A 57,204-nucleotide genomic window follows, 5' to 3' on the forward strand; every position below is an offset into this window, starting at 1 on the left:
CCGTCTCGCTTCCGAGCAGTCGAAGCGCATGCGCCGAAGGCGCGAGTCTCGACTGCTCGGAAGCGAGACCAAGGGGGCCGCGAACACGCGACGCCGCAGGCGTCGCCAAAAAGACACAGCCGCGAACACGCAGCGCCGCAGGCGCTGCCAAAAACACAGCGGGATCGGACAGGAAGTCGCCGAAGTCCGGCAGCCCGAGCGGCACGAATCGTTCCAGCACGTTCGCGTTCGGATCGATCAGGCTGCCGCGCACCGCCTTTGCCGATTCACGTGGCCAGATGCCAGGCGTTGCCGATGATCGCCCAGCGGCGCACACCGTACTCACGTTCGAGCCAGCGCACCGCGGGGAGGGCCTGGCCCGCCGGGTGCTCGCCGAGCATGAGCACGCCGGGGAGTTCGTCGGTCAGGCCCCTCGTGTCCGGTGGCCATCAGGTAGGGCACTCGACTCGCGTTCGCGCGGGCGACGGCCCGGCGCACCGCGGAGGTGTGCCAGCCGGTGATCGCGTCCACTATTCCGGTGGCGAGTAAGGCGGCGATCTCGTCGGCGACCTCGCTCGGCCCGCCCGCCATCGATATTCGTTGTCCGAATTTCGCGTCCAAGAATTCCTGCGCCGCCGTTGATCTCGCCGACAGCAAGGGCAATTGCGGCGTCGCACGAGGCGGCGACGATACCGCCGGGACCCTGCATCGGAACGATGTTCAGGATCTCGATAGTCCCGTCTCGGGCCTCGCTGAACGCCGACATTCGGTACTCTTCTTTTCGTTCGAGCGAAATTCAGGCAGGCAGGAAATTATGACGACCATGGTAGGCGGATATTCCACGCTGCATGGCGCGCTGCGTGCCGCGGAACGCCGTTGGCTCGGTCACCTCGATGACGCACTGTGTGCAAGGCAACTATCGGCCGATCAGTGGTCGATGCTGTCGAATCTGTCCAACGAGACCGGCATCACAATGAGTGAATTGGCGGCTAGATCGCAGCTCGCGCCGTCGTCGGCGACCAGGCACGCGGACTTTCTCGCGGACCGCGGCCTGATCTTCCGGTTGGCCGCCGAGGATGATCGGCGCCGGATTCTGATCGGGCTGAGCAGGCTCGGAGTCGATCTCGTCGAGTCCGTGCAGGCCGAGGAAGCGCGTGCGGAGCAGCAACTGCGTGCCCGGATGGGTGCTCGCCGCTATGCCGAGTTGATGCGGCTACTCGAACTTGTTTGCGGGACCTGACTTTCTGTGACTTGAATTTCCGCGATCCGACTTTCGGCTCGCTGTTTCGACGTATTGAAGGAAATGTAATTCATCGGATGTAATCGTCCGATGAATGCCTGAATAGTCCGTTTCCTCGGCAAATGGTGAGCGAAACACTGTCCTTCGGTTCTGTTCCCGACCGAATTGTTCGGGCGATCGTCACAGGTCCGGGAGATCGTCGCGCAGGCCGGCGAACCGTCCGCGCGGTGAGCCTGCGCGCGCGGGCTGCCTAGGATCGCACGCATGCCCGTTTCCAGTACTGCTGCCACAGCCGCCGGATTGTGTGCGTTCATCGACGAGTCGCCCTCGCCTTTCCATGTGTGCCGCACCGCCGCGCGCGAACTGGAGGCCAACGGCTTCACCCCGCTCGCGGAGTCGGCGCCGTGGCCATCGGACGGGCCGAGCCGCCATTACGTGGTTCGCGGCGGCTCCCTTGTCGCGTGGGCCACGGCGGACGCTTCCGGCAGCACGCCCTTCCGTGTCGTCGGCGCGCACACCGACAGCCCGAATCTGCGGGTGAAGCAGTATCCGGACCTGGCTGTCGCGGGCTGGCAGCTGGTAGGGCTGGAGCCCTACGGCGGCGCGCTGCTGAATTCGTGGCTCGATCGGGAGCTCGGCGTCTCGGGCCGGCTGAGCGTGCGTGACGGAAACGCGGTGCGCGAGATACTGGTTCGCATCGACGAGCCGATCCTGCGGGTGCCGCAGCTCGCGATCCATCTTTCCGAGGATCGGCGCGGTGTCACGTTGGATCCGCAGCGCCACGTCAACGCGGTCTGGGGTGTCGGCACCGAACCGCGCTCGTTCCTCGCTTTCGTCGCCGAGCACGCCGAGGTCGACCCGGCCGCGATTCTCGGCTGGGAGCTGATGACCAACGATGTGACGCCGAGCAGGCTGATCGGGCCGGACCTGGATCTGGTCAGCGCCCCACGGCTGGACAATCAGGGCACCTGCTACGCGGGGCTGCGGGCCTTCCTCGCGGCGAGCGCCGAACCGGGGGCCGCGATTCCGGTGCTGGCGATGTTCGATCACGAGGAGGTCGGCAGTCAGTCCGATCGGGGCGCGCAATCGGATCTATTGCCGACCGTGCTCGAGCGCATCGTGCTCGCCCGCGGCGGCGGCCGTGCCGAATATCTTGAAGCGCTGGCCGGATCCGTCTGCGCCTCGGGCGATATGGCGCACGCGACGCACCCCAACTACCCGGAGCGGCACGAGCCCGCGCACCGCATCGAGGTGAACGGTGGCCCGGTGCTCAAGGTCAACCAGAATCTGCGCTACGCCACCGACGCGGCGGGTGCGGGCGCGTTCGCGCTGGCATGTGCCCAGGCGCGGGTGCCGTTGCAGCGCTACGTGCATCGCGCCGATCTGCCATGCGGTTCGACCATCGGCCCGATGACCGCGGCGCGCACCGGCATGTCGACCGTCGATGTCGGCGCACCGCAACTGGCCATGCATTCGGCCCGCGAGATGATGGGCGCCGAGGATATTGCGACCTACGCCGCGGCGCTGGCCGCTTTCCTCACGCCCGCCGCCACCGGACGGTAATCGACAACGGCGACAACGAATATCGCGAGGGTGGCCAACACATAGGCGCTGCCGATGAGCTGCTGCCACCAGGCCCAGCCGAGCTCACGATCGTGCTGGTGCGGTAGCAGCCACTGCGGGCCGATCGCGAACATCACCGTGAACACGGCGACGGCGCCGATGAACCATCGATTGCGCCTGCCGCGTGCGATGGCGTCGGCGGCGACCACCAGGGCGGGTGCGATCCAGACCCAGTGGTGCGACCAGGAGACCGGCGAGACCAGCAGGACCACGGCCGCGTTGACCATGAGCGCAGCCACGTTCGCGCCGGTCTCGATGAGCCTGCGCATCCAGATCGCGGCAAGCCCGATCGCGATGAGCGACAGCGTGATCCAGATCAGGGTCGCCAGTGAATCGGAGACGCCGAGCCGGAATGCCATTCCCTTGAGCGACTGATTGCCCGCGTAGTACGGCGGTCCGATCCGTCCGGTATCGGCGAGGGTATGGAACCAGTACTCGACCGAATCGCTGGGAAACAGCAGGAATCCGAGCCCGATCGCGGCGGCCGCGGACAACACCAGGGTGCCCGCCGCTTTCCAATCCTTGCGCAGCAGGAAATAGAGCAGGTAGCCAGCCGGGATCAGCTTCACCGACACCGCGATGCCGATCAGCATGCCGCGCGGCCAGAATGGTTTGCGCACCAGGCAATCCATCGTGACCGCCGCCATCAGCACCAGGTTGATCTGTCCGAACCCGAAGGTCTGGCGCAGCGGCTCCAGCAGTTGCAGCAGCGCGATCGCGGTGATGACCAGCGGCAGTACAACCTTCCTGTCCAACTCCGGTCGCAACCGCGCGAGCACCAGCCACAGGGTGATGCCCAGGCTCAGCACCGAGGTGGCGAGCACAAGCACCTCGGCGACCACCAGCGGCATCGCCGCGAGCGGTGCGAAGAACAGCGCGGCGAGCGGGGGATAGGTGAACGGCAGCCCGATCCCCATCACCGGCGGCATCGGGCCGTACAGCTCGCCGCCGTCGAGCCAGACCCTGGCGCCGGTGCGATAGACCTGCAAGTCGATGTAGCCGCTCCACCAGTGCACGAGCAGCGAGACGACGGCCGAGACGACGAAGAGGGCAATGGCGCCGATCAGCCAGCGCGTCTGCCGGTTCGACAGCGGGGGGCGTGAGGACACCGGGTTGGTCTTCGCGGATTCCGAGCGCACGTGCTCCGAGGTAACGGGCTGCTCAGCCGGATCCGCAACCCCCGATCGATCGTTCACCGCCAAAGCCTAACGGTTGCGATGTCGGCCGATGTGTGCCGACCCAAGCCATTCGACGGGGTTTACACCATGTCTTGCGTCACAGTCCGCGCAACGGAATTCGGCGTCGTAACCCGTCGGTATCGGTGCGCGAAACCGGCGAACCGGGCTCGCGGCCGATGCGGCCCGCCGCCGGTCCGGAGCCACCGCTAAACTTCGGAGCGAATCCCCAGCTTCGCGCTCCGGCCCGAAAGGACCCTGGTACTCCGTGACTCCGCAGGTCGACACCGTCAGCGCAGCAGCAGCAACTCCGGATCTATCGCAGCCCTATAAAGAACTGGGTCTGAAAGATGACGAGTACGCGCGGATCAAGGAGATCCTCGGTCGCAGGCCGACCGACGCCGAACTGGCGATGTACTCCGTGATGTGGAGCGAGCACTGCTCCTACAAGTCCTCGAAAGTGCATCTGCGCTACTTCGGCGAGACGACCACCGACGAGATGCGGGCCTCCATGCTCGCGGGCATCGGTGAGAACGCGGGCGTCGTCGATGTCGGCGACGGCTGGGCCGTCACCTTCAAGGTGGAAAGCCACAACCACCCTTCCTATGTCGAGCCGTACCAGGGCGCGGCCACCGGCGTCGGCGGCATCGTGCGCGACATCATGGCCATGGGCGCACGGCCCATTGCGGTGATGGACCAGCTGCGCTTCGGTGCGGCGGACGCGCCCGATACCCGCAGGGTGGTCGACGGCGTCGTACGCGGCGTCGGCGGCTACGGCAACTCACTCGGCCTGCCGAACATCGGCGGCGAGACCGTGTTCGATGCCTCCTACCAGGGCAATCCGCTGGTCAACGCGCTGTGCGCCGGGGTGATGCGGGTCGAGGATCTGCATCTGGCCTTCGCCTCCGGCGCCGGCAACAAGATCATCCTTTTCGGTGCGCGCACCGGCCTCGACGGCATCGGCGGCGTTTCGGTACTCGCCTCGGACACCTTCTCCGGCGACGAGTCCGGCACCGGCCGTAAGAAGCTGCCGAGCGTGCAGGTCGGCGACCCGTTCACCGAGAAGGTGCTCATCGAGTGCTGTCTCGAGCTCTACGCCGCCAAGCTGGTCGTCGGCATCCAGGATCTCGGCGGCGCCGGGTTGTCCTGCGCCACTTCCGAACTGGCCGCGGCGGGCGATGGCGGCATGCACATCGACCTGACCAAGGTGCCGTTGCGCGCCAAGGGCATGACCCCGGCCGAGGTGCTCTCCAGCGAATCGCAGGAGCGCATGTGCGCGGTCGTGACGCCGGAGAACGTCGAGGCGTTCATGGCCGTCTGTCACAAGTGGGATGTGCTCGCCACGGATATCGGTGAGGTCACCGACGGCGACCGCCTCGTCATCAGCTGGCACGGCGAGACCGTTGTCGATGTGCCACCGCGCACCGTCGCCCACCAGGGCCCGGTGTACGAGCGTCCGGTGCGGCGTCCCGACGATCAGGACGCGCTCATCGCCGACAGCACCGACACGCTGACCAGGCCGAAGACCCCGGACGAGCTGCGCGAAACATTGCTGCGGATGATCTCCAGCCCGCAGCTGTGCAGCCGCAAGTGGATCACCGAGCAGTACGACCGCTACGTGCGCGGCAACACCGTGCTCGCCGAGCACGCCGACGCGGGCGTCATCCGCATCGACGAGCAGACCGGCCGCGGTATCGCGCTCGCCACCGACGCATCGGGCCGCTACACCAAGCTCGACCCATACACCGGCGCGCAGCTCGCGCTGGCCGAGGCCTTCCGCAATGTGTCGACCACCGGCGCGACACCGAAGGCCGTCACCAACTGCCTGAACTTCGGCTCCCCCGAGGACCCCGGTGTGATGTGGCAGTTCCAGCAGGCTGTGCGTGGCCTCGCGGACGGCTGCGTCGCCCTTGGTATTCCGGTGACCGGCGGCAACGTCAGCTTCTACAACCAGACCGGCCAGGACGCGATCCTGCCGACCCCGGTCGTCGGTGTGCTCGGTGTCATCGACGATGTGCACCGGCGCATCCCGACCGGCCTCGGCCTGGAGCCCGGCGAGACGCTGATCCTGCTCGGCGATACCCATGACGAGTTCGGCGGCTCCATCTGGTCCCAGGTCGTGCACGACCACCTCGGCGGCGTGCCGCCCAAGGTCGACTTCCCCCGCGAGCAACTGCTCGCCGAGGTGCTGACCGCGGGTTCGCGCGACGGCATGATCAGCGCCGCGCACGATCTGTCCGAGGGCGGTTTGATCCAGACCGTCGTCGAGGCCGCACTCGCGGGCGAAACCGGTTGCCGCATCCTGCTTCCCGAGGACGCCGATCCGTTCGTCGCACTGTTCTCCGAATCCGCGGGCCGGGTGCTCGTCGCGGTGCCACGCTCCGAGGAGACGCGCTTCACCAAGATGTGCACCGCGCGGGAGCTGCCGTGGGTGCGCATCGGCGTCGTCGACCAGGGTGCCGACTCGGTCGAGGTCCAGGGTCAATTCAGCATCCCGCTGACGGAATTGCGCGCCGCGCACGAGGGCACGCTGCCGAAGCTGTTCGGGGCCAGCGCGATTTGAGCGCGGCTGGGGCTCGAGAAGTCTCAGTACGCTTGCGCGACGGCGTCGGCATGGTTGTCGGCGCCGTCGAGCGGTTCTTCCATCCCAATTACATCGGGCTCATCGTCGCCACGCTCTTCTTCGCCTGGTCGCTGACTCCGTCACTGCTGCCACGCGATTGGTTGTTCGAAGGCTTGGTCAGCGGCATCAACGCGGCCATCGGCTATGGCGTCGGCTGTGTGCTGGAGTGGATGTACCGCAGGTGGATTCGGCCCAATGTGCACCTGCCCACGTCGGTGACGCACGTGCTGGAGAAGCAGCCCAACTGGCTACCCGGCGCGGTCAAGGTCGCGATCGTGGTGGCATGCGTGGTCGTCGCGATGGAGATGATCGTGCAGTCGGCGCGGTGGCAGCGCGAGATCACCGCGTTGATGGGCATGGATTCGATCACCACCTCGGGGTTCCTGCGCACCGGCGCGTTGAGCGCACTGGTCGCCGCGATCGCCATCGGAGCGTTCCGAGGCATCAGGTGGCTGGTTCGGTGGGTCGCCGGTGAGCTGACCGAATGGGTGCGCATTCCACGCCGGGTGGCGATGCCGGTCGGCTTCGTCCTCGTCGCGATCGCCGCGATCCTGCTCTTCAACGGCGTGCTGACCAAAGCCTTTTTCAGCGTGGCGAATTCGGCCTTCAGCGTGCGCAACGGTCATACCTCACCCAATGCGGTGCAACCGCAACTACCCGAGCGTTCCGGCAGCCCCGCGTCGCTGGCGAAATGGGAGACGCTCGGCTCGGAGGGGCGCTGGTTCGTTTCCTACGGTCCTGACGCCGCAACCATCGGCCAGGTCACTGGCAAGCCCGCGCGCGAGCCGATCCGGGTGTACACGGGACTCGAATCCGCCGAAGGCCCTGAGGCGCAGGCGGAACTGGCGGCGGCGGAACTGGAGCGCACCGGCGCGTTCGACCGCAAGGTGATCGTGGTGGTGACCACCACCGGCACCGGGTGGGTCGACTCGACCAGCGCGGAGTCCGTCGAGATGATGTACGGCGGCGACACCGCGATCGTCGCGAGCCAGTACTCGTATCTGCCGAGTGTGCTGTCGTTCCTGTCGGACAAGGACAAGGCGACGCAGGCCGGAAAGCTGGTGTTCGACAAGGTCTATGAGCATTGGTCGGCGCGGCCGGCGCAGGCCCGGCCGAAGCTGCTCGTCTATGGCGAGAGTCTCGGCTCGCAGGGTTCGGAGGGTGCCTTCACCGGGCTCGCCGATATTCGCGCGAAGGCCGACGGAGTGCTGTGGGTCGGGCCGCCGAACTCGAATCGGCTGTGGAGCGAGTTGACCGCGCGCCGCGATCCCGGTGCGCCCGAGATTCTGCCGACCTACGCGGACGGCCTCGTCGTCCGCTTCGCCAACGACCGTGGCGATCTCGCGAAACCGTCGGATACCTGGCTGACGCCGCGCATCGCCTACTTGCAGCATGCCTCGGACCCGGTGATCTGGTGGTCGCCCGATCTGCTTTTCGAAGAACCCGATTGGCTGCGCGAACCGCGCGGGCCGGATATTTCTCCGACGATGGCCTGGTATCCGATAGTCACGTTCTGGCAGGTCGCCGCGGATCTGCCCAATGCGCAGGGTGTCACGGACGGACACGGGCACCGCTACGGCACGCTGGTGTTGGACGGCTGGGCCGCCATCGCGCAGCCACCGGATTGGTCGGTCGAGCTCTCCGATCGGATCAGGGATTATCTGGAGCTGTCCGCCGTGCGCGAGCGTCAGCTCAAATAGCGACGCAGCACTTGCGCGCGGACCCCGGCCCCCTGGTGCGCCGGTAATCGCTTGGGCTGGGTCGCCGCGTGGGGCTCGGTCGACGTCCGGACGACTGTTACCCACCGCCATACTGTTCGGGTGATGACGGCAACGACTCTGACGAAGCTGCGTGCGCGCGTCGTCGTCGTCGTTCGGCGTGCCGAGGACATAATCGACCTGAACTATGTGGGGCTGATCGTCGCGACGGTGTTCTTCGCGCTGTCGGTGACGCCTTCGCTGGTGCCGCGCGACTGGCTGTTCCAGGGCCTGATCAGTGGCGTAAACGCCGCGCTCGGCTACGGTCTCGGCTGCATGCTGGAATGGTTTTTCCGCCTGTGGATCCGGCCGCGGCTGAAGCTGCCCGCGCCACCGACCTGGGTGCGCTACGCGGTGAAGTCCGCCATCCTGCTGACCGCCGCGCTGAGCGCGGGCCTGATGCTGGTGCAGTCGGCGCGCTGGCAGCGCGAGATCACCGCGCTGATGGACATGGAAGGCACCACAACACCGGCCTACCTGCGCACCGGACTGCTCAGTGTGGCGGTCGGCGCCGCGGTGGTCGCGGTGTATCGGACACTGCGCGAGACCATCCTGTTCCTGGCCCGTCAGCTCAACCGCTGGGTTCGGGTGCCGCGCGAGCTCGCGCCGACCGCAGGGTTGCTGGTGCTGGTGCTGCTGGCCGTCACGATCTTCAACGGCGTTGCCTCCCGGGCTTTCTTCGCCGTCGCCAACTCGGCATTCAGCGTGCAGAACGATCACACTTCGCCCAACGCGGTGCAGCCGAATCAGCCCGAGCGGTCAGGTAGCCCCGCGTCATTGGTGAAATGGGAATCGCTCGGCTTCGAGGGGCGGTGGTTCGTTTCGCACGGCCCCTCCGCCGACCGGATCGCGGCCGTCACCGGCCGACAGGCTCGCGAACCGATCAGGGCCTATGTGGGATTGGAGTCGGCGGCCGACGGCGAGGCCCAGGCACAGCTCGCGGTCTCGGAGTTGGAGCGCACCGGCGCCTTCGACAGGAAGGTGATGGTGGTGGTCACCACCACCGGAACCGGCTGGGTGAACGGGATGGCTACCGGGGCGATCGAATACATGTACGGCGGCGATTCCGCCATCCTCGCATCGCAGTATTCGTATCTGCCGAGTGTGCTGTCGTTCCTCGCCGACCGCGGCAAGGCCATCGACGCGGGCAAGCGAATTTTCGATGCGGTGTACGAGCATTGGAAGGCACGGCCGCCGGAGACGCGGCCGAAACTGCTCGTGTACGGGGAGAGCCTTGGTTCGCAGGGCGCGGAGGGCGCGTTCGACGGGCTCGCGGATCTGCGTACGAAGGTGGACGGTGCGTTGTGGGTCGGCCCGCCGAACTCCAATCGGCTATGGCAGCAGTTCGTTTCACGACGTGATCCCGGATCGCGGGAGGTCGAGCCGGTCTACGCGGACGGTCTTGTCGTCCGATTCGCCAGCGACAGTGCCGATCTCGCGAGACCTGGTCCCGAATGGCGATCCCCACGCATCGCCTATCTACAGCACGCCTCCGATCCCATCGTGTGGTGGTCGCCGGATCTGATCTTCTCCCAACCGGATTGGCTCTCCGAACCGCGTGGCTCCGATGTCACCTCGCAGATGCGCTGGTGGCCCTTTGTCACCTTCTGGCAGGTTGCCGCCGACCTCACCAACGCACAGGGTGTCACCGACGGCCACGGCCACCGTTACGGCAGCCTGGTGCTCGACGGTTGGGTGGCCGTCGCGCAACCGCCGGATTGGACCGTGGAACTCTCCGACAAGATCCGCAGGCAGATCGAGGCCGCCGAGGGCTACGAGCGGGAGATCAAATGAGTGGAGGTGTTGCGAAAATTGTTGCCGCCGTTGCCGTGCCATTGGTCTGGAGTAATTGGTTGCTGCCGCGCCTCGGATTCGATCCGCGCGGCAGGACCGCCGTCAATGCGGGATTTGCCTCAGGGTACGCGCTGGTATTCGGTGGCAGGGCGAACTGGTTTTCGGCCCGCGGCCTGCGCTATGGGCTGGTCTCCGCGTCTGCGGTGATCGCCGGTTACGGTGCGGCCGTTGCCATTCCCGGAGTCCGAAGTCGGCTGCGTGAGCTCGCCGACCGCGGACCCGATGTCACGCTCGCGGAATGGGTTGTCGTGCACATCCCGATCGGCACCGTGTACAGCGAGGAACTGATCTTCCGCGGCACGCTTGATCCGCTGCTGGACAAGACCTTTGGCGCACGGGCGGGAATGCTGCTCGGCGCGAGCACCTTCGGGCTGTGGCATATCCTGCCCGCGCGCGCCGCAGGCGACAGCATCCCGGCTACCGTCGCCGCCACCGCCCTCGGTGGCCTTGCCTTCGGTCTGTTGCGTCGCCGCACCGACAGCGCCGCCGCGCCCGCCATGCTCCACCTGGCCATCAACGCGGGCGGAGCCCTCGCGCCACGGCTCGCCGCTCGGTGGACTCGCCGCCCCCGCTGATCGGTTGGGCGCAGCCGACCGTGGCCGCCCGTCATTCGGTGACGGTGTACGCCAGTACCCTCGGCACCGTGGCGGGAAATTCGACGGTGGATCCGGTGGCATTGCGCGCGGCGATCGCGGCGGTGAGCGCGTGGTTGCGGGACGAATCCGCACCGCAGCCCGCCCGCACCGAACTCGCGGCGGCGGTCCGCACCACCGTGCGTGCGCTGGCCGCCTCGGCGCCCGGGCACTCCGTCGAGGTGCGGGTGCCGCCGTTCGTCGCGGTGCAGTGCGTCGAAGGACCGCGGCACACCAGGGGCACACCGCCGAATGTGGTGGAAACCGATCCGAGGACCTGGCTGTTGCTCGCCACCGGCCTGCTCGAATTCGACGGCGCGGTCGATGTCGGCGCGGTGACCGCATCGGGGAGCCGGGCCGCGGAAGTCGCGCACTGGCTGCCGATCACACGGCTGTCCTCGGACTGACGGGGCGGCAGTCGGGCGGTTTCCGAGCCTGCCATCGGTCGAACCGCGTCCGGCGCCGCGTCGATCAGGCGGTGGCCGCGGGGGTGCTCGCGCGGCGGTGCAAGCCCTTGCGGTCGTAGTAGCGGGTGATGATCGCGCCGAATCCGACACCGATGGCGAGGCCGAGTCCTGCCATCCAGACGCCACGGGACAGGCCTGCGGCGTAATTCCCGTCGAAGTACAGGATGGCGCGGACACCGAGGAAGACCTGGTGCATCGGCTCGAACTCGGCCAGCCAGGTGAGGTACTTCGGGGTGGCCTCGATCGGCACCGTTCCGCCCGAGGACGGTAGTCCGAGGACGATGAACAGGATCAGGTTCACCAGCAGCCCCGCGGAGCCGATCGCGGCGAGCACCGAAAGCCCGGTGATGCCGACGGCGATGATCGCGAACGCGCTATAGAGGAACAGGCCGAGCGGATGATCAATCGGCATGCCGAGCGCCTTGGCGACGACGAGGTAGATCGCCGCGACGATATTCGCGGTCAGTACCAGCACGCCCCACTTGATCAGCAGCGTGTGGAATCGGGAGATCGGTGTCGCGGGGAAGTGCACGAACCACGGCCCGTACTCGGTCGGCACGAAGCCGAGCGCCGCATCGACCATTGTGTGAATGGTCATAGAGCCGACCAGACCGGCCAGTAAAAGCAGCAGCGCGAAGAAGAAGGCGGTCAGCCCCTGCCCGGTGCCGCTCGGCAGCGGGCGGAACGGTTCGACGACGATCTGTAGCGGATTCTCTAGTGCCACGCGGGTGACTCCGGACAGCTCCGGTGCGGGCGGCCCGCCGGGCTGCGGCGTCAGCTGGGCTTTGACCTGCTCGGTCAACTGCTTGCCGACCTGCGCGTTCACCTGCGGCAGCGCCTGGCCGCCGATGTGGTTGACGATCTCGGTGGCGAAGGCGCCGGTGCGCGGATTGGTCTGCAGTGTGATGATCGGGCGCTCGATATCGCCGGGAACCACGCTGCCGACGCCGAAAATGCCGAGCCGCTTGCTGAAATCGCTCGGAATGATGATGGCGCCGTAGATCCTTCCGTCCTGCATCTGCAGTTGGGCCTCGTTGATGCCGAGCACACGCAGGTCGATCTCGTCGGCGGGTACGGCCTGCTTCAGACCGTCGGCCACCTGGTCACCGAAGTTGACGCGCCGCTCCTGACCCGGTGCGCCTATCGTGTCCCCGACGTCCTGGTTGACAAGGGCGATGGGGAAGTCGTGCAGGTTCTGCTCCGGGTCGACGACATAGTCCAGGTACATGATGGCGAGCAGTGTGGTCAGCAGGGTCAGTACCGCGACGGGAAGTAGCACCATGCGAACCCAGCGGCGCCGCTGCGACCCTCCCGTATCGCCTCCTGCTGCGCTCGCACTCATGTCCGCACTGCCCGTAGTCGTCACGGGTCGCACGTTAACAGCAGACCGGGTCGGAATCTGCCCGTTCGCCATGGCGATTGCTGTATGGATGCGACGTTGGTGATCACGCACCGGAATTCACCCGTAGAATGACGGTTGCCCCCAGCCCGCCCGAACAGGGAGCAAACGGTGACCAACGCCGAACTACCGGTCGACAGCACATCCGTTGAGATCAACTCAGCCACCGCCGCTGCGGATCAGGACGAGAACGAGCCGCGCGAAGAGTGCGGCGTGTTCGGAGTCTGGGCGCCCAGCGAGGACGTGGCGAAACTCACGTACTACGGCTTGTATGCGTTGCAGCACCGTGGTCAGGAGGCGGCGGGTATCGCCGTTTCCGATGGTTCGCAGATCTTGGTCTTCAAGGATCTCGGACTCGTCAGTCAGGTGTTCGACGAGCAGACCCTGGCCGCGATGCCGGGGCATATCGCCATCGGCCACTGCCGCTATTCCACCACCGGCGGCGTCACCTGGGAAAATGCCCAGCCGATCTTCCGTACCACCTCCGTCGGTTCCGGACTTGCCTTGGGTCACAACGGCAATCTGGTCAACACCGCCGAATTATCGGGCCGGGCAAGGGAACTCGGACTGATCGGCGGTGCCACGGTAAAAGGTGGTCGCCAGGGACCGATCGCCGCGACCTCGGACTCCGATGTGGTGACCGCGCTGATCGCACACGCCGCCGCGGACTCGAGCATCGAGCAGGCCGCCATGGAGCTGCTGCCGACGTTGAAGGGCGCTTTCTGCCTCACCTTCATGGACGAGCACACCCTCTACGCCGCGCGCGACCCGCACGGTGTGCGCCCGTTGTGTCTCGGCAGGCTCGATCGTGGCTGGGTTGTTGCCAGCGAAACCGCCGCACTGGATATCGTCGGCGCCGCCTTCGTCCGTGATATCGAACCAGGCGAACTGCTGGCGATCGACGCCGAAGGCGTCCGGTCGATGCGCTTCGCCAATCCCGAGCCCAAGGGCTGTGTCTTCGAATTCGTATACCTCGCGAGGCCGGACAGCACCATCTCCGGTCGCTCGGTGCACGCGACCAGGGTGGAGATCGGGCGGCTGCTCGCGCATGAGCATCCGGTCGACGCCGACCTGGTGATACCGGTTCCGGAATCCGGCACCCCGGCCGCGGTCGGCTACGCCCAGGGTTCGGGCCTGCCCTACGGGCAGGGCCTGATGAAGAACGCCTACGTCGGGCGCACCTTCATCCAGCCGAGCCAGACCATTCGCCAGCTCGGCATCCGACTCAAGCTCAATCCGCTGCGCGAGGTGATCCGCGGCAAGCGGCTCATCGTTGTGGACGACTCCATCGTGCGCGGTAATACCCAGCGCGCGCTGATCCGAATGCTGCGTGAGGCGGGTGCGTTGGAGATCCATGTGCGGATCGCCTCGTCGCCGGTCAAGTGGCCGTGCTTCTACGGCATCGACTTCGCCTCGCGGGCGGAGCTGATCGCCAACGGTGCGGGCGCGGAAGACAGTTACGCCGACATGGTCGAGGGCGTGCGCCGCTCGATCGGTGCCGACACCCTCGGCTACATCTCGACCGAAGGCATGATCGCCGCGACCGAACAGCCGCGTTCGCGACTGTGCTGCGCGTGCTTCGACGGCAACTACCCGATCGCACTGCCCACCGAGGCCGCGATCGGCAAGAACGTGCTCGAGGGCATGCTCAGTGGGCAGTCGGAGGCGATGCTGTTGGGTGACAACGCGAATGCGAGCGCGCTGAGCCGTCCCTGAAAAGTGCCGTTTCTCCGTCCTGAGAACTCGGCTGTTCTTCCCGGCGGGAGTCGGGACATACGGTGGTCTCTGCGCCCTGCTTCGCCCCACCGATCCGACGCCATCCACTGACGACCGAGTCGAGTGCAAGGTCCGACGCGAGCCCGTTCACCGGACGGGTCAGTTGCGTTGGTTTAGCTTCCGCACGGCTGGGTAGCGGCTTTCTGCTGTCTATCCCCGTGTCCTGGCATCCTCGAGACATCACCACTGCTGTTTCCACGTGAACCTGGTCATTTGTCCGACGAAACACGGCGGCCTTTGCGCCATATGCAACGGCCGTTGACGCCCCGGCAATTTTTTCTTTGAAAACGCAACCTGTCGGAAATGGATCGTGGGTACGGTCCCGGATATATCGGAAGTTCACCGTGTCCGTACCGGTGCCTGTGATCCAGGAGAACGCGGTGCGGCGCTCGAGAAGTGGGGCCCTGATGTTGGTTGCAAGGACGCCTGGAGAACGAAGGCGGACCCGAGCTGTCGCGGCCATCGGCGCGTTAGCGCTGTTGGCTGCCGGACTCGCGGGCTGCGGTTCCGGTCGGACCGGGGAAGGAGGTGACGGTGGCGGTCTGGTCGCAGGCACCACGGACAAGATCTTCTCGTTGGATCCCGCTGCCGCATACGACAACGGATCGCTACTTGTCGAAACCCAGATCTATTCGTATCTGCTGAACTTCGCACCGGGCGATGCCACGCCGAAGCCGGATGCGGCGGAGAAGTGCGAGTTCAGCACGCCGACCGTGTACACATGCAAGCTGAAGTCCGGGCTGAAATTCGCCAATGGGAATCCGTTGACTGCCAAGAGCGTCAAGTTCTCCTTCGACCGGATGATCAAGATCAACGACCCCAATGGTCCCGCCTCGCTGATCGGCAATCTGGACAAGACCGACATCGTCGACGACCTGACCGTGGCGTTCACCCTGAAGGTTGCCAACGACCAGACCTTCCCCGCGATCCTGCCGACCCAGGCGGGACCGATCGTGGACGAGACGGTCTATCCCGCCGACAGGGTGTTGACCGATGAGGACGTGGTGAAGGCCAAGGGCTACTCCGGGCCGTACACCATCGCGAGCTACGACAAGAACAAGCTCGTCGAGTACAAGGCATTCCCGGACTACAAGGGCATTCTCGGCACCCCGAAGACCTCGACGGTGTCCACCAAGTACTACGCCACCTCCGACAATATGAAGCTCGACCTCCAGAACGGCGCGCTCGATGTCGGCTACCGGTCCTTCACGCCGACCGATATCGAATCGCTGCGCGGCAACGACAAGGTCAAGGTGGACGACGGCCCAGGCGGTGAGCTGCGGTACATCGTGTTCAACATGAACACCATGCCGGGCGGCACGCCGGAGCAGAAGCTCGCGGTGCGCAAGGCCGTCGCGTCCACCATCGACCGTCCCGCGCTGGCGGAGGGTGTCTATAAGAACACCTATACGCCCGCGTACGGCTATGTGGTGCAGGGCATGCCCGGCGCTTCCGAGCCGCTCAAAGATCTCTACGGTGCGAAGCCCAACAAGGACGCGGCCGCCAAGTTCCTCGCCGATGCGGGCATCGCGGCACCGGTCGAGCTCAACCTGCAGTACAACCCGGATCACTACGGCTCCAGCAGCTCCGAGGAATACGCGGCGATCAAGTCGCAGCTCGAGGCATCCGGGCTGTTCAAGGTCAACCTGCAATCCACCGAATGGGTGACCTACCAGAAAGAACGTGCGCGTGACAGCTACCCGCTCTACCAGTTCGGCTGGTTCCCGGACTACCCGGACGCAGACGACTACCTCACTCCGTTCTTCGCGCCGAACAACTTCCTGCAGTCGCATTTCGAGGACCCGAAGATCACCGCACAGCTGACCGCTGAGGTGACCGAGCCGGACAAGGACAAGCGGCTCGAGCTGATCAAGGCCGTCCAGCGTGACCTCGCGCAGAACTACCTCCCGACGCTTCCGCTGTTGTCTGGCAAGCAGATCGCGGTATCGAATCCGAAGGTTGCGGGGGTGCCGCAGACACTCGACGCCTCGTTCAAGTTCCGCTACACGGTCCTGAGCAAGTGACCTCTGGTGCAGCCGGGCTCGAGGAAACACCTCGGGCCCGGCGCTTCGGGCTGCCGCGCCGCGTCAAGGGGGGTGGCGGGGATTCTCGTCAGCTTGCGCTGTTGCGGTACTTGGGTGTTCGGCTGCTGCTCATCCTGCCGACCGCGTGGATTCTGGTGACGGTCGTGTTCTTCCTGATGCGGGTGATCGGTGATCCGATCAGTGCGGCGATGGGCGGGCGCCTGACCCAGGAACAGATCGAAGTGCGCAAGGAAGCGGCCGGGTTGAACCGGCCGATCCTGACCCAGTACTGGGAGTACATCCGAGGGTTGTTGCACGGGGATTTCGGTCATTCCCAGGACAATCGGCAGATCAGTGAAGTCGTGACGACCTACGGCGCCGCGACGCTGGAGCTGATGTTCTGGGCGCTGCTCGTCGCTTTCGCTGTCGGCGTTCCGCTTGGCAGATATGCGGCGACACATCGTGATTCGACCGCGGACGCCGGGTTGCGCATGTTCGCGATCCTGGCCTATGCGGCGCCGGTGTTCTTCGTCGGCATGGTGCTCAAGTTGATCTTCGCGGTGAAATTGGACTGGTTGCCTGTCGCGGGCCGGGCCAGCACGCCGGTGGAGTTGGAGCTGCAGCATGTTTCGCCGAAGACCAACATCATGGTGATCGACGCGATCCTCTACGGCGACGGAAGCTATCTCGTCGATGTACTGAAACATGCTGTGCTGCCAGCGATTGCGCTCGGCCTGCTGACCGCGGGCGTTTTCCTGCGGTTGGTGCGCATCAATCTGATCCAGACACTGCGCAGCGAGTACGTGGACGCCGCGCGGGCCCGCGGGCTGTCCGCGCGGGTGGTGACCGGCCGACATGCCGTGCGCAACGCGATGATTCCCATCGTCACGGTGATGGGCATGTACATCGCGATGATGCTCGGCGGTGCGGTGCTCACCGAGACGACCTTCGAGTGGAAGGGGCTCGGCTATCAGCTCGCGGAATATCTGCATCAACGTGACTTCATCGCGGTGCAGGGCATTGTCGCCTTCGTCGCGCTCGCCGTCGCGACAATGAGTTTCCTGGTGGATGTCGTTGTCGCGCTGATCGACCCGAGGGTGAGGTTCTGATGACCGCACCGGAATTGGCCAACGAGCCGCTGATCGTGCCACCGGTTCCGTCCGATGGACGCAGGCGGTTGCCAGGGGTGCGACTATTGACGATGACCGCCGGTTTGCAACGGGTGACCCTGATCATCGGTCTCGGCCTGGTCGCGCTGTTCGTGCTGACGGCGATCTTCGCGCCCTTGATAGCACCGTACGGCCTCGCCCAGAACTCTTCCGACGGAGTCGCTTTCGTCGCGCAGCAACCACCGTCGGGACAGCACTGGTTCGGCACGTCGGTCCGCAGCGAGGACGTGTTCTCCCGGGTGATCTACGGTGCGCGCACCGCGCTCTACACGATCGCGATCTCGCTGGTGTTGTCGCTGCTGGTCGGCGTGCCGCTCGGTCTGGTGTCCGGATACGTCGGCCGCTGGGTGGACCGGGTACTCGTGCTGTTCATGGACGCCATCTACGCGTTCCCGCCGCTGCTGCTCGCGATCGTGGTGTCGATCGTGGTGGCGGGCGGCCAGTCGAGCAGCTTCGGCGGTGTGCTCTCGGCCGCGGTAGCGATCACGGCGGTCTATGTGCCGCAATATTTTCGGGTGGTCCGCAATGCCACCGTCGCGGTGAAGAACGAACCGTATGTGGATGCCGCACGGGTCACCGGCGCCTCCACCACGCGAATTCTGTTCCGGCACATCCTCGCCAACGTCACCCAGTCCTTGCCGGTGATCATCACCCTCAACGGTGCCGAAGCCATCTTGACCTTGGCGGCACTTGGCTTCCTTGGTTTCGGTATCGAGCCGACCCAGGCCGCCGAATGGGGCTACGACCTGAACAAGGCACTCAACGATGTCTCCAACGGCATCTGGTGGACCAGCATCTACCCAGGTACCGCAATCGTCTTGGTGGTGCTCGGCATGACGCTGGTCGGCGAGAGCCTCAACGAGGCACTCAACCCACTGCTGCGGACCCGCCGTGCCGTTGCGGTTTCACTGGACGATAGTGCTGCCGTGCCGGCATCGGGTGGTATCGAGAAGTCCACTGCCACAGTGGAAGAAGGCACTGCTGTCAGTAGCGGCGGGGTGCCGCCCGATAAGGCAGATGAAGGTGAAACGGCCAGTGCCGCAGGTGAAAAGGATGCCGATGGCGACACCGCAGCAGACGCCGCGGCGCGGAAGGAAAAGACCGATGAGTGAGCGTGAGCCAGCTGTGGTCGGCGATCGTCGACCGGCGTTGTCGATCGAATCGCTGTCGGTCACCTTCGCCACCGACGCGGGCCCGGTATATGCCGTCAGCGATGTGTCCTATGAGGTGTTTCCCGGCGAGGTTCTGGCGATCGTGGGGGAGTCGGGCTCCGGTAAGTCGGTGAGTTCCCGCACGGCGATGGGGTTGCTGCCCGGCACCGCGCGGGTACGCGGGCTTGTCACCCTCGGCGCGGACGCCATCACCTCCATGAGCGAGAAGCAGCTCACCGCGGTGCGCGGTGGCGCGATCTCGATGGTGTTCCAAGAGCCCGGCCTCGCGCTGGATCCGTTGTTCACCGTCGGCTTCCAGATCTGCGAGGCGCTGCGGGCGCACAGCGACATGCGCCGCAAGGCGGCCAAAGCGCGTGCGGTGGAACTGCTTCGGCTGGTCGGTCTGCCGGACCCCGAGCATCGGGTCGACTTCTACCCGCATCAACTCTCGGGCGGGCAGAAGCAGCGTGTGGTGATCGCGATCGCCATCGCCTGCGAGCCGAAGGTGATCATCGCCGACGAGCCGACAACCGCGCTCGATGTCACCGTGCAGGCCGAAATCCTGGAGTTGCTTCGCGATCTGCGCGATCGCATCGGCAGCGCCATCGTGTTGATCACCCACAACATGGGTGTGGTCGCCGACCTCGCCGACCGGGTCGTGGTGATGCGTGAGGGAAGGGTGGTCGAGGAAGCTTCCGTGGATGAGCTCTTCGCGAATCCGCGCGCGGACTACACCCGTGCGCTGCTCGCGGCGGTTCCGCATCTGGGCACCGAGCAGCTCGAGCACGGCCCCCCGAAGGATGTGATCATCGCGGGCGACCAGGTGCTCGAGGTGTCGGAGCTGGTTGTCCAGTTCCCGGGTCCGTTCGGCAGACCGCCGTTCCGTGCGGTCGACGACGTGAGCCTGTCCATCGGACCAGGCGAGACACTCGGTCTCGTCGGCGAATCCGGCTCGGGCAAGTCGACCATCGGCCGCTGCGTCGCCGCATTGCAGCGCCCGACGTCGGGGGTGGTCCGGGTCCGTGGGCAGGACATCGCCAAACTCTCGCAACGGCAGCTGCGCCCGATCCGGTGCCGCTTCGGCTTCATCTTCCAGGACCCGGCCAGCTCGCTCAATCCGCGGCTCACCGTCGGCGACTGTGTCGCCGAGCCGCTGATCGTGCACAAGATGGGCAACGCGAAATATATTCGCGAGCGGGTACGTCACCTGCTCGACGACGTGCAACTGCCTGCGGGGACCGACCGCCGATATCCGCACGAGCTGTCCGGCGGCCAGCGGCAGCGTGCGAGTTTGGCAAGGGCGCTCGCACTCGACCCCGAGTTGCTGGTCGCCGACGAGCCGACCAGTGCGCTCGACGTCTCGGTGCAGGCCGCGGTACTCGAGCTGTTCGGGCAGCTGCAACGCGAATGTGGGTGGGCCTGCCTGTTCATCAGCCACGACCTCGCCGTTGTCGACCAGCTGGCAGATCGGATCGTGGTGCTGCGCGATGGCGCCGTCGTCGAACAGGGTGATCGGGATCAGATTCTGCGGAACCCGCAGCAGGAGTACACGCAGCGTTTGGTCGCCGCGGTGCCGGTCCCCGATCCGGTGGAACAGCGCCGTCGAAGGGCCGAGGCCGCCGGCCTGTTCAAGACCGAGCTCGGTTGATGAACATGACCGTGCACACCGGCTCGTTATCCGGCTCCGGTAGCGTGATCAGGCATCTATCCGCCGATTCGGTTTGGAGCTTTCCCCGAAAATGACTGAACAGACACCTAGTGGCGCCGGTGCCTCCTACGCCGCGGCCGGCGTGGACATCGCGGCCGGTGATCGCGCCGTCGAGTTGTTCGGACCATTGGCGAAGAAGGCCAGCCGTCCCGAAGTCCAGGGTGGCCTCGGCGGATTCGCCGGACTGTTCGCGCTGAAAGGTGGCTACCGCGAGCCGCTGCTCGCCGCCTCGACCGACGGTGTCGGCACCAAGCTCGCCGTCGCGCAGGCTATGGACAAGCACGACACCGTCGGCCTCGACCTGGTCGCCATGGTCGTCGACGATCTGGTGGTGTGTGGCGCCGAGCCGCTGTTCCTGCAGGACTACATCGCCGTCGGCAAGGTCGTGCCGGAGCGGGTCGCCGAACTGGTATCCGGCATCGCCGAGGGCTGTGTACAGGCGGGCTGCGCGCTGCTCGGCGGCGAGACCGCCGAGCATCCCGGCCTGATGGATCCCGATGACTACGACCTGTCCGCGACCGGTGTCGGCGTCGTCGAGGCCGACGCGGTGCTCGGCCCCGACCGGGTCCGTCCTGGCGACGTGGTGATCGCGATGGGTGCGTCGGGTCTGCACTCCAACGGCTACAGCCTCGCCCGCAAGGTGCTGCTCGATATCGACAGGATGTCGCTGACCGGGCACGTCGAGGAGTTCGGCCGCACGCTCGGCGAGGAACTGCTCGAGCCGACCAAGATCTACGCCAAGGACTGCCTCGCGCTGATCGCGGAAACCGATGTTCGCACGTTCTCACACGTCACCGGCGGCGGACTGGCCGCCAACCTGGGCAGGGTGCTGCCTGTTGGTCTGGTCGCGGAACTCGATCGTGGCACCTGGAGCCCCGCTCCGGTCTTCAAGATGATCGCCCAGCGCGGCCGGGTCGAGCGGGTCGAGATGGAGAAGACCTTCAACATGGGCGTCGGCATGGTTGCCGTCGTCGCACCGGAGGACGTCGATCGGGCGCTTGCCGTGCTGACCGCGCGGCACATCGAATGCTGGACTCTCGGCACCGTCAAGAAGGCCAAGGACGCGGACGCGTTGCGTGCGATCCTGGTCGGCGAGCACCCCAGGTTCTGACAGGCGCGGTCGCGGACAGACGGCCGAACCGACAACAGAGTCCCGCATCGGAAGATGCGGGACTCTGTTTCGTATGCAGGTTGTGTTGCAGGCCTAGATGTTTGCGTCCGCCGACAGGTCAATCGACGCATGAAAGCGGGGGAGGTCAGGACCTCCCCCTCGTACGTCGGCGTGTGTCAGCGGCGCCAGTCGTCGTAGTTATCGTCGCCGTCCCACGGGGGTCGCGACTCGTCGACGTCGTGCTCGTCGGAGATCACATCACTGCGCTGCGCGGTGTGGGGAGCACTGGTGCTTCCCCCCAACTCACGCTGAAGGCTAGTGAAGTCGGTCGACGGAGAGCTGTACTTGAGCTCACGTGCAACCTTGGTCTGCTTTGCCTTAGCCCGGCCACGGCCCATGGCTGACCCCCTCGCGTCACTGCGGGGCGGCCTGGGGTGGTTTGGCGGCCCCGTTCGAATTGATATCTTCCTGACAGACACTTTAGCGTGTGTCAGGCACTCTCGCTTCCAGGAGTGGGTGAAGAAGTCCTGGAGTGGTGCCGTTTGCTCGGTTGTCGCCCTCGGCGGCGGTGCCTACAGCACCCCGGGGATGGTCCGAATGACGCCGACTCTCGCGCTGCCGCCCAGTACCGCGGGGGCCGCGAGCTCGGTATGCGCGTCCGTCCAATCGATGCCCATTCGGTGCAAAATAGCCAGCGTCAGGGGGATTCGAGCCCGATCATGGCCGTCATCGATCTTGTACGCGAAGGCCGTTCCGTCCGGGAGGGCGCCGGCGTGCACGCCGTCTGCCCCGATTTTGCAGACCAGCCCGGGAGTCGCCTGCATAGTCAATAAATCGGGCGCTTTCGTGCCGGAAATCACTCGCGGATGCGCGCGAATCGCGTCGGCGACGCGCCGCTCGGGCGCTTCGGGGTCGGCGGTCGCCATAATGGCGAACGCGCGGGCCAGATTGACGAGCGAGACCGGGACGATCGGCAGCCCACAGCCGTCGATACCGAGATCGGTCTCAGGTTCTCCGGTGAGGTCGGTGATGGTGGCGATCACCGACTGCTGCAACGGGTGCGCCTTGTCGAGGTAGCCCTCGGTCGGCCAGCCGTTGATGGCACAGGTGGCGAGCATCGCGGCGTGCTTGCCGGAGCAGTTCATGTAGACCGGGCTCGGCTCGACGGAACCGGCGAGAGCCGCGGCCCGCGCGCGTTCGTCCGAAGGCAGGTCGGGCGGACATTCAAGGGCCTTCTCGTTGAACCCGAACCGGTCGAGCAGCCTGCGCACCAGCGCGACATGGTCCTGCTCGCCGTAATGCGAGGCCGTGGCGATGGCAAGCTCCGCGTCGTCGAGCGGCTCGAAGCCGTTGCGCAGCAGGGTGATCGCCTGCATCGGTTTATTGGTCGAGCGCGGGAAGATCGGCACGTGCACCTCGCCGAGTGCGAGGGACGGCTCGCCATCGGTGGCGAGGATCACCGCAGAGCCGCGATGCACGCATTCGCGGAAACCGGAACGGACGACCTCGACGAGTTCAACGCTCACGACTTCACCGCACTGATGCTCGGTGCCGCCGCGGACGCCGGGTCGATGGTTCGCTTGGTGCGCTGACTCACGCTGCTTCCCCTGTTCCGATGGACGCTGGGTGGATAAGACGCTGGGGGGATTATGCGAGCACTCATCGTTGCATTCCCGTCGCGAGATCATCGGCCCGCTGTTGCTCTGCGCGTTGCGCATTCGCATGTCGGCGCGTGTGCCGCTCGATCTGCATCCTGACATCGTCGGATATCGACGGTTCCTCGCGCAGCAGCAGTTCGAGTTTGTCGAGGTCGGTGCCGGTGAACAGGTCACGAACGGTGACGCCGTGCTCGGGGACATGCACCACCGTCACCTCGTCGCCTGCGCCGATCGTGCCCTCGGTCAGTACGCGCAGATAGCTGCCGGTATCGCTGCGCAGAGTGAAGCGCTTGACCCATCGGTCCTCGTCGGCCCAATGCTGGAAGGTGGCGCACGGCACCCGAGGCGCGCTCACCTCCAGCAACGTGTCGCCGATCGACCAGCGGGCGCCGAGCACGGCGTCGCTGACCGCGATTCCGGAGATACGCAGGTTCTCACCGAACCAGCCGGCCGGTAATTCGCGATCGAGCTCGGCTGCCCAGCGTTGGGCGTCCGCGTCGGCGTAGGCGTAGACGGCCTGGTGGGGGCCGCCGTGATTCTTGGTGTCGCACACATGGTCTCCGTCGAGGCCGAGTGCGGCTACGGCCACTCGATCGGGCATCGGCCGCTTGTCGATCGCGGTCTTGCCGACTCGCCCTGGCACTTCGACCTCGGCGTGCACCACGCAGACCGCGAGCACGCGGCCGGTGTCTTCGGAGTGCATGTCAGCGTCCGCGCAGGCGGTCGACCGCGAGCCTGCCCGCTTGTGGTGCGTCGTCGGCCGGTATCGAATCCGGGTCGATCGCGGCCGCACTCGGTCCGGCCGTCAGCGCGGTGTCCGCCGGGATGGTTCGTTTGACGAGGGCAAGGGCGATCGGACCGAGTTCGTAGTGGTCGATGATGGTGCCGATGCGGCCGACCGCCCGGCCGCCCGCGATGACATCGTCGCCGATCTCGGGGCGATTGTCGGCGGAGCCGTCGAGGTGAAGCAACACCAGGCGGCGCGGTGGTTTGCCGAGGTTGTGCACCCTGGCCACCGTTTCCTGCCCGCGATAGCAGCCCTTGTTCAGGTGAACCGCGCCGTTCTCGCTGATCTCGCCGATCCAGTGCGCCTCGTGCGGGATGGTTCGCTCATCGGTGTCCAGGCCGACGCGCGGCCGCAGAGCCGCGACACGCAGTGCCTCGAAGGTCCACATTCCGGCGGGTTCGGCGCCCGCGGTGGTCAGCCTGGTCCACAGGTCGGCGAGCTGGTCACGCGGCATCAGCAGGTCGAAGGAATCGGCGGTGGGCCAGGGCATCCTGCGCAGGAAACCGCCGCCGGGCAGCGGCACCGCGTCGTAGGTGCCCGGCAGCGGCTCGGTCAGACCCAGCGTCTCGGTCAGCGCGGCGACCTGCGGGCCGAGCAGGCTCAGCACCGCGTAATCGGTGGCCTCTTCCGGCTTGGCATCGGCCCAGAAGACCATCTTTTTCAGGAACTCGAGCAGCGCTGGTCCGCGGTCGGCCTCGGTGTCGATCCACAGCGTGCCGTCCAGATCGGTGAGCACGAAGTGGTGCAGCACTCGGCCGTTGAGATCGAGATCGAGATTCTCGGCCGACTTCCGGTCGCCCAGGTTCGCGATGTGCTGGCTGCTGATGGTGTGCAGCCAAGTCAGCCGGTCCGCGCCGGTAATGCTCAGCACGAATCGGTGCGACCGATCGATGATCGCCACTCGTTGCACGGCTGCGCGTTGCTCCCCGAACGGATCACCGTAGTGCCATGCGACGGCGGCATCCGGCGAACCGGGTACTCCCGCGACGGCGCCCGGGACAACAAGGATGGGGCTGGGTACAACGACCACGGACACGCTAACCACTCTAGGCGGGTCTCGACGCACGTGCCGTAGTCGGGCCATCGGCGGGTGTCGGATCGGGGAGTTACACAGGCAACCTCGGCCCATGAGTCACGGTCGGTCGGGTACCACCACAAAAGGGTCCGCGAACATTGCCGTGACATAGGCACGGCCAGCGAACAGGGCTTAGTCTTCCTCGCATGGTAGATCGAGTTCTGGTAACACTCGACGGCGCGGTCCGGGATGCGGACGCGCCGTTGTTATTTGCCGATGATATCGGCGTGCTTCGCGGTGACGGTGTCTTCGAGACGGTGCTGGTGCGGTCCGGCAATCCTTGTGCGATCGAGTTTCATCTAGGTCGGCTACGCCGTTCGGCGCAGGCGCTGGACCTGCCCGAGCCCGAATTGGGGCGGTGGCGCGAGGCCATCGAGCGCGCAGCGAAGGAATGGGGCACCGAACGCGAGGGCGTGATGCGGCTGGTGTGCACGCGCGGGCGCGACACCGAACTATCGGGTGCGAAGTCCTCGGTCACCTCCGGTGACCTCGCGGCGGCGGTGCCGGTGCCGACCTCCTATGTGCTGGTACTTCCGGTGCCAGAGCGGGTGCAGCAGGCCAGGACCGACGGTGTCTCGGTGGTGACGCTCTCGCGCGGCATCTCGGTGGATCTGGCGCAGGCCGCGCCGTGGCAGTTGCTCGGCGCGAAGACGCTGTCGTATGCCTCCAACATGGCGGCGCTGCGGTTCGCGCACCGGATGGGCGCGGACGACGTGATCTTCACCAGCACCGAGAATCGTGTGCTGGAGGGTCCGCGTTCGTCAGTGGTGATCGTGCGCGACAAGCAGTTGATCACGCCACCGGCGAAGAACGGGGTCCTGCCCGGCGTCACCCAACGGGCACTGTTCGCCGAGGCCGAGAAGTCGGGCTGGAAGTGCGAGTACAAGTCGCTGTTCACCGCCGACCTGCTCACCTGCGACAGCATCTGGATGCTTTCGAGCATCACGCTGGCCGCTCGGGTCAACTCGCTCGACGGCTTGCGCATGATGGCGCCGGACAATGCCGACGACATCATCGACCTGGTCAATCGGGGCGTTGGGCGGCCGGGGGCAATCGGAGATTGGTGAACGAAGTGGGACAGCTTCCCGTGATCTTCGTCCTACTACAACACGTAGGAGTCGCTCGCGAGCTTGGGAAATGAGCCATCCGAGGCCGAAAACTCGGTGTGTCGCGGCGTAAGACCCCTTGATCGTTCAAGCCTCTGACGTAGCCTTTACTACGATATGTCGTAGATCGGCTGGAGGTCGAATGAGCGTCTTGGATATCTCACGCTGGCAGTTCGGCATCACCACCGTCTATCACTTTATTTTCGTCCCGCTGACGATCGGACTCGCGCCGCTCGTCGCCGGAATGCAGACGGCATGGGTGGTGACGGGCAAGGAGCATTGGTATCGGCTGACGAAGTTCTTCGGGAAGCTGTTCCTGATCAACTTCGCGCTTGGTGTCGCCACCGGCATCGTGCAGGAATTCCAGTTCGGGATGAACTGGAGCGAATACTCCCGTTTCGTCGGCGACGTGTTCGGCGCCCCGCTCGCGCTGGAGGCGCTGGTCGCGTTCTTCCTGGAATCGACCTTCCTCGGGCTGTGGATCTTCGGCTGGACGCGGTTGCCCAAGAAGCTGCACCTTGCGACCATTTGGCTGGTCGCGATCGGCGTGAACGCCTCCGCGTTCTTCATCGTCGCGGCCAACTCGTTCATGCAGCACCCGGTCGGCGCCGTATACAACGCGGAGCGCGGACGGGCCGAGCTCACCAGCATCTGGGCGGTGCTGACCAACAACACGACGCTCGCGGCCTTCCCGCACGTCGTCGCTGGGGCCTTCCTCACGGCGGGCACATTCGTCGTGGGTATTTCCGGCTGGTGGATGGTTCGAAACGCGCGTAGCGGCGATGAGACGAAAATCGCCGAGGCGCGGGGGATGTGGCGCTCGGCGAGCCGCGCGGGCATGTGGGTGATCGTGGTGTCCGGCATCGCGATCTTCTTCACCGGTGACATCCAGGGCAAGCTGATGTTCGAGCAGCAGCCGATGAAGATGGCATCGGCGGAGTCGTTGTGCCACACCGCAACCGATCCGGACTTCTCGATTCTCACGGTGGGCACGCACAACAACTGCGACAGCGTCACGCACGTGCTCGAGGTGCCGTATGTGCTGCCGTACCTGTCCGAGGGCAAGTTCAGTGACGTCACCCTCGACGGTGTGGTCGACCTGCAAAAGGCCTACAACGAGAAGTATGGGCCCGGCGACTACCGGCCCAACCTGTTCGTCACCTACTGGTCGTTCCGTCTCATGATCGGCCTGTCCGCGGGCGCGATCCTGCTCTGGCTGGTCGGCATGTGGCTGACCCGAGGTGGCCGCGCCGCGGATCAGCGGTGGTACTCGTGGCTGTGCCTGATCGCCATCCCGACGCCGTTCCTGGCCAACGCCTCCGGATGGGTGTTCACCGAGATGGGCCGCCAGCCTTGGGTTGTCGCGCCGAATCCGACCGGTGACCCGCGACTGCGGCTGATGGTGCAGCAGGGCGTCTCCGACCATGTCGCGGGCACGGTGATCACCTCGCTGGTGGTCTTCACGCTGCTCTACGGTGCGCTTGCGGTGGTGTGGTTCTACCTGATGCGCCGGTACGTGATCGCCGGACCCGAGCAGCCGACTCTCCGCCCGCCCGGTGATGGGCCGGACGACGACGGCCGCCCCGACGGCCGGCACCGTGCCGAAGAGCCTGCTGTCGAACAGCTTTCGTTCGCATATTAGGAGCCGATGATGAATCTGCAACAGTTCTGGTTTTTGCTGATCGGCGTTTTGTTCACCGGCTACTTCGTGCTGGAGGGTTTCGACTTCGGTGTCGGCATGCTGATGCCGATTCTCGGCAAGGGCAGCGATACGCGAAGGCGGGTGGTGCTCAACACCATCGGCCCGGTATGGGACGGCAACGAGGTCTGGCTGCTGACGGCGGGCGGCGCGATGTTCGCGGCCTTCCCCGAGTGGTACGCGAGTCTGTTCTCCGGCTTCTACCTCGCGCTGCTGCTTGTGCTTGTCGCGTTGATCGTGCGGGTTTGCGCCATCGAATACCGGAGCAAGATCAATGACCCGCGCTGGCGGTCCTGGTGCGATGTCGCGATCGGAATCGGTTCCTGGGTACCGGCTTTGGCTTGGGGCTGGGTGTTCGCCAATGTGGTGCGCGGAGTTCCGCTGAACGAGAAGAAGCAGATCACCGGTTCGGTCTGGGATCTGCTCGGGCCCTACGCACTGCTCGGTGGACTCACGACCGGGTTTTTGTTCGCGCTGCACGGTGCGGTCTTCCTCGCGCTGAAGACCGGCGGCGAGGTGCGTGCCGACGCGGTGCGGACGGTGCGGTTGTTGCTGGTACCGACGGCGCTGATCGTCGGTGGCTTCGGTGTGTGGACCCAGCTCGCCTATGGCACCGACTGGACCTGGATTCCGTTGGTGCTCGTGGTGATCGGACTCGTCCTCGCGGGCGCGGCCTCGTTTGCCGATCGGGACGGCTTCGCCTTCACCGGCACCACGCTCACCGTCGCGGCGGCGACCGTGCTGCTGTTCGGGTCGTTGTACCCGAATGTGTTGCCCTCCACCATCAGTGACCTGTTCGACCTCACCATCGACAATGCGTCGTCGACTCCGTACACGCTGAAGGTGATGAGCTGGGCCGCGGTGGTCGTCACCCCGGTCGTGCTGGTCTACCAGGGCTGGACGTACTGGGTGTTCCGCAAGCGCATCACGGTCGACCACATCCCACCGCATGCCGGTCTCCCACTGGAATCGGCGCTCCCGCAGGATTCGAACAAGGACTGATCATGGCTCGTCCGCCCGTCGATCCACGTCTATGGCGGCACGCACGTTCGGCTCGTCGCTATCTGGCGCTGAGTGTGGCGCTGTCACTGGTGATTACGGCCGCCATTGTCATCACAGCGGTGGCGTTGGCGCGGGTACTCGCCGGGGTTGTCACCGACCCCGGCAGGCGCACTCTCGGCGCGTGGACGACCGAGCTTGTCGTTGTTGCCTGCGCGGTCCTCGGCCGAGTGGTGGCCACCTGGGTGCAATCGCGGCTGGCGCATCGCGCGGGCGCCACCGTGGTGACCGAGCTGGAGACCGCGGTTCTTGCCGCGGGCGCCCGCATGCCCCCTCGCGAACTCGAAACCCGCAGAACCGAACTCGCCGTCATCGTCAGCACCGGCCTCACCGGCCTGCGCGGCTACCTCATCGGCTACCTGCCCGCGCTATTGCTCGCCTGTCTGGTACCACCGATCGTGCTGGTCGTCATCGCCGTCCACGACCCGATCTCCGGCGCCATCGCCGTGATCACCCTGCCGCTCATTCCGGTCTTCATGATCCTCATCGGCCTGCTGACCCAGGGCCGCGCGGAGGCCACCCTCGCGGCGACAACGCGGCTGTCGGATCAACTGCTGGACCTGTTCGCCGGTATGCCGACGTTACGAGCGCTCGGTCGTGAGCTCGGCACCGCAGAGTCCGACGATCGAATCCAGCGGGGCTCGATGGAACATCGGGTGCGTGATCTCGGTGATGCCCTGCGGCAGCGCACCATGCGGGCACTGCGGATCGCGTTTCTGTCGTCGATGGTGTTGGAGATGCTCGCGACCCTGAGCGTCGCGTTGATCGCGGTGTCGATCGGTCTGCGGCTCGTGTACGGGGACATGAGCCTCTACGCCGGTCTGGTAGCGCTGATCCTGGCCCCGGAGGTCTACCTGCCGCTGCGCACCGTCGGCGAGCGATTCCACGCCGCACAGGACGGAATGGCGGCAGCCGACAAGGCTTTTGCCGTGCTGGAGCCGGAATCGGGGTCGCCTCGGCCGGCTGCGGAGCAGGTGGCGGCGGGTACGGATGATGGCGGCGGTGGTGACCTACCGGCACCGGGGAACGGCACGACCGAAAGCGGCGGCGGTGCCGAAACCGATCGCAGGATCGAATGCCCTCGCGTTTCCCAGGGCGGGATCGGGGATTTCGCGGGCGTCATCGAGATACGCGATCTCACGGTGCGCGCCAGGGACGGGTTCGCGCCCGCCGGGCTCTCGGCGGTACTGCGCCGCAATGCGGTCACGGTGCTGGCCGGTCCCAATGGGTGTGGGAAAACGACCGCACTGCAAGCGATTCTGGGGTTGATCGCGCCGGATGGGGGATCGGTTGCCGTCGATGGAACCGATGTGCGCGAACTCGATGAGGACGGCTGGTGGTCGCGGGTGGCCTGGCTGCCGCAACGCCCGGTGCTGGTACCAGGAACGCTGCGCGAGAACCTCGAACTGCTCGGCGCTCGTGCACCCGGCGCCGGCGCCGACGATGCGGCCCGGCTCAGTGATGACCTCGAAGAAGCTTGCATCGCGACCGGATTCGATGCCACCCTCGCCGAGCTACCACACGGCTGGGACACCCTGGTCGGAGCGGGCGGCGTCGGCCTCTCGCTCGGACAGCGCCAGCGCCTCGCGCTCACCAGAGTCCTCGCCGCCGATCGCCAGGTGCTCCTGCTCGACGAACCGACCGCCCACCTCGACCATGCCAGCGAAGCCGCCGTATTGGCAGCGTTGAAACAACGCGCACGTGCCGGGGCGACCGTTGTCGTCATCGGTCACCGTCCGGCGGTCCTCGCCGCCGCCGACCACATCGTTCGAGTCCGCGCTACAGCAGGCGATCGCGTCGGGCTGGTGCCCCGATGAGCCCGACAAGGAAAGTGGGTGTGCTCGGAGATGTTCGGCGGATGTGGCGGCTGCTCGCGTTGTCGCCGTGGCGGGTCGCGGTGGCGATCGGGTGGGGCACGTCGGCGCTGGGCAGTGGCCTCGGGCTGGCGGCGCTCGCGGCGTGGTTGATCGCACGGGCCTGGGGGATGCCGCCGGTGCTCGACCTCAGCGTCGCGGTGGTGTCGGTGCGTGCGCTCGGTATTTCGCGTGGGCTGTGCAGGTACTTGGAACGTCTTGCGACGCATGATGTCGCGTTGCGTGCGATGACGACGGCGCGGACGACCGTCTACCGGACGTTCGCGCGTTCGGATGTCTGGATGCGCCGGGCCGGACGTTCGCACGAGCAGGCCGACACCGGCGCGGATGGCGCGGTCGCCGGAGAGCCCGGCAAACCTGCCGGTGGGGTCGAGATTGGGTCCGATGGCGCCGCGCAGCTACGCCGAGGCGATCTGCTGGTTCGAATCGGCGGCGACATAGACGATCTCGGTGCCGTGGTTGTGCGCGTCCTCGTCCCGATCGCGGTCGCGGTGATCTTGTCGGCGGCGGCGATCGGTCTGCTCGCCACGATTTCGGTGGTTGCGGCAGTGATTCTGGCTGCCGCACTGGCAGTTTCGGGGATCATCGCCCCATGGTTGTCGGCATCGGCCGCACACGAGGCCGAGACGGCTGTGCGGGCCGATCGGGCCGAGTTCACCGCGCAGGCGGTCACGGTGCTGGACCACGCGGCCGAGCTGCGCGTCGCGGGCCGTCTGGATGCGGCGCTCGCGGACGCGAACACCGCGGGGCAGCGAGCGGTGGCAGCGGAGGATTCGGCTGCCTCACGCAGCGCGTGGGCGGCCGCGGCGACGCCGCTCTCGATCGGTGCGAGCGTGCTCGGCGCACTGCTGGTGGGGATCGCGATCTATGGGCCGAGCGGTGGCGGGCCGGGCGGGATGACCCCGATGGCACTCACCATCCTTGTGCTGCTGCCACTTTCGGCCTTCGAATCGGTGGGCCCGCTGCCCGCTGCCGCGCAAGCGCTGACCACAGCTCGTGCCGCTCTGCACCGGTTGGCCCTCGCCGAGGGCGGTGCCGCGCGCCACGTCACAGCACTGCCGCCGGGCAATCTGCCGGACCGCCCCGATGGCCGCCGTATCGCCGTCGTAGGGCCGAGTGGCGCGGGCAAGACCACCCTGCTCATGTTCTGGGCCGGACTCTTCGGCACACCGCACCCCGGCGTCACCTTCTTCCCGGAGGACGCGCACCTCTTCGGAACCTCCGTCCTGGAGAACCTCCGCGTCGCCCGCGGCGATCTGACACCGGCGGAAGCCGAACAGGCGCTGCGCGCGGTAGGCCTCGGCGACTGGCTGGACTCCCTGCATGAGGGTCTGCACACCGAGCTGATCGGCGGTGCCGCCGCGGTATCCGGTGGCCAACGCCGCCGTATTCTGCTCGCCCGGGCCCTGGTCGCGCCCGCCCGAGTGCTGCTGCTCGACGAGCCGACCGAGCATCTCGAGGCCGAAGCGGGCGCCCGGTTGCTGCGCGATCTTCTCGACGTCGAAAGCGGTCTCGTCGACCCTGATCGAACTGTGATCGTTGTCACACATCAACTCCCGCGTGACCAGCACGCCGACGTGATCATCCAGGTCGACGCATCAGGCCAGGTCAGAACCATTTTCGCGACACCGGGCCCCGCGGTTTTCGCCCACCGAGAAATTCCGTTGCCGACTCGCTGACACCTCGCTAAATTCGTTCTTACACAAGGAAGGAGGTGGTTCGAGAAATGTATTTTTCCAGGACACGTGAGGTGGCTGCGCGCTAGCGCCACCGCTGCAGGATTCCCGCGCGAGCGCTAGCGAATCCAACGCAGTCACCCGGCCCCCGAGCTCCCGGTCCAGTCCGACCGGGCCCTGTTGTGAGTTGCATCCACAGGGAAAGCTCGGGGGTCGTTCCTTTTGTGGGGCCGCCAAGGCGCGTCGCGACGGTGGGCTGGAACGATACAGTTCACCGGTCGGTTCTATGAAGGGGTGCCTGCGTGGCTTCGGAAGGTCTTGCTGCGGCGGTTGGTCGTCGTATCACGGCGGTTAGGCGCGTGTTCTTTGTGCATGGCGTGGATGTCGACCGTTCGGAAGGGCCGATCGAGTTGACGTTCGACGAAGGCACGGTCTTGCTATTCGACGCAGGCAGCGACGGTGAGGAACTACGCGTCGGATCGACTGCGTGGCGCGACCCGTTCGCGGGCGTGACCGAGCCCGAATACATCGAGTACGTCGCGGATTCCGGAAAGTACACCGCGTTCGATGTCGGCTCGGACTACCCGTATTCGCAGCTGGTGGGAGGCCAGGTCGCGGCCGTCGTCGAGTCGCGTTTGCACGATGAGCGACTTCGCGGAGCCGTTCTCGAGGTGAGCGGTTTCCGATTGGCCGTGGAGACGGTCGCCGATGAGCTATTGGTCAGGTGCGACCCGCACGACTTTTGAGAACTGCGGTAGCCCGGAACAGCAGATCGCCCCGCCCTCTTGGTGATTCGAGGTGCGGGGCGTTGTCGTGCTGTCGACTATCCGATGTAGCGCTGGAGGCGGGCGGAGAGCCGGGGCTCGAGTGGGCCGTCGGCTACCACGCGTTCCTCGACGTAGGCCAGGTCGCCACCCTCGACGATGCCGTAGAGCCGCTTGGCGCCGCCGACGACGATGCCGGACTGACTGCGGATGACTACGTCGGTGGCCAGTTCCCAGGAGGACTGGGTCAGCGCGGTGCCGTAGAAGAGTTCGACGATGCCGGTGCTGTGGGTCAGCAATAATTCGATGACCTCGTCGTCGCCGTCGATGCCGACGCGCCAGAAGCCGCTCTCGCGCAGGTCAGGGCCACCGTAGGAACCGTCGGTCTCGATGAACCAGGAGCGGGAGTCCCAGGCCAGGTAGTCGCCGCCGTCGTGGGAGACGATGATCTGCTGACCGAAGCGGTAGTCGCCGCGCTCAGGGGAGTTGCCCTCGCCCTCGCCGCGCCACACACCGACCATCGGCAGCAGCGCGAGCATCGAGGAACTCAGATCCGGGCCGAGGCGCAGGTTAGCGGTGTCTTCAGGCAACGGTAGATCCGGCAGGATCGGAATGTTGCGCGCACCAGTTGCTTTCGCGCGTTCGACAGCATCGGCCACGGCTTGATCGCCGCTACGGCGAGACGGCCCGGTCGGAGCGGCGCCGTTCATGTGTTCACTCGCTCGCTCGGCCGGATCGGAACCTTCGCTCGCGAGTTCACTCATGATTCGGTGAACAGCCGGTAGAAGACGTACAGGCCGAACCAGCCGATCAACACGGCCACGGCCACCAGCAGAATCTCGAAGAAGAGGACCACATCCGAAGTCTAACGACTTGTTCGCCGCCCAGCACAACGGCCCCGGAGCTTCCCTGTGAATTCGGGGAAACGCCGAGGCCGTTGGCGGTTCATGGCCGCTTACGCGGCTTCAGCTATTACTTCGCGACGGCGACGTCGACGGGGTGGATACCAGCGCCGTCGGGGCGGATCTCCGCGGTGCCGTTGCCGGCCGAGGAGAGCGCCCGCACGGTCCATGCGCCCGGGGCGGCGAAGAACCGGAAGTCACCGGTGCCCGAGGCGACGACCTCAGCGGTGAAATCGCCATTGCCATCGAGCAGGCGCACGAACGCGCCGCCGACGGGCTGGCCGTCGGTGCTCAGGACGCGGCCGGTGATGACCGTTTCCTTCTCGACATCGACTCCGGCAGGAATGGCCTGGCCCTGGGTAGGTGCTGCGCACATGTTGATCAGGCTCCCAACTCGATAGGTGCACCGACGAGGGAGCCGTACTCGGTCCAGCTCCCGTCGTAGTTCTTGACATTCTGGTGGCCGAGCAGCTCCTGCAGCACGAACCAGGTGTGCGAGGAACGCTCACCGATGCGGCAGTAGGCGATGGTGTCCTTGGAACCGTCCAGGCCCGCCTCGGCGTAGATCTCGGTCAGCTCGTCGTCGGACTTGAAGGTGCCGTCCTCGTTCGCGGCCTTGCTCCACGGCACGTTGATCGCGCTGGGGATGTGGCCGGGACGCTGGCTCTGCTCCTGCGGCAGGTGGGCGGGGGCCAGGATCTTGCCGGAGAACTCGTCGGGCGAGCGCACGTCGACCAGGTTCTTGGCGCCGATGGCGGCGATGACCTCGTCGCGGAAGGCGCGGATGGTCAGGTCGGGCGCGGCGGCCTTGTACTGGGTGGCCGGGCGGCTGACGCCGTCACGCGAAAGCGGGCGGCCGTCGAGCTCCCACTTCTTACGTCCACCGTCGAGCAGCTTGACGTTGTTGTGGCCGTAGAGCTTGAAGTACCAGTACGCGTACGCGGCGAACCAGTTGTTGTTGCCGCCGTAGAGCACAACCTCGTCGTCGTTCGCGATGCCGCGGGCCGAGAGCAGGTCGGAGAACTGCTCCTGGTTCACGAAGTCGCGACGAACCTGATCCTGCAGGTCCTTCTTCCAGTCGAGCCGGACAGCACCCTCGATGTGGCCGCCGTCGTAGGCGGAGGTGTCCTCGTCTACCTCGACGAAGACGACGCCGGGGGCGTTGAGGTTCTCTTCGGCCCAGTCAACGGGGACCAGGACATCGGAGCGGGCCATGTTGTTCCTTTCGGGGGTGGTGACTTGCGGTGTCAGTTCGAAGCCGGTGCGGGGGTCCGGCGGAAACGGGTTACCAGCGGATAGATCCGGCAACCGAGGCAGATCCCGAACGCCGCGTTCAGGAATGCCGCGAACAGGGCGAAGCCGGCGAACACCGCGCCGACTACGGAGGCGCCGGCCAGGAAACCCAGCAGGCTGACGGCACTGAAAATCAGGCCGAGTAATTGGGCGAACCGCAGCGGTTCCGCGGGTTCGGTTTCGGTCGGCGGGCCGACGCGCGGTGCGACGAGCGCGGCGTAGATCCGACCGTAGGGGCTGCGCCGAGGACCGGTCGCGCTGCCGATCGCGAAGACCACCGCTTGGATCGCGATGAGCACGGCGGCGGCCGCGGTGGAGAAGGCGGCGGTAATCAGCACGACGACGAGGACGGCCGTGGTAATCCACGCGGCGAAGCGCGGGCCACGAACGTCGACAGAATTGGCTGGAATGGCTTGCCTGGTGGCAGTGTTACGGATTTCGGCGGACATTATGCGTACTCCTGCGCTGAATGACTCTGTTGGCTGGAAAAATTGCCAGTTCGCCGGGGGATCAACGAGATCACTCACACGGCGGACAAAGGTCGGCGTCAGGAAATCTGAACGGGCCGACCGGTCAGCGGCACAGGCAGCAACAACCACCGAGGCGACACAGGTCAACTGTGCGGCGTCGGGTGAGCATCAGCTCGTGGTTGGCTTGCACGAAAAAGAGTTTACCCGGTTCGGAAGGAGAATTGGACCCCGGGTTCGTCACACGGACTATCAAGCCATTTCAGACCCGATTTTTACACCGTCAATGGCTCGAGCGCGGTGTGTAGATCGGCGGTCTTCGGGACGCCGGAGATACGGAAGCGCTCCCTGCCTTCCCTGTCGAAGACGAAGGTGGTCGGCAACGAGAGCACGTTGAGCTCTCGTGCCAGCGTTGGTTCGGCGTCGATATCGATCTCGATATCCAGCGGCGGGTTCGGTGCGTCTGCGAGACCCTCGGCCACGCCCGCGACCACCCGGCGTACGGCCGCGCACGGACCGCACCAGTCCGCGGAGAAGTGCAGAATCGCCGGACCCGAGCCGGTCGCTCCCGCGGCGACGAGCAATTCGGAGCGTGCCGATTCGGTCGGCTCGACCGCGTCCGCGGCACGCAGCTTGCCGTCCCTGCGCCGCAGCAGCGTGCCGACCGCCAATGCGGCAAGCACTATCACTACGAGAATTGTGATTTCGATCATGGCCGCTGCAATTGGTCGAGGTCGATCGTCACATTGTCACCTTTGCCCTCGACAACGATCTGTCCGCCCTGCGCGGAGACCTTTGTCGGCCGCAATCCGAACGGCAATTCCTTGGTATCGATGGTACGGGTGAAACGCTCCAACACCGCGGGCCGATCGGCTTCCGGGATGACCGCGGTCGGGGTGGTCTCGGTGCCGGTGCCCTTGTAGAAACCGGTCGCGATGATCCGGACCTGATCACCCTCCACCAACAGATCCGCCTGAATGCTCACCTTGTCACCGCCGAGCGGGGCGCCGGCCCTGGCAGATGCGACAGGCGTGCCCGGCAGGGTTCCGGTGAGCACCAGCGCGCCGGCCGTTGTCATCCCGGATCCGCCCGATCCGCCTGTTCCGTCGGATTTGTCCGCAGGTCGCGAATGTACTTGCAGGTCCGGAATTTTGAACAGCCTGCCCAGTTCGGTCGGCTCGAGGCGCATCCGTCCCTCGACCCGTTCCACCGGAACGCGGCGCACGTTGCCGTCGACGAGATCGCCGAGCGGCAGGTGCACTCCGGTCAGCGTCGCCTCGGCCGAGATCTCGCCGGGGATGTCCTGGCGCAGGATCCGTGCGCGGATGTCGACGTTCTGGAAGCGACCGTTGACGGCCTGGGCCAAGAACGGGAAACCGTGGATGGTTACCTCGGGATCCGCGATGAGGTCGCCGCCCTCACGCAGAGCGCGTGAGACGCGATACTCGGAGTAAGCGGCGGCGCCGAAATCGACGATGACCGCCAGTCCCGCGAGAACCAGCAGTCCGATAATCAGCTTTCGCATGGCCAGCCCGCCTCTCCGCGTCTATTGCCGGTCGTTGGTGCCTCGACAGTGTCGTACCAGACCTGCGGTCGAGTGTATTGCCGGGTTTTGGGCGTACCCGGTGAGTTACCCATGTCCGCACGATATCTGTTGTCGCGTTTTCAAGGCTGTTTGGTGTCTCTCAGCGCAGCACGCGTACCCGGAACGCGTGGTCATCGGCATCGACACGCTAATGTTGCATTCGATTACCTGTGATTAGCGATGTGGCTTCGGCGGTTACTGCTGTTGTCGTCGGAGCTACGAGATGGGAGGAGGGCTTGTGGAGCTGCTCCTGTTGACCTCCGACCCCAACCCCGAGTCGGTACTGCCTTCGCTCGCGCTGCTTGCGCACAATGTGCGTCCGGTGCCGACCGAGGTGGCGTCCCTGCTGGAGGCAGGCACCGCGGATGTGGCACTCGTCGACGCGCGCATCGACCTGGCCGCCGCGCGCGGTCTGTGCCGGCTGCTCGGGAGCACCGGTTCGTCGGTGCCCGTTGTCGCTGTGCTCACCGAGGGCGGTCTGGTGGCGGTGAATGCCGATTGGGGCCTCGACGACATTCTGCTGCCCGGCACCGGGCCTGCCGAGCTGGACGCCCGCTTGCGGCTGCTGGTCGGCCGCAACGGTGGTGCGGCGAGCCCGGAGAACACCGGCAAGATCACCCTCGGCGAGTTGGTGATCGATGAGGGCACCTACACCGCGCGACTGCGTGGTCGCCCGCTCGATCTCACCTATAAGGAATTCGAGCTGCTCAAGTATCTCGCGCAGCACGCGGGCCGGGTGTTCACCAGGGCCCAGCTGCTCCAAGAGGTGTGGGGCTACGACTTCTTCGGCGGTACCCGCACGGTCGACGTGCACGTGCGTCGCCTGCGCGCCAAGCTCGGCACCGAATACGAGTCGCTGATCGGCACCGTGCGCAATGTCGGCTACAAGGCGGTGCGCCCGTCCAGGTCAGCGACCAAGGGTGAGCCGGTTGCGCCGCAGGAGGGCGAGACCGAGGGTATCGAGGAAGCTCCGCTCGCGCCCGTGAACGGTTCCGTGCAGCAGTGATCTTCGCCGAGCGGGTCGAAGCCGACGCCGCACGGTCGGTGCGTGCACTGCTCGACCGTGTCACCACCGCCGACGGTGTCGCCCCGATCTCCGAACAGGCCGTGCTGTCGTTGAGCGCCGCCGATACCGCGAGGCACCTGATCGCCCTGCGCGACGGCGAGATCGCGGGATACGCGAATCTTGTTCCCGCACACGGTAATCATCCGGCAATGGCGGAGGTCGCGGTCGACCCCGCCGCTCGCGGCAATGGCATCGGTACCGAGCTCGTCACCGCCGCGCTCGCCGAAGGCGGACGGGGAACGCGGATCTGGGCGCACGGGAATCGGCCGTCCGCGCAGGCTGTCGCGAACCGCCTTTCGCTGGTGACCGCGCGCGAGTTGTGGCAGATGCGTCGCACCTTGGCAACACCGGAGCTACCCGAACTGGCTGTCCAGGAAGGGATCGTGCTACGCACCTATTCCGGCCCGGACGACGACGCCGAGTTGCTGCGCGTGAACAACGCCGCCTTCGCCTGGCATCCGGAGCAGGGCGGCTGGACCGAGCGCGATATCGAGGCCCGTCGCAAGGAGTCGTGGTTCGATCCGGCGGGCCTGTTCATCGCGGCCGATGTCGCGGATTCCGGTCGGGTGCTCGGATTCCATTGGACCAAGGTGCATTACGACGAGGATCCGGCCATCGGCGAGGTGTACGTGGTCGCCATCGATCCCGCGGCGCAGGGGCGAGGACTCGGCCGCCTGCTCACCCTCGCGGGCCTGCGTTACCTGCGCGATCGTGAACTCGCCGAGGTGCTGCTCTACACCGAGGCCGACAACACCGCGGCAGTGCACACCTACACGCGGCTCGGCTTCGCCCCCGCGCATATCGACGTCGCCTACGCGGCCAGGGACTGAATAAAAGCAGCTCGTGGGAGTTACCCGAGTAACACTGCGGCAAATGTCACACGCATCGGGCCTCAATCGCGCCAGGCTGTTCACTTCACGTTCACCCAGCCTGGTCCAACTGTCAACCGTGCGAATCTACGTTACTTGTGGGCGGCGAAGCTGCCTGGTGCGCTGGTTCCTCGCGAACGGCACCACAACACCCGCCCGGGCCGGTGAGGGACCGGGCGTGTCGGACGTGATTCCCCGGAGGAATAGTGAACTTCAAGCGCAGCAGCGCCTTCGTCGGCGTGCTCGCCGTCGGCGCGATGACTCTCGCCGCCTGTGGCAGCGACGACAACTCGTCGACAAGTGACACCAGCAACGCCGCGAACACCAGCGTCGCCTGTGGTGGCAAGAAGGCCCTCAAGGCCAGTGGTTCGTCCGCGCAGAAGAACGCCATGGAGCGTTTCATCGCGGCCTATGAGGCGAACTGCGATGGCAACACCCTGAACTACACCTCGAGCGGTTCGGGTGCCGGTGTCAACGAATTCATCGGCGGCCAGACCGACTTCGGTGGCTCCGATTCGCCGCTGAGCGCCAAGAAGGAAGAGCCTGCCAAGGCTCAGGAGCGTTGCGGCGCCCCGGCGTGGAACCTGCCGACCGTCTTCGGCCCGATCGCCGTGACCTACAACATCGACGGCGTCACCGACCTCGTGCTCGACGGCCCGACGGCGGCCAAGGTCTTCAACGGCACCGTCACCACCTGGGACGCGCCGGAGATCAAGGCGCTGAACCCGAACGCCAAGCTCCCCTCGGACAAGATCGCCGTGATCTTCCGCAGCGATGAGTCCGGCACCACCGACAACTTCCAGCTCTACCTCGACGCCGCGTCCGACGGCGCATGGGCCAAGGGCTCGGGCAAGGTCTTCGCGGGCGGTGTCGGTGAGGGCGCGAAGGGCAACGAGGGCACCTCGGCCGCGATCAAGAGCACCAAGAACTCGATCACCTACAACGAGTGGTCGTTCGCGAAGTCGCAGAACCTGTCCATCGCGCAGATCGTCACCTCGGCAAGCAAGGATCCGGTCAAGCTGACCGTCGCCTCCGCGGGCAAGGCCATCGACAGCGTGAAGCTCGAGGGCGAGGGCAATGACCTCGTGCTCGACACCAGCTCGTTCTACAAGCCGGTCGAAGCGGGCGCGTACCCGATCATCCTGCCGACCTACGAGGTGGTGTGCTCGAAGTACGCCGACGCCGACACCGCGAAGGCGGTCAGGGCCTTCCTGACCTCGGCGACAACCAACGGCCAGAAGGGCCTTGACGAGAGCGGTTACATCCCGATCCCGGACAAGTTCAAGACCAAGCTGACCACGGCGATCAACGCCATCTCCTGATCGCATAGCCATGACCGTGCAACCTGAGGTGACCGCTGCGGGCTCGTCGGACTCGACGGGCCCGCGGGCGGCTGGAGATACTTCCCTTATGCCGAGTGAACCGAGCACCGAACCGGTCAAGAAGGTTCGTCCTGCCCACAGCCAGCGGGCCGAGATCATCTTTCGGTCGCTTGCCACGGCCGCCGGTGCCACCATTGTCGCCGCCATCGCGCTGATCGCACTGTTCCTGCTGATCCGCGCGTGGCCCTCGGTCATGGCGAACGAGGCGAACTTCTTCACAAGTACGGAGTTCGTCACCAATAACGCCGACAATCTGCGCTTCGGCATCCGTGACCTGCTCATGGTCACGGTGCTGAGCTCGATGCTCGCGTTGGTGATCGCGGTGCCCATCGGCGTCGGCATCGCGCTGTTCTTGACTCATTACTCGCCGAAGCAGATGGCGCGCCCGTTCGCGATGCTCATCGATCTGCTCGCCGCGGTGCCTTCGATCGTCTTCGGCCTCTGGGGCGTGCTCGTGCTGGCGCCCCAGTTGGAGCCGGTGGAGACGTTCCTCAACAGGAACCTCGGCTGGTTCTTCCTGTTCTCCGACGGCAACGTGACGATCGCCGGCGGTGGCACGATCTTCACCGCCGGTGTGGTGCTCGCGGTGATGATCCTGCCGATCATCACCTCGGTCTCCCGTGAGGTCTTCAACCTGACTCCGGCCGCGCACATCGAGGCCGCGCACGCCCTCGGTGCGACGAAGTGGGAGATGGTGCGGATGACGGTGCTGCCCTACGGCCGCAGCGGTGTCATCGCGGGGTCCATGCTCGGCCTCGGTCGCGCACTCGGTGAAACGATCGCGGTGCTGCTTGTGCTGCGGACCTCCGCGCAGGCAGGGCACTGGTCGCTGTTCGACGGTGGCTTCACCTTCGCTTCCAAGATCGCCTCCGCCGCTTCGGAATTCAGCTCGCCGCTGCCGACCGGCGCCTATATCGCGGCCGGCTTCGTATTGTTCGCGCTGACCTTCGTCGTCAACGCGCTCGCACGTCTTGTGGCCGGTGGAAGGGTGAACGGATAATGACCACCACGACACTCGACAAGCCGATCAAGGCGCCGACCTTCCGTCATGTGAGCGCGGGCCGCCGGATCCGCAACAACCTCGCGACCGGTGTGGTCTGGGCCTGCTTCGCCATCGCGCTCGTGCCGCTGGTGTGGGTCCTGTTCATGGTGGTGAGCAAGGGCTTCGAGGCGATCATCTCCCTGAACTGGTGGGAGAATTCGCAGAAGGGCGTGCTGCCCGACCAGTTCGCGGGCGGGGTCTATCACGCTATCTACGGCACCGTCGTGCAGACCGCGGTCGCCGCGGTCATCGCGGTGCCGCTCGGCATCATGGCCGCGGTCTACCTTGTCGAATACGGCAGCGGCTGGCTGGCCAAGACCACCACCTTCATGGTGGACATCCTCGCGGGCGTGCCGTCCATCGTCGCGGCGCTGTTCATCTTCGCGCTGTGGATCGCCACACTCGGCTTCCCGCAGAGCGCCTTCGCGGTGTCTCTGGCATTGGTGCTGCTGATGTTGCCGGTGGTGGTGCGCAGCACGGAGGAAATGCTGAAGCTGGTGCCCGACGAATTGCGCGAGGCGTCCTACGCGCTCGGCATCCCGAAGTGGAAGACGATCCTGCGGATCGTCGTGCCGACCGCGCTGCCCGGCATGCTCAGCGGCATCCTGCTCGCCCTCGCCCGCGTGATGGGCGAGACGGCGCCGGTGCTCGTGCTCGTCGGCTACAGCAAGTCGATCAACACCAACCTCTTCGACGGCAATATGGCCTCGCTGCCGCTGCTGATCTACCAAGAGCTGTCGAACCCGGAACCGGCGGGCCGACTGCGGGTCTGGGGTGCGGCGCTGACGCTGATCCTGATCATCGCGCTGCTGTACCTGGCCGCGGCGGTCGTCAACAAGCTGCTCACGCGGAACCGATAAGCGAACGGATACTCAGATGGCCAAGCGGATCGACGTCAAAGACCTGAATATCTACTACGGCAAATTCCATGCGGTTGCCGAAGTCGAGCTGTCGGTACTTCCGCGCAGCGTGACCGCCTTCATCGGCCCGTCGGGTTGCGGTAAGTCCACCGTGCTGCGTTCGCTCAATCGGATGCACGAGGTCACCCCGAACGCTCGCGTCGAGGGTGCCGTGCTGCTGGACGGCGAGGACATCTACGGCTCGCAGATCGACCCGGTAGGGGTGCGCCGCACCATCGGCATGGTGTTCCAGCGGCCGAACCCGTTCCCCACCATGTCGATTCGCGACAACGTGGTTGCCGGACTGAAGTTGCAGGGCGTGCGCAACAAGAAGGAACTCGACGAGGTCGCCGAGCGCTCGCTGCGCGGCGCCAACCTCTGGAACGAGGTCAAGGACCGGCTCGACAAGCCGGGCGGCGGCCTCTCCGGTGGTCAGCAGCAGCGACTGTGCATCGCGCGTGCGATCGCGGTCTCGCCCGACGTGCTGCTGATGGACGAGCCGTGTTCGGCACTGGACCCGATCTCGACCCTGGCGATCGAGGACCTGATCACCGAGCTGAAGAAGGAATTCACCATCGTCATCGTCACCCACAACATGCAGCAGGCCGCGCGTGTGAGTGACCAGACCGGCTTCTTCAACCTGGAGGCCCAGGGCAAGCCGGGCAAGCTGATCGAGATCGACGACACCGAGAAGATCTTCTCCAACCCGGGTCAGAAGGCGACGGAGGACTACATCTCCGGGCGCTTCGGATAATCAGGGACAACAAAAAAGGCCCGCGCTACAGCGCGGGCCTTTTTTCATGATTCGGTGTCAGGGTCCGGCGGCAGCACGCCGGTGACGAGGAAGATGACGCGGCGACCGATCTCTACGGCATGGTCGGCGAAGCGCTCGTAATAGCGGCCGAGCAGGGTCACATCGACGGCCGCGGCGACGCCGTACTTCCAGTCGCGATCCATCAGCAGCGTGAAAAGGTGACGATGTAGATCGTCCATGGCCTCGTCGTCCTGGTTGAGCTGCGCCGCGCGCTCCGGATCACGGGTCTCGAGCACCTCTTTGGCGCCCGCGCCCATGTTCACCGCGATGCGGCCCATTTCGGCGAAGTAGCCGTTGACCGATTCCGGCAAGGCGTGGTTGGGATGGCGGCGCCGGGTGACCTTCGCGACGTGCAGGGCCAGCGCGCCCATCCGGTTCACGTCGGCGACGATCTGGATGGCACTGACCACCTGCCGCAGATCGCCCGCGACGGGCGCCTGCAGCGCGAGCAGGGCAAACGCCTTCTCTTCGGCGTCCTGGATCAGGTCGGCGATCCGGTCGGATTCGGTGATCACCGACTCGGCAAGGCCGAGGTCGGCCTGGAGCAGTGACTGAGTGGCCCGGTCCATGGCCGAACCCGCCAGGCCGGCCATCTCGCCCAGCAGGTGGGCAAGATCGGCCATTTGCTCGTTGTAGATGACACGCATGAAACCAGACCCTAGCGTCCCGCGCTGACCGAGTCACCAACAGCGGGTTAATGGCCGGTGCCAGTCATTTGCGTCGGCGTTGCCGCAGCTGAGAGCGGGTGGGCTACTTGCAGGTGTCGTCGGCGGCGTTGACGTGTTCGAGGTCCGACGGCAGTGCGACCGGCGTGCTACTCGCCGATGAGCTGACGGGGACGTTGGAGATCGGATCACCGACCAATGTCGGGGTGCGCACGGTGCCCGCGTAGTCGGCACCGATCACGACCTCGACGATGCCGCCGAGATCGCTCGACAGCTCGATCGACGCGCCCGGCAGCGAACTGGCCACCGTGGCCGCTTCGGCTTCGTGCCCGGTCCCGTAGCGGACCTTGGAGGTCAGCTCCGAGTTACCGCCGGAGTAGTTGCCGGTGTTGTAGATCTGGAAGCCTTCGTTGCCCAGTTTGGTGGCCGCCTTGTTCGCAACGCCCGCGGTGGTCGAGCCGTTGGAAACGAGCAGCGACACCGTGCTCGGATCCACCGCGATCAGCTTGGGCGGCGTCGGCGGAGCCGAAGGGATCGAGCCGGGGGCCGGGGTCACCTTCTTCTCGCCGGGCAGCGGCCGGTCGTCACGGACCGCGTTGAAGATCGCCTTGATATCGGACTCGCGGGGAATCTCGTTGCCGTAGGTGGTGGTTCCCGCCGTCGGAATGGTCAGGAACGTCACCGCGCCCGCGTCGACCTTCTGTAGTGAGCGGCCGAGCGTCAGCAGGTCGTTCGTGTCGACCCGGTCCACCCAGGTGTGCTTGGTGAATGCGTCGATGAAGCCACGCAGCTTGCCGGGATCGAAGAGCACCTTGCCCGACAGCGCACCGCGCAGCAAGGAGGCGAGGAACCGCTGCTGCCGGTTGATGCGGTCGTAGTCGCTGCGTTCCTCGCCATAGACGTGCCTGGCCCGCACGTAGTTGAGTGCGGTCTGGCCGCTGATGCGCTGCTTACCCGCGGACTCGAGGACGGTGCCGAGAATCTCGTCGTTGATCGGCTTCGTCGCGCACACTTCCACGCCGCCGATCTGGTCGACCATGGCCTCGAACCCGGCGAAGTCGATGCTGATGAAGTGGCCGATGCTGATGCCCGTCATCTTCCTGATCACGTTCACCAGGCACTTGGGTCCGCCGAGCGCGTAAACGGCGTTGAGCTTGTCACCGGAGGCCGAGGGGAAGGTCTCGTCGGTGTACTGGACCTTTTCGTTGTCCCAGCCGTTGCACTGCGGCCGGGTGACGTCGAGGTCGCGGGGAAACGACACCACGACCACTCGTGAGCGGTTCTTGGGGATGTTCACCAGCATGAGGGTGTCCGCGCGTGCGCCCTCGGCGTCGTCGGTGGAACCCGCACCGACATCAGCGTTGACGCCTGCCCTGGTATCGGTGCCGATGAGCAGGAAGTTCTCGTCGCCGAGCTGAGCGTCGGAGTCGACGACGTCGTCAGGGTGGTCTTCGATCGCGTTGACCTGGGTGAAGCCATTGGCGGTCGCATGCAGATAGCTCCAGCCGCCACCGGTGACCAGCAGCGTGAGCACCGCGAACATCGCGAGGGTGACGCGCCCTACGACCCGCAGCCGCTTGGCGCGGCGTGCCCGGCCTGCCGCGAGCCGCGACAGCGGCGGTTTGCCGACAGACTTCGGTTGCGATGGCCGATCGGCCTTGGATTCGGTGGTCGGCCATCCCGCTGTGCGGCGTTTGGTCTTGGTGGGCTCGGAGACCGGCGGGATGATGTCGGTTACGGCCTCAGGTGGGTCCTGGGCGCCCGGTGTGGCCGAGGCCGATCGCCTGGTGTCATCGGTCGGGCGTCGGCCTTTGGTGGGGCGAGCGGACGGTGTGCCGGCGATGTCGTCGACGACGGGAGACTGCGCGGGGCGGCGCCGGGCGGGGGGCCGGCCCGCGGGGGATTCTGTCGGTCGCTGCGGAGCACTGCCGGCGGGCCGCGCTTGCGGAGTGCCGGGTTCGCGCGACGGCGCGCTGTCGGCGGGGCGTGCGGCATCGGGACGCCGGGCGGAGCGGCCGCCCTGCGCCGCGTCGCCTTCGGGGGCGGCTGCCGCCCTGCGCCTGCGGCCGCCGCGTTCGTTGTCGACCTTCTGGACGAGATCCTGGACCGTCAGCGGTGCCGAGCCGGACTCCGAGTCGTTATCGGTATGCCTGGACCGCCGGGCCGCCCGCGAGTCGTCTCGTTCGGGGTCATCCCCCGTGGGATAGCGCTCCCACGGGGCGCGATCTCCGGGCCGTGGCGAACGCCCGTGCCGATCGTCACCCACCAACGAACCTCACTTTTCGTCTACGCCACCTGGCTTATCGCCGCCGGGTCTTGTTCGCCCGGCATGACCGATTCCGCCAATGATAACGATTCCGCCACAACGAGCCAGCCCAGTACGACATCGAATAGGCCACATGGGTGTTTCGCATGGTCTGCGAGCTGCGGAAATCAGCCGCCGCTGTGCATCAGATCCGCGCCCTCCGGCACGGCGGGATCGTCAGGATCGTCGAGCCAGCCGTGCGGCAACGCGACCTTGCCCGGCGAGCCCTGTCGTCCGCGCGGCCCCTCGGCATCCTTCGGGAACGGTGCGTCCGGATCGAGTTGGCCTATCAGATCCCGCAACTGGGTCAGCTGCGACACCGTGGCGAAGGACCGGCGTAGATCGGCGCCGACCGGGAAGCCCATCAGGTACCACGCCATGTGCTTGCGCAGGTCGCGCATCGCCTTGTCCTCACCGAGGTGCTCCGACAGCAGTGCGGCATGCCGGTAGAGCACCTCGCCGACGCGGCCGAGGTCCGGTGCCTCCGGGAGCGGCTCACCGCGCAGCGCCGCCTGAAGTTCGCCGAACAGCCACGGCCTCCCGAGGCAGCCGCGGCCGACTACGACACCGTCGCAACCGGTTTCGTCCATCATCCGGACGGCGTCGGCGGCCGAGAAGATATCGCCGTTGCCGAGCACTGGGATCGTCCGCACGGCTTCCTTGAGCCTGGCGATGGCGCTCCAGTCGGCCTGGCCCGAATACCGCTGTGCGGCCGTGCGAGCGTGCAGCGCGACGGCCTTGGCGCCCTCGGCCTCGGCGATGCGACCCGCGTCGAGGTAGGTCAGGTGATCATCGTCGATACCGATGCGGAATTTCACCGTCACCGGAACGCCCGCTGGTTCGGCACCGCTGACCATGGCCCGCACGATTCTGCTGAACAGGGCGCGCTTGTAGGGCAGCGCGGCGCCGCCACCGAGCCGAGTGACCTTCGGTACCGGGCAGCCGAGGTTGAGGTCGATGTGGTCGGCCCAGCCCTCGCCGACGATGATCCGGACAGCCTCGCCGAGGGTCTCGGGGTCTACGCCGTAGAGCTGCATGGAGCGCGGGTGCTCGTCCTCGTCGAAGGACATCATGTGCAGCGTCTTCTCGTTGCGCTCGACCACGGCACGCGCCGTGATCATCTCGCAGACATATATCGAGGTAGAGCTGCCGAATTCCCGGCAAAGCTTGCGGAACGCCAGGTTCGTGATGCCCGCCATCGGCGCGAGCACCACCGGCGGATCGACCGGATACGGCCCGATCCGCAGCGTGGTCTTCGCCTCGGTAGTCATCGTCACGCCCACCAGTGTCTCAAACCGCGGGATGTGACGTGGACTGCGCCGCACCGGCCGCTGGTGCGTGGCGCAGACTCCGCAGGCGCGCGGGCCTATTCGCCGCGAAGCCGTCGGTGGTAGATCTCCCGCACCGCGGGGTCTGGTTGCGTGTAGGCGGTCGTCGCGCCGGTGAATCGGGCTACCGCGAGCTGCGCGCGGTAGGGCATCAGCTGCGCGGACTTGATGATGGCCGCGAGTCTGCGTGGCACCGTCACCATCGGCTTCTGCTGCCGCACCGATCTGACGACGGCCGCGGCGACATCTTCGGGGTCGACCGTGGTCATCGGTGTGATCCAATTCGGCATATTCGCACCGGCGGACAGCTCGGTGCGCACGATGCCTGGCAGCACCGCGCCGACGTGCACGCCGTGCTCCTTCATCTCCAGATGCAGCGCCGAGGTGAAGCCGATCACCGCGTGCTTGGTCGCGCAGTAGGTGGCAAGGCCCGGCAAGCCCTGGGTGCCTGCCAACGAGGCGATGTTGATCAGATGGCCGCTGCCTCGGTCCATGAAGCGCTTGACGGCCAGCCGCGAGCCGTGGATGACTCCGTTGAGGTTGATGTTGATGATCCGGTCGGTCATCGCCTCGTCCTCCTCGGCGAACAGTCCGGTCGGCATGATGCCCGCATTGTTGACCAATACGTCCAGCGGGCCGAGTTCGCCGTCCACCGTGTCGAGGAAGGCGGCGAACGAGGCCCGATCGGTGACGTTCAGCGGCAGTCCGACGATCTTGGCTTCCGGGTCGGCGCCGAGTTCGGCCGCGGTCTTCGAGACCAATTCGACGTCGATGTCGCCGATCGCGACCGCGGCGCCGGCGGCGAGGAATGCCTCGGCGGTGGCACGTCCGATACCGCGCGCACCGCCGGTGATCGCGACGACCTTGCCCGCGAGTGGGGCGTCGTCTTTCGCTGTGCTGGTCATATTCTCGACCCTCCTGCGTTGTCATCGAGCCGTTGGAGCGCACCGCGTCTTTCGCGGCTCTTCGTCGCTCGTTCGGCGCCTATACCTCGAGTGTCGAGGTTCGCGGCCGGATTTTCAGAGGATTCGGCATTGTTTCGACGGTGATCAGGAGGCCGTCATTCTCAGGACATCAATTCCTGGGTCGCGAAGCCAGGCGAATACCGCTCGTCAATTGTCGAACAAGTGCGATGCGATCGGACCGAAGCTCGAACGAAGGAACAGGACGGGCAGCGGCTACAAGGTGAATGTATTCGTCAATGTGAATTCGACAAATGCGCGAAGTCCGGCGGGCGCGCAGACAATGGTGACTTAAATTACGTCACGCTGGATAAGAACTCGGATTTGAAGGTCACCGATGTCGGCGGCGGGCCTGCCGCGACGAAATAGCTCGGCATTCCGATAATGAGATAGCCGGAGATAAACGCGCCGCCCTCCGGTCAACCGGAGGGCGGCGCGTTCTACGTCAGTGGAGCAGCGCTCGGTGCGCTGTTCTCGGGTGGGATCAGCCCACGGCGACCCCGGCCAGTTCGCGCTTCTTGGCCTCGCGGGCCAGCATGCGGTCGCGCTGATCTTCGAACTTGATCACGTCGCCCGCCAGCTTCTCCAGGAAGATGGCGAGTCGATCGCGGACCGCCTCACCGCGGGGGGTGAAGTCGGTGCGCTCGAAGACGTTCCACTTCTTCAGCACCGGCTGCACCACTTCCTCGAGGTGCTGGCGCAGGTCGTAGATGCCGTGCTTGGCCATCAGGACGCCGTTGCGGCGGAAGTTGGGCATGCCTGCGCCGGGCATCTGGAAGTTCTCCAGGATCAGCGTGATCGCCTCGATGGACTGGTCAGGTGACAGATCCAGGGCCGCGCCGCACACATTGCGGTAGAAGATCATGTGCAGGTTCTCGTCGGCGGCGACGCGCTGCAGCATGCGGTCGGCGATCGGGTCGTCACAGACGCGGCCGGTGTTGCGGTGGCTGACCCGGGTGGCGAGTTCCTGGAAGGTCACGTACGCGACCGAGTGCAGGATGCCGGCGTCGGCCTCGGTCGGCGAGGCGAACCCGTTGGTCATGTGGATCATGCGCGCCTCTTCGAGCGCGACCGGATCCACGCCGCGAGTCACGACCAGGTAGTCGCGCATCACGATGCCGTGGCGGTTCTCCTCGGCGGTCCAGCGACCCACCCAGGTGCCCCATGCGCCGTCCTGAGAGAAGTTCTCGGCGATCTCACGGTGGTAGGAGGGCAGGTTGTCCTCGGTCAGCAGGTTGGTGATCATGGCCGCCTTCGCGACCTCGTTCAGCCGGGACTGGTCCGGATCCCAATCCACCCCGCCGAGTGCCGCGAAATTGCGGCCCTCATCCCACGGGACGTAGTCGTGCGGATGCCATTCCTTTGCCAGCGCGAAGTGCCGGTTGACGTTTTCTTCGGCAACCGGCTCCAACTCCGTGAGCAGCTCGAGTTGAGTCAGATCCCTTGCCATACATATGCCCTTCATGTGTGCGTGCGCTCTTGCAGGTCGTCCCCCCAAGGTAAGACCGTGCCGATGCGGCCATACCTTACGGCACCGTAAGTGTGATGCGAAACGCATCTTTCCGACAATCGATGCCCTGGTGATGCACGTCATACGCCTTCGTCGGCGCTCGGCAACCGCGGCAAGTCTAAGACTTCGGCACGCAGCGAGGGGACTATCGCTGTGCGCCCCGAGTTGTTAGCTCGGCGTGCTCGATCACACAAAGCGCCTGGATGTGGGAACTCCGGTGGTCGAACGAAACGCTCGTGCCGGGCCGACACCGGGAGTGTCGAAAGCACGGGTATCAGCGCTTGCCGCCGAAGAGCCCGCCGAGCACATTACCGAGGGCTCCGCCGGCGTTCTTGGTCAGTGCCTCGCCGATCGCGCCGCCGATGCCTCCGCTCTTGCTGCTGCCGCCCACGAGGCGGCGCCTTCCGGCTGGGCGGTATTGGCCTGTAGCCCGCCGAGCAGCGTCGGTAGGGCCGCCTTGACGGCAGTGGTCGCGGTGTTCTCGTCGACGCCCAACTTCTCGGCGATCTGAGTGATGGGTACCTGGGAGAGCAAATCATCGAAGGAAGTCATCAGCTCCACCTGTTTGTCGAGGGTGTTTGGTGTGCGGGGACGCGCACACAATAGGGGAAACACTGCCGGTGGGGTGGTGTTTCGCGGTTGCGGTTGCTGCGGTTGCTGCGTGTCGCGGAGGTGAGATGAGAGGTCGGGCGCCCGGTTTCGAACCGGACGCCCGACAAGGTGCCCCCAGTAGGGCTCGAACCTACGACCTGCGGATTAAAAGTCCGTAGCTCTACCAACTGAGCTATAGGGGCGCGGTGGGACAGTGTAATGCGCCGGTCCGATATCCGGTAACCGGGGCGGCGGCGCGTCGGGCGCGACGGGGCGCCGCCGTAGGCGACTGCCCTCGGCTTCGCCGAGAGATGGTGTGGCGACGGGTAACAAAGGGTGCGAGCGTAGCGATGCTGCCGGTAAACAACTGGTACCCAGCTTTGTTCATTTCACCCAGACATGGATATCATCGAAACATGTTGCCTACCAAAGTCTTTCGATTTGCGGAGGGCGCGGAGCCGGAGCTCGGGGGAGCGCGTCGTCGGTGCGAGCGGATGCCGCGCGTCGCATGGTCACGCCACCGGTCGGCCGGTCGAGTCGGGTGAACGTGACTGCGACGCTGTCGAATTCGGAGTTCGGGCAGATGCCTCGTGCTGATTGCGAGATGTTTGCTGTAACGGACAGCCGGGCTCGGTTACGACCTTACTCTCCAGTTTGCCGCGTGTCGGATGACGATTCCGGGTACGGTGACGACCTGGTGAATATCGGAAGAATCGCCGTCTTGCCCGGCGGTCCGGAATTCGGCTTATCGTTGTTGTGCCCGAACGTGTCGCGACCGGTACGGCCGATCGCGGCTTCCTACGATTCGACGCCGGGGGAGGCAGATTCAAGACATACGTATACCCGGGTGCGCACCCCCTGCGGCGCACCCGGGCAGGCAAACTATACCAGCTGGTGTGTTTCGGGATTTTCGCAAGTTTTCGTACCGAAAGTTTGAAACTGGGCGAAAACCCGGTTTGAAGTATTGATAAAACTCATAACTTCGCGCCAAGGGTCTGTTCTTTTGGGGGCATCGATTGGCGGCGAGTAGGCTTCGGAGGCGTTTCGAGCATGGCACGGCAGCAAGAGCGGGCCCGCCGGACACGCGCGGCGATTATCAGGTCCGCCGCCGTTGAGTTCGGGAAGAGCGGCTATGCCGCTGCATCGCTCAACCGCATATTAGAAGGTTCGCGCGCCACCAAGGGCGCCATGTACTTCCATTTCGATTCCAAGGAAGATCTGGCTCGGGCCGTTCTGGAGACGGCGGTCGAGCGCTATCGCGCCTCGGCCGAACGCTGGGTTACCAGAACGGATCTCAGTGCGCTGGACATCCTGCACGGCATGATCGACGAGATGGCGCTGCGATTGGAGCACGACATCATCGTCCAGGCCGAGTACCGGCTGATCATCGAGCCCGATTTCTATCGGGACGTGCAAACCGGCGGCGGGCGGATCCTCGGCCGCGCCACCAGGATGCTCACCGTCCGTGCCATCGAGCAGGGACAGTTGCGCGCCGACGCGGATCCGGACCGGTTCGCCCGCACGCTGGCCGCCGCGCTCGCGGGCCAGCGCTACATGGTGGATCTCTTCGGCGGCGGAGCGGATCTGCGCGTCAGATTCCAGGAGGCGCTCGAGGTGATCGTCGAGGCGATGGCCACTCCGGAGTGGGGCGAGAAGTTCCGCAAGGATGGCTGGCAGGCTCGAGCTCGCCTGGAAGACCTCGGTTTAGGGCTTTGACCAGCCGGTTTGGAAAGCTCCACTGGTCTGTCATAAGCTAACCGGGCTCCCAACGGACACCCGTTGAAAGCCGGTCTGGAGGAATCCAGGACGAGCCCCCTTCGTCTAGCGGCCTAGGACGCCGCCCTTTCAAGGCGGTAGCGCGGGTTCGAATCCCGTAGGGGGTACGGTCTTCGGATCGTTGGTAGTAAGCAAGGCCCTGTGGCGCAGTTGGTTAGCGCGCCGCCCTGTCACGGCGGAGGTCGCGGGTTCGAGTCCCGTCAGGGTCGCAAGATAAGTGCCGGAGAAATCCGGCACTTCGCGTATGGCATTCAACACAGGTGCCTGCGGCCAGGTAGCTCAGTTGGTACGAGCGTCCGCCTGAAAAGCGGAAGGTCGCCGGTTCGATCCCGGCCCTGGCCACTCAATCCCTCTGACTTATCGCCTGGTCGGGGGGATTTTCGCGTTTTATACCCAGTGGGGGCACCCGACCGCGAGTGACCGCTGTTGGCCGCCGGTTTCCGGCCTATGTTGCACGTATGTCGCACGGGGCCCTGTAACGCTCATCACAGCCTGTGGATCATCTCTGTGATGGTTGTTGCTTGAACTAGTTGATCGGGGGAACAGGATGCCGAGCTCATCCGGTTCGCAGCGGGTACACGGCGAGAACATGCGGGAGCAAGCTGAGCGTGCGGCAGTGAAGCTTCGCGAGGAGTTCCGTGATCGACAGGACGCGTTCGCTCTCAAGGTGCAGCAAGCCAGTTCCGATGCGGAACGCCAACGACTGACCGAGAGGTTGACGAGCGACCGAACTGCTTTCAAGAACGCGGAGAAGGCCGCCGGACGGCTTCAGGCCGGTGCCAATCCAATGATCAAGCAGGAGATGTGGTTGACATGGATTGGTGTTGCAGTCCGTCACGCTGTTGAGGCTCAAGCGGCGAATCAGTTGGGGCCCAAGGCTCTCAGCCAAGAGTTTCCGGCGTCACTGGTTGCCGTGACGGCCAGCGCTCACACGGTTGAGGCGGTCTATCGCGAGCTCCAGTTCCTGCTGGACCCTGTGCGGCTGGCCAAGGATCGAGATGATCGCCATGATCAGTCCGTCCGAAATGCGATCGCCGAAGCCTTCGTGCTGACGTCGGCGGCGAAACAGCGGCTGGGTGAATCGCTGCGCCAACTCTTCGGGTGGAGAAACTTGGCAGTGCATCCCTATTCCACGTTGAAACCGGTCGTTGAGTACACCCCGGGGATCATGTCGTCGGTTGAAGTAGCGACGTTCAACGCGCGCACAAGCAGGACAGCAGTGGACTGCGCTCTGGACGTTCTGGCGATAACCGCTGCGCCGCAACAGACAGGGAGTCCATGGGTCGCGCGGTGGGTGTCGACGTACGCCAATAGCCACCCGAATGTGATCGACCCCCTGCGTGCCCTGTTGTAGGTGACCGCCTCTTCTTGCACCGACTGCTCCTCTCCCTGCTTCCTCATACAGGCCATCTCTGAGCTGACGGTAGGGCGAGTCAAGGGTGGCGAATGCCATCACGGAGTGACGCGTAGCGCCCTTTACTCGCCTGGACGGCTGTCAGATGATTGGGCCGATGAGGAGGCGGGGGATGTTCGTACGTATCACCAGGTTTCGCAGGAATCGTCGCTGGGAGCTCCGATGCCCGCGTGGTTGGAGAGGGGGCTCTCGGATTCCACGTGCTCGAACATGGCGGCCAGGATCGGAACCACAGCCAAGTACCCCGTTCAGTGGCCGGCCTTTTCGTGCACGGGCTGCGGGAGAGACGGTCGGGGACGGCTCACGTCGTGCCCACACTTCCCGGACATTGCAAAAGCCAGCCATAGTGTCCTGGAGTGAAATTGCGGGAGTGAGTGCGCCACCGACGTGCCGACGCGCCGCGTCCGGAGCGTGCGTAGGGAAGCGTTGCGCGTCGCCGCGCGGCGGCGGCGCATGCGTCGCCGCAGGCGGCGCTCTTGATCCTTAATGGCGGAATTCGGCAACAACCGGTGTAGGAGTCTGAGCGCCAACGTAATCCGGGTACAGCTGGGATGACGCTCAGGTTGATCGCGTGGCTGGGTGGTTGCAGGCGTCGGTGGCCGGTGGAGTGTGGATGATGTATCCGCATCGTCGACAGGTGTGCAGCCGGTGGCCTCCGCCTGCTTGGACGCAGGAGAGCCAGCCAACCAGTACCTGGTTCGGTCCGAGTGGATGCCTACGTGGGCAGGCAACCGGGCTGGGTTCCACGTAGGTTCCAGCAGGGGTCCGATACAGGCGGCCGGGTTGGACAACCCGGCCGTCGTCGAGGGTGTAGATCGGACGCCAATCATCGAACATATATTCGATGATTGCAGGTGTTCCGGTTCGTGAAGAGTTGGTGGCGGGATGTGGCCGACCATCGTATCTGTCACTTGATCACGTATCTGTCACCATGACTCCACGTCGCAGCCGCACCGGGCGACCGAGAGTCATCCGACCACGATCACGCGGCTCGCCGGTATGCCCAGTCCGGTGCTGGTCTTCCGCTGAGTTGGAGTCCATCGGCGCGCTGTTGGCCCATCTGAGCTCGTCCGCGCCGGGCGTCAGCGAGACGTGTGGTTCGCTCCTCGACGGTGCGTCTCAGGGGATTCCGAGGTCTTCTCGGGCCTGTTCGAGGAAGGACGTCAGGAAGTCTCTGGTCCCGAGCACCATCCGGTCGATCTCGGCGATCAGCGGCGGGCCGTCCTGGCGCAGGCCCTCGTCGGTCTCTTCGGACCCGCCGAGATTACGCGCGACGAATGGATTGAGATGATTAGTCGTGAAGGGCCTGTAGTGGTCGTTGGCGAAACTCTCGACGGAGGGCACCAGCTTAAGATTTCCAACCAGCAAGACAGTGGTCATGGCCCGCCAGATCATCTGTCCCTTGTCGAAGAGCTTGAGTACTTGTGCACGGACTTCTTCGCGATCGGGCGGGTTCTGGGTCAATTCACCCTGCAAGCCACCGAGCGCCTCGACGTACGCCATGAGTGCGGCAGCGAGTTCGGCGTAGGCCGTTTGCCGCTTGTCTCGCACTACCTGGGCGGCCTCGGCTTTCTCGCGACTTTCCAGCTGGTTTGTGCTGACGTAGATCGCCGATCCGGCCGAGACCCCGCTGGACACTATCGCCGCGCACAACGCGGCGACCAGAGCGTAGCGGCCGCTGCGGATCGCGACCCGCACGTCTCGTTCCAGGTTTGACGCTGCTGCGGCAGCCGGTGCGGGCGCATCACGCGGCAGCGCCGTCACCGACTTGTCCGCTGCCTTAGGTTCCGGGGTGCTGTCGAGCGCGGGTTCCTTCTCGGTATCCATCGGTTGCACCGATCCTCGTCCCGACCTGGATTCACGCTGGCTGTTGCCTATTTTAGTGTCTTTCGAGTGATCGTCCCCGGCACAGAGTAATGGGCTACTCGACTCTCGCCATAGGAGCCAGCCCAGAATCAGCGGTTCGTTGCTGATGACGGAGCGCGTCGTGGAGCTGGTCGAGCAGGATTGATTCCTGGCACAACAACGATGAAAAATCGGTGACAGATACCATGATCAGAGCGACAAAAACCACGAGGTCGGGCGCCGCCGCTGGTGACAGATGTGGTGGTCAGTCACACGGGAAAAGTTGGGCCGCGCTAGTTCATGTTGGTTGAACGAGGCCGCGAATCTGGCGGGCCGGGCCATCCGCGTCGACGGCGTCTGTGTCGATGGTGTAGTCGGCGTCCGCAAGCACTGGCGTGGTATCCCATGCGGCCAGACGCTCGGCTGTGTCACCGGTGTGTCGTTGAATGCTGCGATCACGAGCGGATTCCCGAGTGCATCGAAGCTGGACGACCAGCCATTTAACATTGGGTAGCGCACGTCGGAGTGCGGGGATCACCTCAGGTTGCCCCGCATGGACAACCGGTATTGACCCGTTTTCGATCAGGGTGGAGAGCGCGGGTTGGTCGATTGCGTAATGGGAGTTATACCGTTGGTTCTCCCAAATGATTGCACCGGCGGCGCGCAATTTGTCTAGCGCCACTTCTGTAGTCATTCGGTATCCGTCAGTGCGACCTGGTCCTGATTTCAGCCGTCTGAACAGGCGAAATCGGTGGTCCGTGTTGCTCGGTAGGTGTCCACGGGGAGAGGGCGTGTATGCCCATGGTGCGGCGGTTCTGGATCGAATTCGATCGGAGCCGCGGATCAGTTCTCTGGTGGACCGGGCCGTACGCCGGTGTGACCGGCTTCGACGAGCAGGACTGTTTGGCGATGGTGGCGGATCTACTCGCCGACGGCGCGGAGTTACCTCCGGTGCGCCGCATCATTGTGGACGTCTCACTGGCCGAGGAACTTCCGGTGAACCCTCTTGCTCTCGGAGTCCCGGTGTGGCGAGGGGTCTGGTACCCGCCGGTGAACCTTCGGACCGGGCCGAACCTTGCTCGGCGCCCGCCTCGGAATCACGC

48 protein-coding genes, 4 tRNA genes and 2 pseudogenes (1 of these 54 only partly in view) are annotated in these 57,204 nt (G+C 65.6%); 31 read left to right on the top strand and 23 right to left on the bottom strand.

Translation table 11 applies throughout. The features are described from left to right. Window positions 1-253: pseudogene (locus ACLMAJ_RS30455) on the bottom strand (hypothetical protein); the annotation flags it as partial. Window positions 254-403: 150 nt separating this feature from the next. After that, window positions 404-745 (bottom strand): ABC transporter substrate-binding protein, encoded by a 342-nt coding sequence (locus tag ACLMAJ_RS30460; RefSeq protein WP_412017308.1) that lies wholly within the window; start codon window positions 743-745, stop codon window positions 404-406. A gap of 57 nt (window positions 746-802) precedes the next feature. On the opposite strand from ACLMAJ_RS30460, the gene ACLMAJ_RS30465 reads away from it, so the two are divergent. Continuing rightward, window positions 803-1,219 (top strand): MarR family winged helix-turn-helix transcriptional regulator, encoded by a 417-nt coding sequence (locus ACLMAJ_RS30465; protein WP_412017477.1) that lies wholly within the window; start codon window positions 803-805, stop codon window positions 1,217-1,219. 264 nt (window positions 1,220-1,483) lie between these two features. Beyond that, entirely contained in the window at window positions 1,484-2,782 is a 1,299-nt protein-coding gene (locus ACLMAJ_RS30470; protein ID WP_412017309.1) for a M18 family aminopeptidase, read from the top strand. Here the strand turns inward: ACLMAJ_RS30470 and ACLMAJ_RS30475 are convergent. Next, window positions 2,731-4,038 carry a glycosyltransferase 87 family protein gene (locus ACLMAJ_RS30475; RefSeq protein WP_412017310.1) on the bottom strand — a complete coding sequence of 436 codons (1,308 nt, stop codon included), beginning with the start codon at window positions 4,036-4,038 and terminating at the stop codon, window positions 2,731-2,733. The two genes, ACLMAJ_RS30470 and ACLMAJ_RS30475, sit on opposite strands and share 52 nt — an antisense overlap. Before the next feature lie 247 nt (window positions 4,039-4,285). Here ACLMAJ_RS30475 and purL point away from each other — a divergent pair, with 247 nt between their 5' ends. From purL to ACLMAJ_RS30500, 5 genes are all read left to right on the top strand, one after another. Then, window positions 4,286-6,580 (top strand): phosphoribosylformylglycinamidine synthase subunit PurL, encoded by a 2,295-nt coding sequence (purL, locus tag ACLMAJ_RS30480; RefSeq protein ID WP_412017311.1) that lies wholly within the window; start codon window positions 4,286-4,288, stop codon window positions 6,578-6,580. Between the two features lie 50 nt (window positions 6,581-6,630). Next, a complete protein-coding gene (locus tag ACLMAJ_RS30485; RefSeq protein ID WP_412017478.1) occupies window positions 6,631-8,340 on the top strand; it encodes an alpha/beta hydrolase in 1,710 nt (569 codons plus the stop codon). A 123-nt stretch (window positions 8,341-8,463) separates the two neighbouring features. Continuing rightward, the gene (locus ACLMAJ_RS30490) at window positions 8,464-10,191 is read left to right on the top strand and encodes an alpha/beta hydrolase (RefSeq protein WP_412017312.1); all 1,728 of its coding nucleotides are present in this window, start codon (window positions 8,464-8,466) and stop codon (window positions 10,189-10,191) included. Next, a complete protein-coding gene (locus ACLMAJ_RS30495; protein ID WP_412017313.1) occupies window positions 10,188-10,826 on the top strand; it encodes a CPBP family intramembrane glutamic endopeptidase in 639 nt (212 codons plus the stop codon). The genes ACLMAJ_RS30490 and ACLMAJ_RS30495 overlap by 4 nt, the downstream gene beginning before the upstream one ends. Window positions 10,827-10,894: 68 nt before the next feature. After that, a complete protein-coding gene (locus ACLMAJ_RS30500) occupies window positions 10,895-11,290 on the top strand; it encodes a sterol carrier family protein (protein WP_412017479.1) in 396 nt (131 codons plus the stop codon). A 64-nt stretch (window positions 11,291-11,354) separates the two neighbouring features. Here the strand turns inward: ACLMAJ_RS30500 and ACLMAJ_RS30505 are convergent, their stop codons facing one another. Next, complete coding sequence (locus ACLMAJ_RS30505; protein WP_479725045.1) at window positions 11,355-12,716, bottom strand: YhgE/Pip domain-containing protein; 1,362 nt, start codon at window positions 12,714-12,716, stop codon at window positions 11,355-11,357. 144 nt (window positions 12,717-12,860) lie between these two features. Between ACLMAJ_RS30505 and purF the strand changes: the two genes are divergently transcribed. The 6 genes and pseudogenes from purF to purM all read left to right on the top strand — a co-directional run bounded on the left by purF (window position 12,861) and on the right by purM (window position 21,688). Continuing rightward, window positions 12,861-14,465, top strand: coding sequence for an amidophosphoribosyltransferase (purF, locus tag ACLMAJ_RS30510; protein WP_412017314.1), 1,605 nt, complete (start codon window positions 12,861-12,863; stop codon window positions 14,463-14,465). A gap of 467 nt (window positions 14,466-14,932) precedes the next feature. Next, entirely contained in the window at window positions 14,933-16,549 is a 1,617-nt protein-coding gene (locus tag ACLMAJ_RS30515; RefSeq protein ID WP_412017315.1) for an ABC transporter substrate-binding protein, read from the top strand. Between the two features lie 98 nt (window positions 16,550-16,647). Beyond that, window positions 16,648-17,658: an ABC transporter permease gene (locus ACLMAJ_RS30520; protein WP_412017481.1), complete on the top strand. Its 1,011-nt coding sequence runs from the start codon at window positions 16,648-16,650 to the stop codon at window positions 17,656-17,658. 92 nt (window positions 17,659-17,750) lie between these two features. Further along, window positions 17,751-18,611, top strand: a pseudogene (locus ACLMAJ_RS30525) (ABC transporter permease); the annotation flags it as partial. Window positions 18,612-18,822: 211 nt separating this feature from the next. Further along, window positions 18,823-20,517, top strand: a complete 1,695-nt coding sequence (locus ACLMAJ_RS30530; RefSeq protein ID WP_412017316.1) for an ABC transporter ATP-binding protein — start codon at window positions 18,823-18,825, stop codon at window positions 20,515-20,517. A 91-nt stretch (window positions 20,518-20,608) separates the two neighbouring features. Continuing rightward, a complete protein-coding gene (gene purM, locus ACLMAJ_RS30535) occupies window positions 20,609-21,688 on the top strand; it encodes a phosphoribosylformylglycinamidine cyclo-ligase (RefSeq protein WP_412017317.1) in 1,080 nt (359 codons plus the stop codon). 176 nt (window positions 21,689-21,864) lie between these two features. Here the strand turns inward: purM and ACLMAJ_RS30540 are convergent, their stop codons facing one another. The 4 genes from ACLMAJ_RS30540 to ygfZ form a co-directional block, all read right to left on the bottom strand. After that, entirely contained in the window at window positions 21,865-22,086 is a 222-nt protein-coding gene (locus ACLMAJ_RS30540; RefSeq protein WP_412017318.1) for a DUF3073 domain-containing protein, read from the bottom strand. A gap of 174 nt (window positions 22,087-22,260) precedes the next feature. After that, a complete protein-coding gene (locus tag ACLMAJ_RS30545) occupies window positions 22,261-23,214 on the bottom strand; it encodes an asparaginase (protein WP_412017319.1) in 954 nt (317 codons plus the stop codon). 133 nt (window positions 23,215-23,347) lie between these two features. Then, the gene (locus ACLMAJ_RS30550) at window positions 23,348-24,049 is read right to left on the bottom strand and encodes an MOSC domain-containing protein (RefSeq protein ID WP_412017320.1); all 702 of its coding nucleotides are present in this window, start codon (window positions 24,047-24,049) and stop codon (window positions 23,348-23,350) included. Window position 24,050: 1 nt separating this feature from the next. Then, on the bottom strand, window positions 24,051-25,217 hold the full coding sequence (ygfZ, locus tag ACLMAJ_RS30555; protein ID WP_412017321.1) for a CAF17-like 4Fe-4S cluster assembly/insertion protein YgfZ: 1,167 nt from the start codon (window positions 25,215-25,217) through the stop codon (window positions 24,051-24,053). Window positions 25,218-25,354: 137 nt separating this feature from the next. Here ygfZ and ACLMAJ_RS30560 point away from each other — a divergent pair, with 137 nt between their 5' ends. The 6 genes from ACLMAJ_RS30560 to ACLMAJ_RS30585 all read left to right on the top strand — a co-directional run bounded on the left by ACLMAJ_RS30560 (window position 25,355) and on the right by ACLMAJ_RS30585 (window position 33,368). Further along, window positions 25,355-26,275 carry an aminodeoxychorismate lyase gene (locus ACLMAJ_RS30560; RefSeq protein ID WP_412017322.1) on the top strand — a complete coding sequence of 307 codons (921 nt, stop codon included), beginning with the start codon at window positions 25,355-25,357 and terminating at the stop codon, window positions 26,273-26,275. A 181-nt stretch (window positions 26,276-26,456) separates the two neighbouring features. Then, window positions 26,457-27,956, top strand: coding sequence for a cytochrome ubiquinol oxidase subunit I (locus ACLMAJ_RS30565; RefSeq protein ID WP_412017323.1), 1,500 nt, complete (start codon window positions 26,457-26,459; stop codon window positions 27,954-27,956). 9 nt (window positions 27,957-27,965) lie between these two features. Next, complete coding sequence (gene cydB / locus ACLMAJ_RS30570) at window positions 27,966-29,015, top strand: cytochrome d ubiquinol oxidase subunit II (RefSeq protein ID WP_412017324.1); 1,050 nt, start codon at window positions 27,966-27,968, stop codon at window positions 29,013-29,015. A gap of 2 nt (window positions 29,016-29,017) precedes the next feature. Beyond that, entirely contained in the window at window positions 29,018-30,889 is a 1,872-nt protein-coding gene (gene cydD / locus ACLMAJ_RS30575; RefSeq protein WP_412017325.1) for a thiol reductant ABC exporter subunit CydD, read from the top strand. Continuing rightward, window positions 30,886-32,625, top strand: coding sequence for an ATP-binding cassette domain-containing protein (locus ACLMAJ_RS30580; protein ID WP_412017326.1), 1,740 nt, complete (start codon window positions 30,886-30,888; stop codon window positions 32,623-32,625). The genes cydD and ACLMAJ_RS30580 overlap by 4 nt, the downstream gene beginning before the upstream one ends. A gap of 356 nt (window positions 32,626-32,981) precedes the next feature. Continuing rightward, window positions 32,982-33,368: a hypothetical protein gene (locus ACLMAJ_RS30585; RefSeq protein WP_412017327.1), complete on the top strand. Its 387-nt coding sequence runs from the start codon at window positions 32,982-32,984 to the stop codon at window positions 33,366-33,368. 77 nt (window positions 33,369-33,445) lie between these two features. Here ACLMAJ_RS30585 and ACLMAJ_RS30590 read toward each other — a convergent pair whose 3' ends face one another. The 6 genes from ACLMAJ_RS30590 to ACLMAJ_RS30615 form a co-directional block, all read right to left on the bottom strand. Further along, entirely contained in the window at window positions 33,446-34,150 is a 705-nt protein-coding gene (locus ACLMAJ_RS30590) for a heme-binding beta-barrel domain-containing protein (protein ID WP_412017328.1), read from the bottom strand. A gap of 208 nt (window positions 34,151-34,358) precedes the next feature. Then, a complete protein-coding gene (locus tag ACLMAJ_RS30595; protein WP_412017329.1) occupies window positions 34,359-34,664 on the bottom strand; it encodes a DUF1416 domain-containing protein in 306 nt (101 codons plus the stop codon). 5 nt (window positions 34,665-34,669) lie between these two features. Then, window positions 34,670-35,503, bottom strand: coding sequence for a sulfurtransferase (locus ACLMAJ_RS30600; RefSeq protein WP_412017330.1), 834 nt, complete (start codon window positions 35,501-35,503; stop codon window positions 34,670-34,672). A gap of 32 nt (window positions 35,504-35,535) precedes the next feature. Next, window positions 35,536-36,030 carry a DUF4395 domain-containing protein gene (locus tag ACLMAJ_RS30605; RefSeq protein WP_412017331.1) on the bottom strand — a complete coding sequence of 165 codons (495 nt, stop codon included), beginning with the start codon at window positions 36,028-36,030 and terminating at the stop codon, window positions 35,536-35,538. 293 nt (window positions 36,031-36,323) lie between these two features. After that, on the bottom strand, window positions 36,324-36,761 hold the full coding sequence (locus ACLMAJ_RS30610) for a thioredoxin family protein (RefSeq protein ID WP_412017332.1): 438 nt from the start codon (window positions 36,759-36,761) through the stop codon (window positions 36,324-36,326). Beyond that, the gene (locus ACLMAJ_RS30615; RefSeq protein WP_412017333.1) at window positions 36,758-37,573 is read right to left on the bottom strand and encodes an LmeA family phospholipid-binding protein; all 816 of its coding nucleotides are present in this window, start codon (window positions 37,571-37,573) and stop codon (window positions 36,758-36,760) included. Before ACLMAJ_RS30615 ends, ACLMAJ_RS30610 begins: the two co-directional genes overlap by 4 nt. A 298-nt stretch (window positions 37,574-37,871) precedes the next feature. Between ACLMAJ_RS30615 and ACLMAJ_RS30620 the strand changes: the two genes are divergently transcribed. From ACLMAJ_RS30620 to pstB, 6 genes are all read left to right on the top strand, one after another. Beyond that, window positions 37,872-38,639: a winged helix-turn-helix transcriptional regulator gene (locus ACLMAJ_RS30620; protein ID WP_412017334.1), complete on the top strand. Its 768-nt coding sequence runs from the start codon at window positions 37,872-37,874 to the stop codon at window positions 38,637-38,639. Continuing rightward, window positions 38,636-39,529 carry a mycothiol synthase gene (gene mshD / locus ACLMAJ_RS30625; RefSeq protein ID WP_412017335.1) on the top strand — a complete coding sequence of 298 codons (894 nt, stop codon included), beginning with the start codon at window positions 38,636-38,638 and terminating at the stop codon, window positions 39,527-39,529. The genes ACLMAJ_RS30620 and mshD overlap by 4 nt, the downstream gene beginning before the upstream one ends. A gap of 245 nt (window positions 39,530-39,774) precedes the next feature. Further along, window positions 39,775-40,890, top strand: a complete 1,116-nt coding sequence (pstS, locus tag ACLMAJ_RS30630) for a phosphate ABC transporter substrate-binding protein PstS (RefSeq protein WP_412017337.1) — start codon at window positions 39,775-39,777, stop codon at window positions 40,888-40,890. Between the two features lie 88 nt (window positions 40,891-40,978). Next, on the top strand, window positions 40,979-41,950 hold the full coding sequence (gene pstC, locus ACLMAJ_RS30635; RefSeq protein ID WP_412017338.1) for a phosphate ABC transporter permease subunit PstC: 972 nt from the start codon (window positions 40,979-40,981) through the stop codon (window positions 41,948-41,950). Continuing rightward, complete coding sequence (gene pstA, locus ACLMAJ_RS30640; protein WP_412017339.1) at window positions 41,950-42,852, top strand: phosphate ABC transporter permease PstA; 903 nt, start codon at window positions 41,950-41,952, stop codon at window positions 42,850-42,852. Before pstC ends, pstA begins: the two co-directional genes overlap by 1 nt. Before the next feature lie 16 nt (window positions 42,853-42,868). Continuing rightward, complete coding sequence (gene pstB / locus ACLMAJ_RS30645; RefSeq protein ID WP_412017340.1) at window positions 42,869-43,645, top strand: phosphate ABC transporter ATP-binding protein PstB; 777 nt, start codon at window positions 42,869-42,871, stop codon at window positions 43,643-43,645. A gap of 44 nt (window positions 43,646-43,689) precedes the next feature. Here the strand turns inward: pstB and phoU are convergent, their stop codons facing one another. From phoU to ACLMAJ_RS30680, 7 genes are all read right to left on the bottom strand, one after another. Continuing rightward, complete coding sequence (phoU, locus tag ACLMAJ_RS30650; protein WP_412017341.1) at window positions 43,690-44,352, bottom strand: phosphate signaling complex protein PhoU; 663 nt, start codon at window positions 44,350-44,352, stop codon at window positions 43,690-43,692. Window positions 44,353-44,455: 103 nt separating this feature from the next. After that, a complete protein-coding gene (locus ACLMAJ_RS30655; RefSeq protein WP_412017342.1) occupies window positions 44,456-46,636 on the bottom strand; it encodes an LCP family glycopolymer transferase in 2,181 nt (726 codons plus the stop codon). 167 nt (window positions 46,637-46,803) lie between these two features. Further along, window positions 46,804-47,946, bottom strand: a complete 1,143-nt coding sequence (dusB, locus tag ACLMAJ_RS30660; RefSeq protein WP_412017482.1) for a tRNA dihydrouridine synthase DusB — start codon at window positions 47,944-47,946, stop codon at window positions 46,804-46,806. A 95-nt stretch (window positions 47,947-48,041) separates the two neighbouring features. After that, window positions 48,042-48,908: an SDR family oxidoreductase gene (locus tag ACLMAJ_RS30665; RefSeq protein WP_412017343.1), complete on the bottom strand. Its 867-nt coding sequence runs from the start codon at window positions 48,906-48,908 to the stop codon at window positions 48,042-48,044. Window positions 48,909-49,449: 541 nt separating this feature from the next. Further along, entirely contained in the window at window positions 49,450-50,415 is a 966-nt protein-coding gene (locus tag ACLMAJ_RS30670) for an acyl-ACP desaturase (RefSeq protein WP_412017344.1), read from the bottom strand. Window positions 50,416-50,811: 396 nt separating this feature from the next. Next, a complete protein-coding gene (locus tag ACLMAJ_RS30675; protein ID WP_412017345.1) occupies window positions 50,812-51,027 on the bottom strand; it encodes a DUF937 domain-containing protein in 216 nt (71 codons plus the stop codon). A gap of 169 nt (window positions 51,028-51,196) precedes the next feature. After that, a tRNA-Lys gene (locus tag ACLMAJ_RS30680) sits at window positions 51,197-51,269 on the bottom strand. An 847-nt stretch (window positions 51,270-52,116) separates the two neighbouring features. Between ACLMAJ_RS30680 and ACLMAJ_RS30685 the strand changes: the two genes are divergently transcribed. The 5 genes from ACLMAJ_RS30685 (at window position 52,117) to ACLMAJ_RS30705 (ending at window position 54,196) form a co-directional block, all read left to right on the top strand. Then, window positions 52,117-52,782: a TetR family transcriptional regulator gene (locus tag ACLMAJ_RS30685; protein WP_412017346.1), complete on the top strand. Its 666-nt coding sequence runs from the start codon at window positions 52,117-52,119 to the stop codon at window positions 52,780-52,782. A 94-nt stretch (window positions 52,783-52,876) separates the two neighbouring features. Further along, a tRNA-Glu gene (locus tag ACLMAJ_RS30690) sits at window positions 52,877-52,949 on the top strand. Between the two features lie 28 nt (window positions 52,950-52,977). Beyond that, a tRNA-Asp gene (locus ACLMAJ_RS30695) sits at window positions 52,978-53,051 on the top strand. A 59-nt stretch (window positions 53,052-53,110) separates the two neighbouring features. Then, window positions 53,111-53,184 (top strand) — tRNA-Phe (locus tag ACLMAJ_RS30700). Between the two features lie 247 nt (window positions 53,185-53,431). Then, window positions 53,432-54,196, top strand: coding sequence for a hypothetical protein (locus ACLMAJ_RS30705; RefSeq protein WP_412017347.1), 765 nt, complete (start codon window positions 53,432-53,434; stop codon window positions 54,194-54,196). A 1,179-nt stretch (window positions 54,197-55,375) separates the two neighbouring features. Here ACLMAJ_RS30705 and ACLMAJ_RS30710 read toward each other — a convergent pair. Continuing rightward, complete coding sequence (locus tag ACLMAJ_RS30710; RefSeq protein WP_412017348.1) at window positions 55,376-56,083, bottom strand: hypothetical protein; 708 nt, start codon at window positions 56,081-56,083, stop codon at window positions 55,376-55,378. A gap of 316 nt (window positions 56,084-56,399) precedes the next feature. Further along, window positions 56,400-56,795: a P-loop NTPase family protein gene (locus ACLMAJ_RS30715; protein WP_412017349.1), complete on the bottom strand. Its 396-nt coding sequence runs from the start codon at window positions 56,793-56,795 to the stop codon at window positions 56,400-56,402. Window positions 56,796-56,896: 101 nt separating this feature from the next. Between ACLMAJ_RS30715 and ACLMAJ_RS30720 the strand changes: the two genes are divergently transcribed. After that, window positions 56,897-57,204 carry the 5' portion of a hypothetical protein gene (locus ACLMAJ_RS30720; RefSeq protein WP_412017350.1) on the top strand. Its footprint extends 19 nt past the window's final position, so only the first 308 of its 327 coding nucleotides appear in the window; the start codon lies at window positions 56,897-56,899; its stop codon lies beyond the right edge, outside the window.

This window comes from Nocardia arseniciresistens (genome assembly GCF_046764875.1).
Classification (GTDB): Bacteria; Actinomycetota; Actinomycetes; order Mycobacteriales; family Mycobacteriaceae; genus Nocardia; species Nocardia arseniciresistens.

Excerpts from the sequence above, each read along its gene's own strand:
- ACLMAJ_RS30685 (WP_412017346.1), top strand. The coding sequence starts at position 52,117 with ATGGCACGGCAGCAAGAGCGGGCCCGCCGGACACGCGCGGCGATTATC.
- cydD (WP_412017325.1), top strand. The coding sequence starts at position 29,018 with ATGGCTCGTCCGCCCGTCGATCCACGTCTATGGCGGCACGCACGTTCG.
- ACLMAJ_RS30515 (WP_412017315.1), top strand. The coding sequence starts at position 14,933 with ATGTTGGTTGCAAGGACGCCTGGAGAACGAAGGCGGACCCGAGCTGTC.
- ACLMAJ_RS30540 (WP_412017318.1), bottom strand. The coding sequence starts at position 22,086 with ATGGGCCGTGGCCGGGCTAAGGCAAAGCAGACCAAGGTTGCACGTGAG.
- ACLMAJ_RS30675 (WP_412017345.1), bottom strand. The coding sequence starts at position 51,027 with ATGACTTCCTTCGATGATTTGCTCTCCCAGGTACCCATCACTCAGATC.
- ACLMAJ_RS30590 (WP_412017328.1), bottom strand. The coding sequence starts at position 34,150 with ATGAGTGAACTCGCGAGCGAAGGTTCCGATCCGGCCGAGCGAGCGAGT.
- phoU (WP_412017341.1), bottom strand. The coding sequence starts at position 44,352 with ATGCGTGTCATCTACAACGAGCAAATGGCCGATCTTGCCCACCTGCTG.
- ACLMAJ_RS30460 (WP_412017308.1), bottom strand. The coding sequence starts at position 745 with ATGTCGGCGTTCAGCGAGGCCCGAGACGGGACTATCGAGATCCTGAAC.
- ACLMAJ_RS30670 (WP_412017344.1), bottom strand. The coding sequence starts at position 50,415 with ATGGCAAGGGATCTGACTCAACTCGAGCTGCTCACGGAGTTGGAGCCG.
- ACLMAJ_RS30715 (WP_412017349.1), bottom strand. The coding sequence starts at position 56,795 with ATGACTACAGAAGTGGCGCTAGACAAATTGCGCGCCGCCGGTGCAATC.
- ACLMAJ_RS30665 (WP_412017343.1), bottom strand. The coding sequence starts at position 48,908 with ATGACCAGCACAGCGAAAGACGACGCCCCACTCGCGGGCAAGGTCGTC.
- ACLMAJ_RS30530 (WP_412017316.1), top strand. The coding sequence starts at position 18,823 with ATGAGTGAGCGTGAGCCAGCTGTGGTCGGCGATCGTCGACCGGCGTTG.
- ACLMAJ_RS30560 (WP_412017322.1), top strand. The coding sequence starts at position 25,355 with ATGGTAGATCGAGTTCTGGTAACACTCGACGGCGCGGTCCGGGATGCG.
- ACLMAJ_RS30470 (WP_412017309.1), top strand. The coding sequence starts at position 1,484 with ATGCCCGTTTCCAGTACTGCTGCCACAGCCGCCGGATTGTGTGCGTTC.
- ACLMAJ_RS30485 (WP_412017478.1), top strand. The coding sequence starts at position 6,631 with ATGGTTGTCGGCGCCGTCGAGCGGTTCTTCCATCCCAATTACATCGGG.
- pstA (WP_412017339.1), top strand. The coding sequence starts at position 41,950 with ATGACCACCACGACACTCGACAAGCCGATCAAGGCGCCGACCTTCCGT.
- pstB (WP_412017340.1), top strand. The coding sequence starts at position 42,869 with ATGGCCAAGCGGATCGACGTCAAAGACCTGAATATCTACTACGGCAAA.
- ACLMAJ_RS30605 (WP_412017331.1), bottom strand. The coding sequence starts at position 36,030 with ATGTCCGCCGAAATCCGTAACACTGCCACCAGGCAAGCCATTCCAGCC.
- ACLMAJ_RS30705 (WP_412017347.1), top strand. The coding sequence starts at position 53,432 with ATGCGGGAGCAAGCTGAGCGTGCGGCAGTGAAGCTTCGCGAGGAGTTC.
- ACLMAJ_RS30580 (WP_412017326.1), top strand. The coding sequence starts at position 30,886 with ATGAGCCCGACAAGGAAAGTGGGTGTGCTCGGAGATGTTCGGCGGATG.
- ygfZ (WP_412017321.1), bottom strand. The coding sequence starts at position 25,217 with ATGGCCCGACTACGGCACGTGCGTCGAGACCCGCCTAGAGTGGTTAGC.
- ACLMAJ_RS30610 (WP_412017332.1), bottom strand. The coding sequence starts at position 36,761 with ATGATCGAAATCACAATTCTCGTAGTGATAGTGCTTGCCGCATTGGCG.
- pstC (WP_412017338.1), top strand. The coding sequence starts at position 40,979 with ATGCCGAGTGAACCGAGCACCGAACCGGTCAAGAAGGTTCGTCCTGCC.
- ACLMAJ_RS30565 (WP_412017323.1), top strand. The coding sequence starts at position 26,457 with ATGAGCGTCTTGGATATCTCACGCTGGCAGTTCGGCATCACCACCGTC.
- ACLMAJ_RS30615 (WP_412017333.1), bottom strand. The coding sequence starts at position 37,573 with ATGCGAAAGCTGATTATCGGACTGCTGGTTCTCGCGGGACTGGCGGTC.
- ACLMAJ_RS30465 (WP_412017477.1), top strand. The coding sequence starts at position 803 with ATGGTAGGCGGATATTCCACGCTGCATGGCGCGCTGCGTGCCGCGGAA.
- dusB (WP_412017482.1), bottom strand. The coding sequence starts at position 47,946 with ATGACTACCGAGGCGAAGACCACGCTGCGGATCGGGCCGTATCCGGTC.
- ACLMAJ_RS30600 (WP_412017330.1), bottom strand. The coding sequence starts at position 35,503 with ATGGCCCGCTCCGATGTCCTGGTCCCCGTTGACTGGGCCGAAGAGAAC.
- ACLMAJ_RS30490 (WP_412017312.1), top strand. The coding sequence starts at position 8,464 with ATGACGGCAACGACTCTGACGAAGCTGCGTGCGCGCGTCGTCGTCGTC.
- cydB (WP_412017324.1), top strand. The coding sequence starts at position 27,966 with ATGAATCTGCAACAGTTCTGGTTTTTGCTGATCGGCGTTTTGTTCACC.
- ACLMAJ_RS30595 (WP_412017329.1), bottom strand. The coding sequence starts at position 34,664 with ATGTGCGCAGCACCTACCCAGGGCCAGGCCATTCCTGCCGGAGTCGAT.
- purM (WP_412017317.1), top strand. The coding sequence starts at position 20,609 with ATGACTGAACAGACACCTAGTGGCGCCGGTGCCTCCTACGCCGCGGCC.
- ACLMAJ_RS30710 (WP_412017348.1), bottom strand. The coding sequence starts at position 56,083 with ATGGATACCGAGAAGGAACCCGCGCTCGACAGCACCCCGGAACCTAAG.
- ACLMAJ_RS30550 (WP_412017320.1), bottom strand. The coding sequence starts at position 24,049 with ATGCACTCCGAAGACACCGGCCGCGTGCTCGCGGTCTGCGTGGTGCAC.
- ACLMAJ_RS30495 (WP_412017313.1), top strand. The coding sequence starts at position 10,188 with ATGAGTGGAGGTGTTGCGAAAATTGTTGCCGCCGTTGCCGTGCCATTG.